Raw genomic sequence first — 55,137 nt, 5'->3', positions numbered from 1 at the left:
GTGCTACCGCCGCTTCTTCGCCTACCGCTTCGTCTTCCGCTTCGACTTCTTCGCCGTCTTCTTCTTCGAAGCCTTCCGCTTCTTCGCAGCCTTCTTCGGCACTTTCTTGCCCTTGGCCCTCGCCTCCGACAGTCCGATCGCAATCGCCTGTTTGCGGCTCTTGACCTTCCTGCCCGAGCGGCCGCTCTTCAGCGTACCAGCCTTGCGTTTCTTCATCGCGCGCCTGACGTCGGTCGACGCTTTCTTCGAGTATCTGCGTGCCATTGCTTTTCTCCGGCTTCCTCCGTTTGGCAAAAAAGTAATTACCGGTGGCATGCAAAGTTCCTGCACGTCATAGTCCGCTTGCATTGACCGGCGACGGAGGGCATTTTGACCACCGGGGGACGACTGAAACGCCGGCAGCAAGAACGGCGCCGTCCCCGGACCGGGGAGGCTTTAATGACATTGACGAAGTCGCACGTCGCAGGCCCCGCGACGCCTGCGGTGCGGGAGATGACGTTCGGCGATCTCTTGCGCAAGGCGGCCGAGGCGGCGCCCGATCGTCTGGCCCTGATAGCCGGCGTCCCCGATCCGAAGCTGCGCCGTCAATGGACCCATGCGCAGTTCTATCGCGAAGCCCAGCGCACCGCCCGCGCGCTGCTGTCGCGCTTCAAGCCCGGCGATCGCATTGCGGTCTGGGCACAGAACATCCCGGAATGGATGATGCTCGAATTCGGCGCCGGCATGGCGGGCGTGGTGCTCGTCACCGTGAACCCGGCCTTTCGCGCCCGCGAAGTCGAATATGTGCTGAAGCAGTCGCGCTCGGCCGGCGTTTTCGTCGTCAGCGGTTTCCGCGGCAACCCGATGCTCGAGACGGTGCAGGCGGTGGCGCCGAACTGCCCGGACCTGCGCGAAATCATCTGCTTCGACGACTGGGACGCCTTCATCGCGGCAGGCGACGACGAGAGCGTCACCCTGCCGGCCGTCAGTCCCGACGACCCCGTCATGATCCAGTACACCTCGGGCACCACGGGCTTTCCGAAAGGCGCCCTGCTCCGGCATCGCGGACTTCTCAACAACGGCGCCGATACCGCCGACCGCATGGGCGTCGATGCCGGCGACGTCTTCGTCACCACGATGCCGCTGTTTCATACCGGCGGCTGCGTCTGCTGCGTGATCGGCGCGGTATCGAAAGCCGCGACCACGGTGCTGGTCGAGGCGTTCGAGCCCGGACTGGTGCTGGAAATGCTCGGGACCTATCGCGGCAATGCGATGCTCGGCGTTCCCACCATGCTGGTCGCGATGCTGGAACACCCGACCTTTGCGGCGACCGATCTCTCCTCTGTCAAGGCGATCTGCTCCGGCGGCTCCACGGTGCCGGCCGCGCTGGTGCGGCTATTGGAAGAAAAGCTCGGCGCGCCATTCACGATTGTGTTCGGGCAGACCGAATGCTCTCCGGTCGCGGCGCAAACCCGCACCACCGACAGCGTCGAGGACAAGGCCAATACGATCGGCCTGCCGCTTCCCAATATGGAAAACAAGATCATCGACCCCGCGACCGGCGAGACCGTTCCGGTGGGCACGATCGGCGAGTTCTGCACCCGCGGCTATCACGTGATGCTCGGTTACTTCGAAATGCCGGATGCGACCGCAGCCGCGATCGACGCCGACGGCTGGCTGCATACCGGCGATCTCTGCGCGATGGATGCCCGCGGCTACTGCACGGTGGAAGGCCGCCTCAAGGACATGATCATCCGCGGCGGCGAGAACATCTATCCGCGCGAGCTGGAAGAACTCTTGTTCAAGCATCCGAAGGTCGGCGAAGTCGCCGTGATCGGTGTTCCCCACGAGAAGTGGGGTGAAGAGGTCGCGGCCTTTATCCGCCCGGCGCCGGGGACAACAATCGAAAAGGAAGAACTGATCGACTACATGCGCGCCTCGCTCGCGCCGCACAAGACGCCGAAGCACTGGTTCGTGGTGGACGCGTTCCCGCTGACCGGATCGGGCAAGATCCAGAAATTCAAGCTGCGCGAAGCGTGGACAAAGGGTGAGATGACGGCGATCTAAGGAACTTCCGTTCATTGCAAAGACTTCACCGTCGTCCCTGCGAACGCAGGGACCCATACGCCGCGGCCGTTGTGAAGGGCACGCGGCACGACGGCTTCGCTTCAGTAACCCATAGTTCTAGTTGACTTACGGAGAGCGTCAGCCACCACGCTTCATCGATAGATCACGCGGTATGGGTCCCTGCGCCCGTGCGCAATTGCGCACTAGGCAGGGACGACGGGGTGTTCTTCGGATTCAATTTTCAACTGAAGCGATGCGCCAGCACCTTTCCAGCACGCTACACCGGCGCGGGCTGCAATCGACCTCTCACCCCTTGAATGTCGGTTGCCGCGGGTGGATGCAGTCCTTGAAGTCCGCAAAGCCTTTCCACGCCGGCTCCGGCGCGTCCTGTCCGGCGATCGGCGCGTAGATCGACGGCTCGATCGACCCCATCGTCGGAATGTAGCGGGGGCAGTTGGGAAAGATTGCGCGCGCGGTCACGCGAACGATGAGCTGCGCGCCGACCGTCTCCGCGAGCAGCGGGTCGTTGTCGCTCACCCTGGCGCTACCGTTGACCCGCAGACGCCGCGGCTTGTCATGCATGGCGAGGAACAGCAATCCGACATCGGCATTGACGACGATGTTGCCGAGACTCTTGAACATGCCGTTCCCGTCATAGTCGGGGAATGCGATCTCGGAAGGCCCGGTGATGCGCACAAAACCCGGCGCCCCGCCCTTGAACGAGCAATCGGGCCGGCCTTCGGCATCGGCCGTCGCCAGAAAGAAGTATGGCAAGCTTTCGATGTACTGCTTGTCGTCAGCGGTAAATTCCTTGCGCATCAGCTTCTCTTCCAGCCGGTCCGAAATCCGGCGGCTGTCGAACCGATCCTGCAGTTGTCGATTTCCTTCGTGATACATGACGCTCTCAGTCATGGCCGTGCTTCCTCCTGCCTGAGTTTCCTGCGCGCGCGAGCTCAGTCTGGATCAAATCCTGCAATTGAGCATACCACTTTACGGTTGCATCGTATGGGCAAGCTGACCCGCACGATGAACCGGGGACGCGACCACCGTCGCGGTCCAATCAATCCGGCGCGCGCAACCGGCAGCCGATGCCGGTCTGGCTCGGCACGCATTGCGGACGGGCGACCCGCGCTGTTCCAATGCAACCGGAACGGTGATAGGTTGACCAGCGACTGGGGAATCATCAATGCCGCGCCTGAAGTTGAACTTGAAGCTGGAGGCGCCGCGCCTGGGTGTCGCGCGCCACCTGACCTGCCGCGACGCCGGCTGGTGCACGGCCCGGTAAATCACGATCATGTTGGACCGGGCCTATCGGCAGCGCCTCGAAGCTGACCTTGCGCAATGGGAGAGCGATGGCGTGATCACGCCCGCGGTCCTCGCCGCGATCCGCGTTGCACTTCCGCCGCTCACTCCCGGCATCAACATCGCTGTGGTGGTGGCCATCGTCGGCGGGCTGCTGATCGCAGCTTCGTTTCTGGCTTTCGTTGCTGCTCATTGGATAGAACTCGCACGCCTGTTGCGTTTGGCGATTCTGCTTGCCGGCATCGTCGGCGCCCATGGCCTCGGTGCCTGGTTCGCCCGTGCGGGCCAGCCCGTCCTCGCCGACCTCTGCGCCAGCGTGGGCGCGATCATCTTCGGTGCCGCGATCGCCCTGGTTGGCCAGATGTATCATCTGGGTGGCGACTTTGCGGGCGGCATGCTGCTGTGGGCGATGGGCGCGCTTGTGGCAGCGGCACTTACCGGCTCGCGTGGCGCGCTAGCGGTTGCGCTGGTGGCGGCGTGCATATGGAGCAACATGCGCGTCTATGAAACTCATGATGCGGCGCATTTTTCATTCGTGGTGATCTGGCTCGCCGCCGCCGGCCTTGCGCTCGCCTGGAACTCGCGCGTGGCGGCCCACCTCCTCGCGCTGGCCGCGCTTCCCTGGTGGATCGCGACAGCGCTTCTCGCCGACCCCGCATCGCCATACGTTCTCGCCGACGGCGCGGCGCTGCTGTTCGGTGCAGGACTCGCGCTTGCTGTAGCGCCATGGCAGAGGGCATCTTCCGCCGGAGCCGTCCTGTCGACTTATGGGGCTTTATCGTTGGCCGGCGTCGCCATTCTGGAGGCGGCAACGGCCAACGAAGCTTTCCGTGCCCACGCCGACGTCTTAAGCCACCCGCTTTGGGCAATTTCATGCGGTATCGTAGGAGTGATCTTCGCCTTTGGAGCAGCGGCGACGACGCGCCGGGCCGGCGCGGCCTTTGCCGCAAGTGCGATTGGGTTGGTGCTTCTCGCATCAGCGGTATGGACGCCGCCGCACGTGGGGGAGCCATGGCGCGCCTACGCCTTGGCGCTCTGCGCCATGATCTGCCTTGTCGCCTCCGCCATGCTTGATACCGCGCGCCCGCGGATCGTCGCCGGCTGGCTCGGGATCGCCGGCGTTATCGCGGCAATCACATGGACGGTGGAGGGTTCGCTGTTGCACCGCTCAATGTTCCTCGCCGCGGCCGGACTTGTCGCTGTTGCGCTTGCTTTGTTGCTGAATCGCTTGCTGCCGAGAACCCGCGAATGATCAAGACCTCTGCCGCATCTGTCGCCGAATTATGGGCACGCATCCCGAAACTTGCCCTGTTCGGCGCTGCCGCCCTGGTTCAGGTCGCGCTCCTGAGCGTGATGATCATCGATCGCAGCCAGATTTTGCGCGAAGGCACGGAAGTAACCCTGCAGACCCGTCCCGTCGATCCGCGCGATCCCCTGCGCGGCGACTATGTCGTCCTCGGCTACGACATTTCGCAACTGCCGGCCGGCTCGCTTCTGAACCAGACTGCGGGTGAGCGCAACCCGATGGTGTTCGTCAAACTCGCGCCCAACCGCGACGGGCTCTACCAGGCCGTCTCGGTACATGCCGAACCCGTAGCAGTTACAAGTCCCGAGGTGTTGATCCGCGGCCGCGTCGCCTACGGCGCCACCTGCGGTTCAACTGGGCGCGTCTTCTGCGACAATCTGCAGATTCGCTACAACCTCGAAAGCTATTTCGTGCCCGAGGGTGAGGGCCTGAAACTCGAACAGATCCGCAATCAGAGCAAGCTGACAGTTGTTGCAGCAGTTCTGCCGTCAGGACGCGCCGCTATCAAGCGACTCTTGATCGATGGCAAACCGGCCTATGAGGAGCCGTGGTTCTAACACCCGCCCATCCCGCGGCGGCGTGACGCTGATCATGATCTAACCACCCGGTTAGTCCGGCGCCCGCAACCGATATCCGATCCCCGTCTCGGTCAGCACGAATTGCGGACGCTCGGGATCGGCCTCGATCTTCTGGCGAAGCTGGCGGACATAGACGCGCAGATATTGCGCATCCGTCAGCTCGTCCCACAGCTCTTTCAGCAGAAACCGATGGGTCAGCACCTTGCCGGCGTGCTGCACCAGCACGCGCAGCAATTCGTATTCCTTCGGCGAGAGCTTTACCTCGCGCTCGCCGGTCTTGACGATGCGGCGGACGAGATCGACGGAGAGATCGCCCGCGCGAAACACCGGCCGTTCGCCTTGAACCTGCAATTGGTGCCGCAGCGCGGCGCGCATCCGCGCCAGCAATTCGTCCATGCCGAACGGTTTTGTCAGATAATCGTCGGCCCCGAGATCGAGCGCCTGCACCTTGCCGGCCTCGTCGCCGCGGCTCGACAGCACCACGATCGGCACGCTCTCATTGCGGCCGCGGATCATGCGCAAGAGATCGTGGCCCTGGATGTCGGGCAGGCCGAGATCGAGGATGATCAGCGCCGGCTCCTCGGCCAGCTTCTCCAGCGCCAGCTTGCCGTTGGAGGCTTCGAGGATGTCATAGCCCTGCGTGCTCAGCCCCATCCGCAACAGCTTGCGGATCGGCGGCTCGTCGTCGATGACCAGGACCTTGATCGCGGGAGCATTCATGCGGCGGTATCCAGTGCGTCAGAGCCTCTGTTCCGATTGTATCAAAACAGAGGCTCCTTCTTTATGTTCTGACGCGTTTTCTTCACGCGAACCGGTGTCCATTTCGCTTGTCAACGCTATGCTGGTGGCCGGTACCGGCAGCCGAATTGATATCACCGCCCCGCTGCGGTCGGTGCGGTTGGCGGCCGAGATCGTGCCTTGCATGGCCTCGACAAAGCCGCGGGAAATCGCAAGTCCAAGACCGGTGCCCGGGCGGACGTGATCGCCCTTCTGCGCGCGATAGAATTTGTCGAACACGCTCTCCAGCTCTTCCGGCGGGATGCCATTGCCCTCGTCGAGGATCTGCAGCGAGACCTTTCCCTGATCGCGCGTTCCCCTGATCGAAATCGTGGTGCCGCCAGGGGCATATTTGGCAGCGTTGTCCAGCACGTTGAACAGCACCTGTTCGAACAGCACGGCATCGAGCTCCAGCATCGGCAGATTGGGGCCGAGCTCCAGCGACACCTTGTGATGCACGAGGATTTTTCCGGCGCGCCGCAGCGCGCTGCCGACGATCTCGCCGACATCGTGCCGCGCGGTATTCGGCACGATGGCGCCGGATTCCAGCTTGGTCATGTCGAGCAGGTTGGCAATGAAGCGGTTGAGCCGCTCGGATTCGTCGATCATGGTGGCGAGCAGCTCGTTCTTCTGCGCGTCGTTGAGGCCGGCGCCGAGATCGCGCAGGGTAGAGGCGGCGCCGAGCACCGAGGCCAGCGGCGTCTTCAGATCATGCGAGATCGAGGTCAACAGCGCGCCGCGCAGCCGGTCGGATTCCACCGTGCGCTTGACGCGGTCCATGTCCTCGACCAGCAGCACCCGCTCGATCGCGAGCGCGCCCTGATCGACCAGCGCATCCAAGAGGCGGCGCTGATCCGGCGTCAACAAGGGACCGGTGCGGTCGTCGTCGATGCCGATGACACCGATCGCGCCACGCCCGGTCCGCATCGGCAGGAACAGCCGCTTGGCGCCAGGCAACGTGTCCGAGCCGCGCCCGGCGGGGCGGTCATTGTCCCAGGCCCAGTGGGCGGCGGCGAGATCGGCGCTGTCGAGCTGGTCTTCCGGCGGATAGCCGGACTTGACCGTCAACACGCCCTCCTCCGGCAACAGCAGCACCACGCGCACCTTCAGCATCAGGGCGGTCTGATAGGCAGTCGCCCACAACACGTCGTCCAGCGTCGCCGTGCCCGCTAACTTGCGGCTGAAGGCGTAGAGCGATTCCGTGGTACGCACCCGGCCAATAGCCGTATCGGCCTGCGAGCGCACCCGCGCCGCGACATTGGAGACCAATAGGGCAATCAGCATGAAGAAAAAGAACGCCGCGATATTGGTTGGATCAGTGATGGTGAAGTTATAGACCGGCGGCAGGAAGAAGAAGTTGTAGCACAACGACGCCACGACGCTTGCCAGCATCGACGGCCACAGCCCGAAGCGCGCGGCGACAGCGACCACGGCGGTGAGAAACACCAGATCGACGTTCTCGATACCACCGAACAGGGGCTTGATCAGTGTGGCGGCGGCAAGGCCGATCGCGACGAACAGCAGCGCCATCAGATAAGGCCGCGCCTCGAACGGCTCCTGCCGCGCCGCGGTTTGCACCGCCGCCTTCGCTATCCCCTGCTCGTCGCCGGCAATCACGTGGACGCTGATATTGCCGGCACGCCGCACCAGATCGTGCACGACAGAACCGCGCATCAGTTCGAACCACCATGAGCGCGTCGACTTGCCGATGATGATCTGGGTGACATTGTTGGCATGCGCGAAATGGATGACGTCGTCGGCGATACGGCGGCCGACGCCGGGAATGGTCAGCGCCTCGCCACCGAGCGCTTCGGCGAGCCGCATGGTGTCGGCCAGTCGGTCGCGTTGCTCGTCGGTCAGTTGCAGGCTGCGCCGCGTCTCGATGCTGATCGCGGTCCACTGCGCATGCAGCCGGTCCGCCAGCCGCTTGGTGTAGCGCACCAGCCCTGCCGCCCGCGGATCTTCGCTGACGCAGACCAGGATGCGCTCGCCGGCGGCCCACGGTCCGTCGATCGCATTGGCCTGCATGTGCGTGAGCAACTGCTCGTCGACCCGCTCGGCAGTGCGCCGCAGCGCCAGCTCACGCAGCGCGGTCAGATTGCCCGGCGAGAAATAATGCTCCAGCGCGCGCTCGGCCTGCTTGGGGACATAGACCTTGCCCTCCTTCAGCCGCTGGATCAGGTCGTCGGGCGTGAGGTCGATCAGCTCGATGGCGTCGGCGCGATCGAACACCTTGTCCGGCACGGTCTCGCGCACCCGCACATGCGTGATCTGCGCGACCACATCGTTGAGGCTTTCGATGTGCTGGATGTTGACCGCCGTATAGACGTCGATGCCGCGGGACAGCAATTCCTCGACATCGAGATACCGCTTGGGATGACGGCTGCCCGGAGCGTTGGTATGGGCGAGTTCGTCGACGAGGGCGATCTGCGGCCGCCGCGCGATCAGCGCGTCGAGGTCCATCTCCTCGAGCGTCTGCTCCTTGTAGGCGAGCCGCCTGCGCGGCAGCACTTCGAGGCCCTTCAGCAGCGCTTCGGTTTCCGCGCGGCCATGGGTCTCGACCACGCCAACGACGACATCGGCGCCGGCCTTCTTCTTGGCATGGGCGCTCTGCAACATCTCGTAGGTCTTGCCGACGCCGGGAGCGGCGCCGACGAAAATCTTGAGCCGGCCCGCGCGGCTGTCTTCGCGCCGGGCCGCCTCCAGGAGGGCTTCTGGCGAGGGACGCTGTTCAGGGTCGCGGCGGGTTTGGACCATGCGGCAATATAGTCCTCACCCTTCGGCGGGCCTAGCCGGTCTCATTTCGAGGCCTCGTCCAATGCCAGATTCAACGCCAATACGTTAACGCGGGGTTCGCCGAGCAATCCTGCCATGCGGCCCTGGATGTGCTCCGTGACCAGTTGGCGGACCCGGGCTTCCGGCAGGTTGCGGGCCTTTGCCACCCGCGGGACCTGAAATAGCGCACCCTCCGGCGAGATGTCGGGATCGAGCCCACTGCCGGAGGTGGTGACCAGATCGACCGGCACCGCCGCGGAAGGGTTTTCGGTCTTCAGCTTCTCGACGTCTTCCTTGATCCGGTCGGCCAGCGCCTTGCTGGTCGGGCCGAGATTGGAGCCGCCGGAATTGGCGGCGTTATAGGGGGCGGAGACCGTCTTGGTGGAATCGGCCGGGTCCGGGGCAGAGGTCGCAGACAATCGGCCATGGAAATATTTGTCGTCCTTGAATTCCTGCCCGATCAGCGAGGAGCCGATCACCTTGCCGTCCTTCTCGATCAGGCTGCCTTGCGCCTGCTTCGGAAAGATCACGCCGGCAATCGCGGTCATGGCGAGGGGATAGGCAAGGCCGGTGATGGCCGTGAGCAAAAGCAGGATGAGGATAGCGGGACGGATTTCTCTGAGCATTGTGTGTCTCCTAAGTGTCTTCCGTCATTGCCTGCGACAAACGCGAAGCGTTTGCGCAAGGAAGCGAAGCGACGAAGCAATCCAGCTTTTCTTCGTGGGGTGAGATGGATTGCTTCGCTTCGCTCGCAATGACGGGGTTAGGCCAGGCCCAAGGCCGCAACCACCAAATCGATGGCCTTGATGCCGATGAAGGGAACGATGATGCCGCCGAGGCCGTAGATCAGCAGGTTACGGCGCAGCAACGCTCCAGCCCCTACGGCGCGGTATGCCACGCCTTTCAGCGCCAGCGGGATCAACGCGATGATGATGAGCGCGTTGAAGATGATCGCCGACAGGATCGCGCTCTGCGGGCTCGCCAGATGCATGATGTTGAGCACTTCGAGCTGCGGATAGAACGCCAGGAACATCGCGGGGATGATGGCGAAATATTTTGCGACGTCGTTGGCGATCGAGAACGTGGTCAGCGCGCCACGGGTCATCAGCAATTGCTTGCCTATCTCGACCACCTCGATCAACTTGGTCGGGTTGGAATCGAGGTCGACCATGTTGCCGGCTTCGCGCGCGGCCTGCGTGCCGGTGTTCATGGCGACGCCGACGTCAGCCTGCGCCAGCGCCGGCGCGTCGTTGGTGCCGTCGCCGCACATCGCAACCAGCTTGCCCTTGGCCTGCTCGTCGCGGATCAGCTTCAGCTTGTCTTCAGGCGTTGCCTGCGCGAGGAAGTCGTCGACGCCGGCTTCGGCGGCGATGGCGGCAGCCGTCATCGGGTTATCACCCGTGATCATCACGGTGCGGATGCCCATCCGGCGCAGCTCGGCGAAGCGCTCGCGAATGCCGCCCTTGACGATGTCCTTCAGGTGCACGACGCCGAGCAGGCGGCCTTCTTTGGCGACTGCAAGCGGCGTGCCGCCGGCTTTGGCGATCTCATCCGAAATCGCCTGGATCTCGCGCCCCGTCTCCGACATGACGCCCGATTGCAGGGCACGCACGGCATTGCCCGAGGCGACCGCGCGAACCGCGCCGCCGCCATCGACATAGGTCAGGATCGCATCCACCGCGCCCTTGCGGACCGAGAGCGAGCCGGCATCGATACCGCTCATGCGGGTCTGCGCCGTGAAGGGAATGAAGGTGGCGTTGAGCTCCTTCATGTCGCGGCCACGGATGCCGTATTTCTCTTTCGCCAGCACGACGATCGAACGCCCTTCAGGCGTCTCGTCGGCAAGCGAGGCGAGCTGCGCCGCATCCGCCAGCTCCTGCTCGGTCACGCCGCGCACGGGACGGAACGCCGTCGCCTGTCGGTTGCCGAGGGTGATGGTGCCGGTCTTGTCTAGCAGCAGCGTATCGACGTCACCGGCGGCCTCCACCGCGCGGCCGGACATCGCGAGCACGTTGAAGCGTACCAGACGGTCCATACCGGCGATGCCGATCGCCGACAGCAGCGCGCCAATGGTGGTCGGGATCAGCGTGACGAACAGCGCCACCAGCACGACGACCGAAATCGAGCCGCCGGCATAGGCGGCGTAGCTCGGGATCGTCACGGTCGCGAACACGAAGATGATGGTCAGCCCTGCGAGCAGGATATTGAGCGCGATCTCGTTCGGCGTCTTCTGCCGCTCCGCGCCCTCCACCAGCTTGATCATGCGGTCGATGAAGGTCGAGCCTTGTGCTGCCGTGATACGAACGCGGATCCAGTCGGACAATACCTGCGTGCCGCCGGTTACCGCCGAACGGTCGCCGCCGGATTCGCGGATCACGGGCGCGGACTCGCCGGTGATGGCCGCCTCGTTCACCGACGCCACGCCTTCGATCACCTCGCCATCGGAGGGGATGTTGTCGCCGGCCTCGACCAGGACGATATCGCCGACCTTGAGGGTGGTGCCTGACACCAGCCGATAGGACTTGTCGGATCCTTCCAGCAGCTTCGCCTTGCTCTCGGTGCGGGTCTTCTTCAGCGATTCCGCTTGCGCCTTGCCGCGGCCTTCCGCGACCGCTTCGGCGAAATTGGCGAACAGCACCGTGAACCACAGCCACAGGATGATCTGGAAGGTGAACGCGAGCCCCTCCCCGCCCGTCACCAGATTGCGCAGGAAGATCACGGTGGTGAGCGCGGCGACGATCTCGACCACGAACATCACGGGATTCTTGACCATCAGCCGTGGGTCGAGTTTGACGAAGGCCGATTTGATCGCAGGTACCAGGATCTTGGGGTCGAGCATCGCCGACGCCGTCACCTTCTTCTGCAGTTTCATGGCTTCCATGGACGTAAACTCCGAAGAGAAATCGATCAGAACAGGGTGTTGGCGTTCATTGCGAGGTGCTCGACGATCGGCCCGAGCGCCAGCGCCGGGAAGAAGGTGAGACCGCCGATGATCAGGATCACGCCGACGACGAGACCGACGAACAGGCCGCCGGTGGTCGGCAGCGTGCCGGCCGAGGGCGGAATCGACTTCTTGGCGGCAAGCGAGCCCGCCAGCGCCATCGCAGGCACGATCATGAAGAAGCGGCCGACGAACATCGAACTGGCGAGCGTCAGATTGTAGAAGAAGGTGTTGCCGGTCAGGCCGCCGAAGGCCGAGCCGTTATTGCCGGTCGCCGAGGTGAAGGCGTAGAGCACCTCGGTAAAGCCATGCGGCCCTGAGTTGGCCATCGAGGCCACCGCCGACGGCAGCACTACGGCAACCGCGGTCCAGCCGAGATACATCAACGGCAACACCAGGATCGCGAGCATCGCCATCTTGACCTCGCGCGCCTCGATCTTCTTGCCGACATATTCCGGCGTGCGGCCGACCATCAGGCCTGCGACGAAGATCGCCAGCACGACGAACAGCAGCATGCCGTAAAGCCCGGCGCCGACGCCGCCAACGATGATTTCGCCGAGCTGCATGTTGATCAGCGGGATCATGCCGCCGAGCGCGGTGAACGAGTCATGCATGGCGTTGACGGCACCGCAGGAGGCCGCCGTGGTGACGACCGCAAAGAGTGAGGAAGCAACGATGCCGAACCGGACTTCCTTGCCTTCCATGTTGCCGCCGGAGAGGCCGAGCGAAGCAAGTGTCGAGGTACCGTTGGCTTCGGCCCAATAGGTGACTGCGACGCCTGACAGGAACAGCACGCCCATCACGGCCAGGATCGCCCAGCCCTGGCGCTGGTTACCGACCATGCGGCCGAACACGTTGGTCATCGCCGCGCCGATCGCAAAGATCGAGATCATCTGCACGAGGTTCGACAGCGCGGTGGGATTCTCGAAGGGATGCGCGGCGTTGGCGTTGAAGAAGCCGCCGCCATTGGTGCCCAGCATCTTGATCGCGACCTGCGACGCAACCGGGCCGACCGCGATGGTCTGCTTGGCCCCTTCAAGTGTCGTGGCCTCGACGTAAGCGCCAAGCGTCTGCGGCATGCCCTGCCAGACCAGGAACAGCGTGTAGACGACGCAGATCGGCAGCAGCACATAGAGGGTGGTTCGCGTCACATCGACCCAGAAATTACCGATGGTGCGCATCGAGGAACGCGAGAAGCCGCGGATCAGGGCGACCGCCAACGCAATGCCGGTCGCAGCCGACAGGAAATTCTGGTGCGTCAGGCCGACCATCTGCGTCAGGTACGACAGCGTGCTTTCGCCGCCGTAGTTCTGCCAGTTGGTGTTGGTGAGGAACGAGATCGCCGTGTTGAAGGACAGATCCGGGGCGACGGCGGATTGCTCCGCCGGATTGAGCGGCAACACCGCCTGCAGCCGCATTAAGCCGTAGATGATGAGGAAGCCGCCGACATGAAACAGCAGCATGGCGACCGTATAGGTCAGCCAGTGCTGCTCACGCTTCTCATCGACGCCGCCGATCCAGTACAGCCCACGTTCGACCGGACGCAGTACCGGGGACAGAAAGGTGGACTCGCCGTTGAAGACGCGGGTCATATACCAGCCGAGCGGTTTGACCAGCGCGACCACAATCGCGCAGTACAGGAGAATTTGCATCCAGCCGATGACGGTCATGGTCGGGAATCCTTCAGAATTTTCTTGCAGGCAGCAGCAGGTGAATCAGCGCAAGCAGGAGTGCCGAGGTAACGACAAACGCCAGGACGACTTGGACCAGCGTGATCACGGCACCCTCAGAAGCGCTCGGGCCGCAGCAGCGCGTAGGTCAGGTAAAACAGCAGGCCGAGCGACACGAGTCCGGCAAGCGAGTAATCAAAGATCATGGCTCTGCTCCATTACAGCCGTTCGCAGGCATAGGCGTAGCCAATGCCCGCCACGAAGAAGCCCAGGGCGAGGGCCAGCATGAGAATGTCCAGCATGGGAATGTTCCTGTGCGACGTAACCCGCCAGCCGGACGAACGGCCAGCCTATTGGATGGCTGTGAGATGCCACCGGACGCATAGGTTTTCGAGACGGGAGGAATAGCGATGTTATAGGAATCTCATAAAGGTTCCCGCCGTCGTCCCTGCGTTCGCAAGGACCCATAGCCACCGAAGCCCGCTTTACGAAGATCCTCAGCCGCTCTGCGCTATCGAGAGAGCAACGCGGTATCGCGATGAGCGCGGGGCGCTCACGCGGGGGTCCCTGCGTTCGCAGGGACGACGATAGACCCCCTATGAAATCCCTATTTCTTCGCCCCTTGCCTCATCTCGCTTTCAAATGGGGGTCTGGCCAGCTTGGACGTGCGGTTGCAATGGCGACCGCGCTACGAGTTGAGATGACCCCATGTCACTTCTTTCAGAACAACAAGTCCCCACTGAACTCGGCGATCGACTCCGCAACGCCGGTTATGTCACCGCCGAATTCCTCTCCGACATCATTCGCGCGACCTCCCGGCGCCTGCCTTCCGCGAACCAGAACGCCAGGGCCGCCCGCATCGAGCGGCTGATTCAATCACACGCCTGGACCGACGTTGCGCTCGCGCTGATCGACCTGGAGCTACCGCAATGGCAGGTCCGCCGCCTCGCCTACGACGACGGCGAATGGTATTGCGCACTGTCGCGGCAGCGCGAGCTACCCGATTGGCTGGATCAGTCGATTGAGACCCGCCACGCCGATCTGGCGCTGGCGATCCTGAGCGCGTTCGTCGAAGCCCGGCGCGTCAGCGCACCGTCGAGCCGGACCAGCGTGCCGAGCGCCCCGCGACGCGCCGGCACCGTCTACGAGCCGATCTACAGCGACAATTTCGCCTGACGCGGGGCCTCCGTGCAACACTGGCCGACCTGCCGCGACGGTTGCGCTCGGCCCAGGTCCTGGTCCGGTTCGGAGTCCGCCTGCTCGTCCTGGTCGCCTTCGCCAGCTTTGGCAGCATCGCATTGAATCAAAGCCTGATGGCGCTGTTCTGGATGGCCACGGTCCTCTGCGCTGTGATCGCCGGCATTCGGCGAGAGCGGCTTCTCGATCACGATCTCAACCATTGGGACGAGATGGCGGCCTATGGCGCGCGATGCGCGCTCACCCGCGCGCTCGGCTGACCATTCATCAAAAAATAGCTCGATCTCCTATGCGGTCCTTATGAGATCGCTCGCAAGCTCCGCTCGAATTCATATCCATCCGTAAGGATATTCAAGGACACCTACTCGTCTTGTGAAGGAATACCAACGTGAAACTCGTCGAACCTCCATCGTGCAGCGCCGCGTCCACCATCGTCTTTATCGGCCGGAACCGGCGCGGCCAGTGGGTCGCCCAGGAGCAAAACGGCCTCTATGGCGGCCTGTTCGTCAACCGCACCCAGGCGCTGAAATACGCGCTGTTCGAGAACGGACATCACCCGGAAACGATCGTCGAATTGTCGCGCGAGATCGAGCTCAATATGCACGGCAGCCGCAGCCTCGCTGGTCGACCGGTGGCCGGCGACCGTACCGAACTCGGCCGGACTTGCTGAACCCCATGACCTCGCTGGCGAATCCGGCAAGCTGGCTCGCCGGCTACATGACCGACCTCCCAACCCCGTTCGACGCCGATGCCGAGCTCGATCTCGACGCTTTCGCCACGCTGTGCGAACGCCAGATCGACGCCGGCGCCTCGGCGATCATCGTCGGTGAGACTGCCGGCGAGGCATCGACGCTGACGACGGCCGAAAAGGATCGCCTCATTCGCTGTGCCGTCGAGACCGCACAAGGCCGCGCCCGCGTCATTGCGGGCGCCGGGTCCAATTCGACCGATCGCGCGATCGAACTGACGATGCGGGCCGAGCGCGCCGGCGCGGATGCCGTGTTGTCGGTGGTGCCCTACTACAACAAGCCGATGCAGGCGGGCATCGCTGCGCATTTCCGCGCCATCGCCGCCTCCACCACGCTCCCGGTGATCCTGCACGACATTCCCGCGCGGACCGTTCGCCCGCTGGCAGACGAGACGATTTCCCTTCTGGCTCAGTCCAGACAATTCGTGGGTTTGAAGGATGGGACAGGTGACGTCTCCCGCCCAACGCGCCTGAGTTCGCTGGTACCGCCCGGCTTTCGACTGTTGTCCGGGGACGACGTTACTGCCTTCGGCTTTATTGCCAGCGGGGGTCACGGCTGTATTTCGCTGGTTTCAAATATTGCACCGGACGTGTGCCGGAGGATCTTTTCGAACTTGAAGCAGGGCCGGCTGCAATCGGCGCGTCAGTTGCATCGCCGTCTCGGCCCGCTGGAGGCTTGTCTGTCGAATGACGTCCCGGCGGCCTTGAAATACGCGCTGAGCCTGCTCGGATTGATGCATCCCAATACCCGTTTGCCGATCGTGGAACTGGATGAAGCGGACAAAGCGCAGGTGGCACGCGCGCTTGCTGGCGTCACCGACGACGATTCGATCGAGGCCGCGCAGGCGTGATGTCATTTTCGCGCTGTCGGCCCTGGACGAATGTCGACCAAGGCGTCGCAACGAGCACGGCAGGATTGCTTGAACAGCATGAGAGGATACTGCGCGCGTGGCAGCTTGCGATCCTGCGGTTTGCCGTGACCCTCGACGATACCGATCGCCTCAACGTTCTAGCGATCGCGCAGGAAATGGACCGATCTGGCCGAAAGGAGCGTGAGAGCGAGTTCCGCTTCTTCAGAAAAATGAGTGCCGATCTCTGCCTGGCAATCCTCGATCAGGGCGAGACGCGACCTGCGATCTTGAGCTGTTATCTCGCGCAAATCGGCGAGCACCGATTGAAGCGAGCATTCGCAGCAGCCGTTGGCATGACTGAACCGGACGCCGCGCCGGTGATGCGACGCCCGAAACAAGATCAGGACCTGTTCAAGGGTTTGCCGTCGCGCAAAGTTCGGGCTTAGAGCTCAGAAAGCATGAACCCAAGCGTGCTTTATGATTCTCCTATACGGCGCCGCAGCCGAACCTCTCGCATTCCTATGGGTCCGCGATACATCATCATCTCAATGAAACAGTATTGCTGCGATCTTGCGAAAGGAATCCCCGGACATGTCGACGCTGACACATCACTTTGAAGATTCGCTTCATTCAACGGAAAGGCAAAACGCCATCGGGATTGGTACGGCCAAAATGCATCTGGCGACAGCCAAACAATTCTGCCTGGGTGCGCTTGCGATGCTTTCGGCAGGAGGGCTGCTCACCGGACTGGTCGTGCTGAGAACGGCGATCTATTTCTCGCGTTTCCATTATTGACACACCGCGTCGCCCGCCTTTCCGGCGAGGGTCTGGTCAACCCACGCCGTGCTTCGCCCGCCACGCCGGTCCCGGACCGCGCATGTAGTGAGCTTCCGGGCGATAGATCCTGACCGGCTCGTTGGCGATCAAGATCAGCAGGCGGGTTAACGCGCGCAGCAATAATGCCGCCACTGATTTGGATATTGATTGTCGCATGTCAGAAATCCCATTTCTCGCCGAGATGCAGCGGCTGGCGCGGAAACCGGTCGCTATGCGCTTCGGTGTCGGGTTGGTTTCGGGCGCGCCCGGTTCGCACGCATTGCGGCGTGCAGCCGCAATTCGTTGCGCAGCCGTCGGATCTTTGCTGCGGCGATCGCGCGATGGATTGTCTTCAGTGCGGTCCGCAGGCGGCGTACCGCGCGGCCGACGGAAAAGCCGCCGACCGAGCCTTGCCGCCGCTCTTGGTGCGAATAGAAAAGCGTCATGTTCGTTTTCCCAATACCGGCTCGAATGCATGCCGGATAACCAAACATGCGAAGACAGGCGTAGGATTTCGAGATGCCCGGCGGCCCTTTCGCATAGGCACGGCATAAAGATCGGCAGAGCGCGCCGGCATGATCGACGCGTCCTCGGGAACATCATTGTCTCGATCGCATTGACGGTGAATTCCATGGTGCTAGCCTCATTCGAAAACATCGCCGCGAAGCAAGGTTCGGCAACAATCATCGAGGGTGGAAGCCATGAACGTCGCATCGCCAGGCATCATGAAAAACGAGCCGGCCGCCTCCGACGGCGTGGTCGCAGCCGGCGTCTACGTCGAAGGCCGGCGTGTCGCCAACATCGCCATTGATGAAGCCTCGAGCTGGCGCAACAAGCCCGACCACGTGGTCTGGATCGGACTCCATGAACCCGATATCGCCGTGCTGCGCCGCGTGCAGCGGCAGTTCGAGCTGCATGACCTTGCGATCGAGGATGCCGACCACGCCCATCAGCGGCCGAAGATCGAGCAATATGGCGACGCGCTGTTCATCGTCGCGCGCACCGCGCAGCTCGAGGGCGACAGCATCGCATTCGGCGAGACGCATCTGTTCGTCGGCGAAGGATATATCGTGTCGGTCCGGCACGGCGCATCGACGTCCTACAAGCCGGTGCGCGAACGATGCGAAAGCTGCCCTCGGGCGCTGGCCCGGGGCGAGGATTACATTCTCTACGCCATTCTCGACTTCATCGTCGACAACTACTCCCCCGTGCTCGAAACCATTCAGGAGGAAGTCGAGGCGATGGAAGCGCAGGTGCTCGCCAGCGCCATGACGCAGGCGCAGATCCAGCGCCTCTATTTGCTCCGGCGCGACCTGCTGCGGCTGCGCAACGCGGTTGGGCCCCTGGTGGAAGTCTGCCGCCGGCTCGAGCATGACAACCTGCCGATGGTGCGATCCACGATGCAGCCGTTGTTTCGCGACGTCACGGATCACGTCCGGACGGTGCAGGAGCAGATCGATTCGCTTCGCGAGGTGCTGGCGTTTGCCTTTGAGGCAAGCCTCCTGGTCGGCCAGGCACAGGAGACCGCGGTGTCCAAGAAGCTGGCGTCATGGCTCGCCATCATCGCCGTCCCGACGGCGATCGCCGGCGTCTACGGGATGAACTTCAAGCACATGCCGGAACTGGAGTGGGAGTACGGCTATTTCGGCGTGATCGGCACGATCCTGCTGGTATGCGCAGCCCTCTTCTGGCGGTTCCGGCGCGTCGGCTGGCTATAGGCTTCTAAGGCGCCGAAAAGACTGCATTTTCCGGGCGCAAACCAGTACCCACCTCGCTTGAGACGGTATAAACTACGGACGAGCCAGCGATCCGGCAGGCGGGTGAGCATCATGACTGCCATATCGATTAGCAAAATAGTCCTCCCCCTGGTGGCGGTTGTAGCCGCCGGTGGCGCCGTCTTCGCCATTCAGTACGTGCGCCAGGAGCCGCCGGCTGACACCATGGCTGCAACGACGGCGCCTGCGACCTCGAAACCTGCACCTGATACGCGAGTGGCCGCGCTCGCAAATGCCAAATCGGAAGCAAACGCCGTCGTGGACGCGCTGATCGGATCGCCCGCATCGCCGGAGAACAGCGACGGCGTGCCGACATTCGACGTTGCCCGCATCGAACCGACAGGCGAAGCGGTCATCGCGGGCCGAGCGGCGCCGGGCGCAACGGTGGAACTGCTGCGCAACGGCGAAGTGCATGATCGCGCGGTCGCGGATAAATCCGGACAATTCGTGATGGTACCGCCCAAGCTTCCTTCGGGCACTTTCGACCTGACGCTGCGCTCGAAACAGGCTGATGGCACGATGGCCACATCCAAGCAGCACGTGACGGCGGCGCTGGAGCCGAAATCGACTGACCGGCCGGTCGTAGCGCTGGTCACGCCGGACAAGCCCACCGTTGTGCTGTCGCAACCGGCCGCGCCAAAACCGGCGGCCGGCGCCGTGGTCGTGGAGACCGTCGAGATCGAGCCGGGCGGCAAGTTCCATGTGAGCGGCCAGGCGCGCGCCGGCGCGGCGCTGAGGCTTTATCTCAACGACAGCTTTATTACGTCGGTAACGGCCGCCGCGGATGGACGGTTTGCGGTCACCATCAATGAGGGGGTCGCACCGGGCAGCTACCGTGTCAGGGTGGACGAGGCGTCGAGTTCTGGCACAGTGCGCGCACGTGCCGAGGTGCCGTTCAACGCTCCCGACACAACCGCGTCCGTGTCGGCGCAGGCCACCGCGGCCAAGCGCCCGGACACAGCCGGTCCGCAGCTGGCGGCCGCAGGGGCTACCGTCTTGCCGGACAGTGGCTCGTCGCCCTCCACCGTGGTGGTGCCGAAGATCGCGACCACCACCGTCTCCCGCGGTGACAGCCTCTGGCGTCTCAGCCAGGTCACCTACGGCGCGGGCATGCGCTACGCCGTCATCTACAAGGCGAACCGGGGGCAGATCCGCAATCCCAACCGGATCTACCCCGGCCAGATCTTTGTCCTTCCCGCGCAGTGAAGGGCGGACGGAGCCCCGGATATCGCTTCGCTCATCCGGGCTACAAGACTGGCCGTCCGCCAGGACCGCGCTACTCCGCCGCCGACTGCAATTCCACCTTCTCCGCACGCACGGCGCAGAACTTGAATTCGGGGATCTTGCCGAACGGGTCGAGCGCCGGGTTGGTCAACAGGTTGGCCGCCGCCTCCGCGTAGCAGAACGGCATGAACACCATGTTCTCAGGCACATCGCGGTCGGAGCGCACCTTGACCTCGACGGCGCCGCGGCGAGTTTCCAGGCGGATGAAATCGCCGGGCCAGACGCTCAAGCGCCGCATGTCCTTGGGTGACATGAACGCAACCGCCTCCGGCTCGATCTGGTCGAGCACGCTGGAGCGGCGGGTCATCGAACCGGTGTGCCAGTGTTCGAGCACACGTCCCGTCGACAGCACCATCGGATATTCGGTATCGGGCACCTCGTCGGGTGCGATCACCTTCGCCGGCACGATCTTGCCGCGACCGCTCGCGGTCGGGAAGCCCGTGGTGAAGATGATCTCGTTGCCGGGCTTGTCGGAAGCATCGACCGGATAGGTCACCGCGCCCTCGCGCACCAGCCGGTCCCAGGTGATGTTGTTCAGCGACGGCATCACCTGCGTCATCTCGGTGAATACGTCGGCCGGGCCGTCATAGTTCCACGGCAGGCCCATGCGCTTGCCGATCTCCTGGATGATCCAGAGATCCTGCCGCGCATCGCCCGGCGGCCGGATCACCTCGCGCGCAAGCTGCACGCGACGGTCGGTATTGGTGAAGGTGCCGGACTTCTCGGCAAAGGCCGAGGCCGGCAGGATCACGTCGGCATGGAACGCAGTTTCGGTGACGAAGAGGTCCTGCACGACCAGATGGTCGAGCATCGCCAATGCCCCGCGCGCGTGCTGCAGATCGGGATCCGACATCGCGGGGTTTTCGCCCTCGATATACATGCCGGTGATTTCGCCGGCATGGATCGCGTTCATGATCTCGACCACGGTCAAGCCTCGCACCGGATCGAGATCCTGATGCCAGAGCTTCTCAAAGGGCTCGCGCAGATCGGTACGCCCGACCGGCTGGTAGTCCGGCAGGAACATCGGAATCAGGCCGGCGTCGGAGGCGCCCTGCACGTTGTTCTGGCCGCGCAGCGGATGCAGGCCCGTCCCGGGACGGCCGACCTGACCTGTCGTCAGCGCCAGCGCGATCAGGCAGCGCGCGTTATCGGTGCCGTGGATGTGCTGGCTGATGCCCATGCCCCAGAAGATGATCGAGGACTGCGAGCGGGCATAGACCCGCGCGACTTCCTTCAGCGTCTCGGCCGGAATGCCGCAGATCGCTTCCATCTTCTCCGGCGGAAAATCCTTGATGCGCTCGGCGAGCTCATCAAAACCTTCGGTGTAGCCCGCGATGTATTGCTGGTCGGTCAGTCCTTCGGTGATGATGGTGTGCAGCATCGCGTTCAGCATCGCGACGTCGCTGCCGGGCTTGAACGCCAGATGCCGCCAGGCGTGGCGCGACAGCGACTGCCGACGCGGATCCATCACGATCAGCTTGGCGCCGCGCTTGGCCGCGTTCTTGATGTAGGTCGCCGCGACCGGATGGTTCACGGTCGGATTGGCGCCGATCACGATGATGACCTCGGCGTCCATCGCAGCCGCAAAAGGCGCCGACACCGCGCCCGAGTTCAACCCTTCCATCAGCGCCGCCACTGATGAAGCGTGGCACAGCCGCGTGCAGTGATCGACATTGTTGGAGCCGAAGCCGGTGCGCACCAGTTTTTGGAACAGATACGCCTCTTCGTTCGAGCCTTTCGCGGAGCCGAAACCGGCCAGCGCCTTGACGCCCTTTTCGTCACGGATTTTTACGAGGCCCTTGGCCGCAATATCCAGCGCCTCTTCCCACGAGGCTTCGCGGAAATGCGTGAAGGGATTGGCCGGATCGACCTGGTCGTTGGCGTCCTTCTTCGCATTCGCCAGCCGCACCAGCGGTTTTGTCAGCCGATGTGGGTGATGGATATAGTCGAAACCAAAGCGGCCCTTGACGCAGAGGCGGTTGTGGTTGGCCGGACCGTCGCGGCCTTCGGCGTAAATGACCTTCTCATCCTTGACCTGATAGGTGACCTGACAGCCGACGCCGCAGAACGGGCACAGCGAGTCGACCTTCTTGTCCGCATAGGTGACGCGGGTTTGATTTTCGTCCAGCATCACCGAGGGCATCAGCGCGCCGGTCGGGCAGGCCTGCACGCATTCGCCGCAGGCGACGCAGGTCGATTCACCCATGGGATCGTCGAAGTCGAACACGATCTTGGCTTCGTGGCTGCGGTAGGCCATGCCGATGACGTCGTTGACCTGCACCTCGCGGCACGCGCGCACGCAGAGGCCGCACTGGATGCAGGCGTCGAGATTGACGCTCATCGCCGGGTGGCTGGTATCGCTCTGCCAGCGCTCGGCGGCCGGAAAGCGACTCTCGGTGACTTCGACCTTTTCGGCCCAGTGCCAGAACTTCGAATCGGGATCGTGCGAGGTCTCGCGCGCCGGCTGGTCGGCGACCAGCAATTCCATCACCATCTTTTGCGCGGCGACCGCACGCGCGCTCTCGGTCTTCACCTTCATGCCGACGCTTGGCGTGCGCTTGCAGGACGCGGCCAGCACGCGCTCGCCCTCGATCTCGACCATGCAGGCGCGGCAATTGCCGTCGGGCCGGTAGTCAGGCTCGGGCGAATAGCAGAGATGCGGGATTTCCTTCTGGTGGCGTTTTGCCACCTGCCAGATGGTTTCGCCCGCGTTGGCCTCGACTTGCTTGCCGTCGAGTTCGAACTTGATCCTGGTCATTCCGCGGCCTCTTTCGGCACGAATTCTTCCGGAAAATATTTAATCACTGACGTCAGCGGATTCGAGGCGGCTTGTCCAAGCCCGCAGATCGACGCGTCGCGCATCGCCTGGCTCAACTGGTCGAGCAACTCGCGGTCCCAGACCGGCTTTTCCATCAGGATCGCCGCCTTCTGGGTGCCGACCCGGCACGGCGTGCACTGGCCGCAGCTCTCATCCTCGAAGAATTTCATCAGGTTCAGCGCCGCGCCTTTCACGCTGTCCTGCTCGGACATGATGATGACGGCGGCGGAACCGATGAAGCAGCCGTATTTTTCCAGCGTACCGAAATCGAGCGGGATGTTGTCCATCGAGGCCGGCAAAATGCCGCCTGACGCGCCGCCCGGCAGATAGGCGTGGAAGGTGTGGCCATCGGCCATGCCGCCGCAGAACTCGTCGATCAGTTCGCGCACGGTGAGGCCAGCCGGCGCCAGCTTAACGCCGGGATTCTTGACGCGGCCCGAGACCGAATAGCTGCGCAACCCGACACGGTCGTTGCGGCCGTGGCTCTTCCACCAGTCGGCGCCCTTCTCCACGATGTCGCGCACCCAGAAAAGCGTCTCGACATTGTTGATGAGCGTCGGCAGGCCGAACAGGCCGACCTGGAACGGATAAGGCGGCTTGTGCCGCGGCAGGCCGCGCTTGCCTTCAAGACTCTCGAGCAGCGCGGACTCCTCGCCGCAGATATAGGCGCCAGCGCCGCGACGCATGTGAATTCGCGGACCGCCTGCGGGCAGCTTGGCAATCTCGAGCGGAAGCAGCTTGAGGGCGGCAGGATATTCGTCACGCAGATAGATATAGACGTCCTCCGCGTCGATGATATGCGCCGCAATCAACGTCCCTTCGAGGAAACGGTGAACATCGCGGAGCAGATAGAAGCGATCCTTGAACGTACCGGGCTCGCCCTCGTCACCATTGACGGCCATCAGTCGGGGACCCGGCTCGCCCAGCACTGCCCGCCATTTGCGGCCGGTGGGAAAGCCGGCGCCGCCGAGCCCCCGCAAGCTGGAGTCGTCCAGAACCTTGAGAATGTCTTCCTTGCTGACCCGCCCCGCGCGCAAGTCACCAAGCAGCTTGTAGCCGCCCTCGCTGACATAGGTCTCGTAATCGACGTAGGACGGGATGATTGGATGGGTCTCGCCCCGCGCCGCGGTATCGAGGACCTCGGCCGAAGTCGCATTGAGTACATAGCGGTGTCCGACTTCAGCGACCGGCGCGCTGTCGCAGAATCCGACACAGGGCGCGCGCACCACGCGAATGCCGGGGCCGGACTTGTCCTGCAATTCGCTGAGCAGCTTTTCCGCGCCCATCATGGCGCAGGTGAGCGAATCGCAGACGCGGATGGTCAGCGGCGCGATGTCAGGCTCGCCCTCCTTCACCACGTCGAAATGCGCATAGAAGGTCGCGGTCTCGAACACTTCCGCAAACGACAGCTTCATCTCGTCGGCCAGCGCCGCCAGATGCGCCGCCGAGATCTGGTGATACTTGTCCTGGATCAGGTGCAGGTGCTCGATCAGGAGATCGCGTCGCCGCGGCCGATCACCGAGCAGAAGCTCGATCTCGTGGGCAGCTGTGGGGTCAACCTGGCGCCCCTTCGGGGTCGCCTTGGCCCGCTTCCGTCCCGCGCCCGGATGTTCGAACGCGCGGACCGTTTGTACGTCATGGACAGTCATTGATTGCGTCTCGTTCTCTGACCTGATCAGATCGACTCTAATCTCTGGCATACCAGATGCCAAGCGAATTATAAGGCTGTGGCAAGGATTTACGTGAGCGGGCCCGCGGAATCATCGCGCTCGACCCACGCCCGCTGTCTGCAGCGAATGAACCGCGAAATGACCGCAAGATCAATAAAGCCATCGTATGCTGCGATTGCGAACGCCTATCGATCCGCCGGTCGGAACCGAGGTCGGAAGACGCCGCGGGAAACCATGGTAGCGGTCCCGCGGCGTCCTCCGTCATCAGAGTATCTTGACGGCGCTTTCCAGCGTCTTCCAGACACCCCAGGCCAGCGGGATGCCGACAAACGCCCAGAACAGCGCGGCCTTGGCGTCCAGCCCGCCAAATCCGATGCCGTACGATCCCGATGGTCCCGATGCGCCCGCGCTTGCCGTCGCCGCCTGCAGCTTGGCGACCTCGGCATCGCTCATGTGCCATTTTCTATCGACTGGTTTGATCAGGTAGTTGCAGATCAAGCCCGCGATCAGCATGGCGCACAGGATGTACATCGTGGTGTTGTAGAGCTGGTCACGCGGCACGCCGGCGGCAAGCTGGAACTCGCGGATGTAGTTCACGACCACGGGACCGATGATTCCGGCCGTCGACCAGGCCGTCAGCAGCCGGCCGTGGATGGCGCCCACGAACTGGGTGCCGAACATGTCGGCGAGATAGGCCGGCACGGTCGCGAAGCCGCCGCCATACATCGACAGGATGATGCCGAAGCCGAGCACGAACAAAAGCTTCGAGCCCATTTCGGCGAAGGTCGGCGCCAGCGCGTAGAGCGCGATGCCGAGGATGAAGAACGTGTAATAGGTGTTCTTGCGACCGATCTTGTCCGACAGCGACGCCCAGAAGAAGCGGCCGCCGATATTGAACAGCGAGAGCAGCCCGGCGAAGCCGGCCGCGATACCCGCAATAGTCGCCTTCTGCGTCGCGTCGAGCTGGTTGAAGCCGACGTCGGGCAATCCGATCAGCTTGCCGGCGAAGATTTCCTGCAGCATCGGCGAAGCCATGCCGATCACGCCGATGCCCGCCGACACGTTGAGGCAGAGCACCCACCAGATCAGCCAGAACTGCGGCGTCTTGTGCGCGTCTTTCAGATGAACGTGGTTCTGCGAAATCATCGCGTTGGCTTTTGCCGGAGGCGTCCAACCCTCGGGCCGCCAGCCGGCCGGCGGAATGCGATAGCGGAAGGCGCCGATCATCATGAACACGAAATAGATGACGCCCATCGCGACGAAGGTTTCCCAGACGCCGACGGAAGTCGGCGACTTGAAATAGTTCATCAGCAAGTTCGCCAGCGGCGCGCCGATCATGGCGCCGCCGCCAAAGCCCATGATGGCCATGCCGGTCGCCATGCCGCGGCGGTCCGGGAACCATTTCACCAGCGTCGACACCGGCGAGATGTAACCGAGGCCAAGGCCGATGCCGCCGATCACGCCGGAGCCGAGCCACAGCAACCAAAGCTGATGCGTGTAGATGCCGATCGCACCGAGGAAGAGACCACCGCACCAGCACAGCGCCGAGACGAAGCCCGCCTTGCGCGGGCCGACGCGCTCGAGCCAGCCGCCCCACACCGCGGCGGCAATGCCGAGCAGCACGAAGAACAGCGTGTACATCCAGCCCATGCTGGCGACCTTCCAGTCGCAGGTGGTGGTGAAAAGTTCCTGCACCAACGTCATGTCGGAGCATACCTTCGGCGCGCTCATCCCGAGCGCGCGCGACAGCGGCAGCCAGAACACGCTGAAGCCATAGGCCATGCCGATGCAGAGATGAATGCAAAGCGCCGCCGGCGGCACCAGCCAGCGATTGAAGCCGGCGGTTGCGATCGTTCGCTCCTTGTCGAGGAGCCCGAGCGCACCAGATGGCGCAAGAGTGACATCGGCAGTGCTCATAGAAATAACCTCCGGGTTCGTGGCCTTACCGGCACATCGGTTGGAAAGTTGGGGAATTGCGTGAGGTGGGCCGCGAAACGCCGATCGCTGTGCGTGCACGTGAGACGCACACGCGACCGATCGGAGTTGATCTCGAGGCAAAATCGTTTGGAGTGCGGTGCGAGCGCGTCAGGAAGACAGCAAGCAGCGAACGGCTTCGCTCGCGCAGTCGCCCCCTTTGCGACCGAATATCCGGCCATCGCGTCCCCTCCCCACTACAACTCTTAGATTGGAGGGACAGCAATCCGCGTGCCAAATGACGCGATACAGAAAATCAATCACTTAGTGGAAGGGTTCCCGCAGCCATGGACAAAATGTCCGGACGGGCCTTGGACAAAATGTCCGGTCAGCTCGCTTCCGGCAGCCATACGCGGAATGTGCTTCCCGAGCCGATCCGGCTTTCGACCGTGATCTGGCCGCGTTGGCGCTTCACCAGCGTCTGACTGATGGACAGACCAAGGCCGGTGCCTTCCCGGCGTTTCGACGTGAAGAAGGGATCGAACACCTTGTCCATGACATCGGCGCTCATGCCGATGCCGGTGTCGGCCACTTCGATTGAAATACCCGCGTTGCCGTCGCGATCGGCGTCGAAGGAACGGAGCGTCAACGTGCCGCCGTCGGGCATGGCATGGATGGCGTTGACGATCAGATTGATCACCACCTGTTGAAGCTCGGTGCGATTCATCAGGACCAGGCGGCTCGCCCGATCTTCCCTCACAACCCTGATTTCAGTCTTGTTCAGGAGATGCTGGACCAGCGGCAAACAATCCTGAACGACGCTCCCCGGCGCATGGCGTTCGACATAGCCGGCGTATTCCTCCGGTCGCGCAAACTGGAGCAGCTTCATGACGATCTGGCTGATGCGATGAATCTGCTCATCCAGCAGGCGGAACTCGACCTTGGCCTTGTCGGCCTCGTCGCCGATCACGCTGCGGATGACGTCGAGGTTGCCCTGCATCACCGCGATCGGATTGTTGATCTCATGCGCCACGCCTGCGGTGATCTCGCCGATGGCGGCGAGCTTCTCGGACATGATAAGCTGCTTGGTGGTCGCCTCCAGCTTCAGGTTGGCGTGTTCGAGATCCCTGGTTCGATCACGCACCCGCGTATTCAATTCCTCATTCCACTCGCGCAATTGCCGATCGCGCTCCTGGACCTGGTCGAGCAGGGTATCGAGGTGAAACGCCACGCGGCCGATCTCGTCACCCGACGCCGGCAGTTTGGTGCGGGCGGACAGGTTGCCGCTCTCCACTTCGCCGATCGTCGTCGTGACGCGTTCGAGCGGCATGAATATCGACTGCGCCCAGCGCAGGAAGATCGGCACGGTGGCCGCCGTGATCACGATGAATGCGAGCGCGATGATGAGGAGCGTCTCAAACTTCGCGTCGTTGAACGGCTTCTGCAGGAAGCCGACATAGAGCATGCCGACGCGCTTGCCATAGCTGTCGACCAGCGGCTCATAGGCCGAGATGTACCAGTCGTTGACCACGAACGCACTGTCGAGCCATGTGCGCCCCTCGTCCATGACAGCAGAACGCACGGCCGCCGATACGCGAGTCCCGAGCGCGCGCCGGCCCTCGAACAGCCGGACATTGGTGCTGATCCGCACGTCGTCCAAAAATAGCGTCGCCGTTCCCTGGCTGCCCTCCGGCAGGCTGGCCGACTGATAGACCAGGTCGTTGATCGTATCGATGAACTCCAGATTCTGATTGAGCAGAATGCCCCCGACCAACGCAGCCGGCGCTCCCCCGGGGGTCGTCGCCCGGCTCGCCGCATGCACGACCATGCCGTGCGTTTCCGTGCTGCGATTGGTCGGCACTGCGTTCGGCGTCGGCACCAAATCGAGGCGCGCACGCTCGGCAAGAACAGGCGAAATCGCCGCAAGCTCGTCATTGCTGAAGATGTCGATGCCGGCCGACGGGGCCTCCCCCGACAACGCTGAAGTGATGATCGGCCAGTCGCCCTTTGGCCGTCCCGGAAACGCTGGCGACGAGGCGAGGATCTTTCCGCTGGCGTCCATCAGGTAGAGAAAGTCGAGACCGATCTCCTTGCGGGAGGTTTCGAGCAGGTCGCTCACGGCGGACAGCGGATCATGCTCTTCCACGTCGCGGAAGCGGGCGGAAAGGCCGAGCGCGCGGATCTGCACGCCGGTTTTTTCCAGAATGCGTGCCAGGTATTGATGCGCGATGGTGAGATCGCCATTCACCTTCGAAATCAGGGTGGCGTCGAACCTTGCATTCCAGCGATAGATGGCAACCCCGAGCAGCAGCGGCAGGATGACCAGCATGGGCAGCAGCGCGATCGCCAGCAGCCGGAAACGAACGGAGCGCCCGCGCGCCGGCTCGTTCATGCAGTCTGCCCGCTCAGACATTCCATAGCGCGAATTTGCGGTCGATGGTCTTGCGCGAGATTCCAAGCCGGCGCGCGGCTTCCTCGCGGTTGCCGCCGGTCTCTTTCAGGACCGAAAGAATGTGCCGGCGCTCCAGATCGGCCAGGCTGTCGGCGGCGGCCGGCTGGCCATCGCTTCGCGGCCCGGCGAAATCGTCCGGGAATGCACCGAGGATCAGCGTGCGTTCGATCAGATTGCGCAGCTCCCGCACATTGCCGGGCCAGTCGTAACTCGCCAGCGCGGCGCGGACCGCGCCGTCGATCGCAACCGGCGGCATGCCGAGTTGCGTCGAGAGCTTGTTCATGAAGATGGTGGCGAGTTCCTGCACGTCGTCGCCGCGATCCCTGAGCAGCGGAAGATGAATCTGCATGACGTTCAGACGGTAGTAGAGGTCGGCCCGAAAGCGCCCGCGCTCTACATCCTTCTGCAGATCGGCATTGGTCGCAAAGATGAGGCGAAGATCGACCGGCACTTCACGCTCGGAGCCGACGGGACGGACGCGGCGGTCCTCCAGAACGCGGAGCAGCTTGCTCTGCATCGGCAGCGGCAGGTCGCCGATTTCATCGAGGAACAGCGTGCCGCCATGTGCGTAGAGGAACAGGCCCTCACGCCCGCTGTCCGCGCCGGTGAAGGCTCCCTTGATGTGGCCGAACAGTTCGGCCTCGATCATTTCGGGCGGAATGGCTGCGCAGTTGACCGGCACGAAGGGCTTGTCGGCGCGATCGGACAGCGAATGAATCGAGCGCGCGGCGACTTCCTTGCCGGTGCCGGATTCGCCGGTCAGCAGGATCGATGTCGGCAGGCGGGCGACGCGGGCAATGGTTTCACGCACGCTGCGGGTCGCCGGCGATTCCCCGATCAGATTGTCGCGCAGGAACGTGCGATCGGAGGAAGCGCGTAGCGCATAGCGCAGCACATAGTTCTCGCGCTGCAGCCGGACCCGGTCGAGACAACGCGCCACCGCATTCAATATCTGGTTCGAGCGAAACGGCTTCAGCACGAAATCGGCCGCGCCGGCGCGCAGCGCCTGGATCGCCGTGTCGAGATCGGCATAGGCCGTGATGAGGATGGCGTCGGCAAAGAAGCCGACGGCGCGCTGCTCCGCGAGCCAGTCGACGCCATTCTTGCCCGGCATGATGTTGTCGAGGATGACGACGTCGAACCGGCTCTTGTCGAGCAGGCGCGAGGCTTGGTCCGTGTCGGCCGCCTCCGCCACATGCTTGCAGCGCGGCCCCAGCGTGCGCACGAGAAAATTGCGCATTCCGGGCTCGTCATCGACGATCAAAATCGAGGCCTGCGCGAGCGCGCCGAACTCGGGGCCGCCGGCCGATTTGCCGAGTTTTGCCGCCGGCTCATTGACCGTGGCAGGGGATGCCGCTGCGCTCACCTTCGATGTCGGGAAGTTCATGCCGGGGTTTGTAGGGCCGATTGTCGCACCCGGCAATCGCTCGGTCGTCTAATTGACGAGCAAGGATTTTGTCCCAGCCCGTCCCGCTCAGGCATTAGCCTTTTCTACGGAACCGTCTGTTTTCTCTATCAAAAACACGATGCGGGCCTGACTGCGCTCGGTGATTTCGACCTTGTCGCCGGTCTCGCGAATGAGATTCGGGATGTCGATCACCGACAGCGGATCCGTGCAAAGCACTTCCAACCTGTCGCCGGGCGGCAACGTCTTCAGCGCCTTGCGCGTCTTCAATGCGGGAAGCGGACATTTCAGCCCGGCAAGATCGAGTTTTGTCGTCGTCATGCGCCGACCATGGCGAAGGGGACGTCCCTCGTCAACGGAGGTCTGTAGGGTGGGCAACGCGAAGCCTGCCCACCATCTAGAAGCGCGCCGGTGATAGATGGTGGGCACGTCGCTGACGCTCCTTTGCCCACCTACAATCCTACATTAGACCTGCGTAGGACAGAAACCCGACGGTCTGGCCGGGCTCGACCAGCGTCACCTGTTCGCCGAGTTCGACCAGGCCGTCGGTATCGACCAGCGAGGACAGAAGTCCCGCGCCCTCGCGCGGAAACTTCACCGCTTCGAGCGCGCCATCGGCTGCCTTGCGCAGGGTGACGCGGACATATTCGCGGCGGGCAATCTTCTTCTTGTAGCTGAAGGCGGCGCGAACCGGCATTGGCATCAACGGCTCCGGCCGCGCACCTGACAGCGCCAGGATCGTGGGTCGCACCACGTGAACGAAGGTGACAAAACTCGCCACGGGATTGCCGGGCAATCCGATGAAAGGCGTGCCGCCGATGATTCCCATCGCGACGGGCCGTCCCGGCTTGATCGCCATCCGCCACAGCACCAGCCTGCCGACGCTTTCGACGCTCGCCTTGACGTGGTCCTCCTCGCCGGTCGAAACGCCGCCGGTGGTGAGGATCAAATCATGGCTGCCGGCCACGTCCTGCAGGGCGCGTGCGAGCGCGGTGCGGTCGTCCCTGAGGATGCCGAGATCGCTGACCTCACAGCCGAGCCGCGACAGCATCGCCATCAGCATGTAACGGTTGGAATCGAACAATTGCGCCGCGGCACGCGCTTCGCCTGGCGACGCCAGTTCGTTGCCGGTGGAGAAAACCGCGACGCGAATGCGCCTGACGACATCGAGCTCTGTCAGGCCGAAGGCTGCCGCGAGCGCAACGTCCTGCGGCCGCAGCCGCTGGCCGGCCTTCAGCGCGGCAAAGCCCGCTGGAATATCCTCGCCCGCGGGCCGCACGTTGGCGCCCGGCTTAAGGCCTGCGGGAAGCACGACCTTGTCGTCTTCGACGCGGACGTCTTCCTGCATGAACACGGTATCGGCGCCTTCGGGCATCGGCGCGCCGGTGAATATGCGCACCGCCTGCCCCGGCTTGAGCGGCTCAGGCGTGGAGCTGCCCGCCTGAACGCGGCCGATCACCGGAAATGCCTGTTCTTCCTTTTGTGGCAGGTCGCGGCTGGAGACCGCATAACCGTCGACGGCGGAATTGGTGAAGGGCGGCAGCGGCAGCGGCGCCAAAATGTCGTGCGCGAGAACGCGGCCATCGGCGCAAGCGAGCGTCACCGTCTCGATATCGACGACCGGCGTCACGCGCGTCGCAATGAGACCCACGGCCTCATCGACCGACATCATCGGCCCGCCGAAGGCAAAGCAATCGTCGGACAGTTGCGCCATGGCCTGATCAGCCCTCAGCTTCGCATTTCGCCAGCACGTCCTCGAGCGAGATCGCCGATTTGAGCATCATCGCCGCCACCGCCTCGATATCGTCGAGATGGGCGGTCGGCAGCGTGGTTTCAACCGCCGTATCGGTCGCGATCCCGACAATGCCGGGATCGTCGGGGAACAGCAGCGACTTCTCATTGGCGGCGCGATAGACCTCGATCTTGCGGTGCGGCTCGCGCTTGAAACCCTCGACGACGACGAGATCGACCGGCGACATCTTTGCCAGCAGTTCCGGCAGCCGCGGCTCGCCCGCGCCGCGCAGTTCGTGCATCAGGGCCCAGCGCTGGCTGGACGACACCAGCACTTCGGCCGCACCGGCCTCGCGATGCTTCCAGGAATCCTTGCCGGGCACGTCGACATCGAAGGCGTGATGGGCGTGCTTGATCACGGACACGCGCAGGCCCCGTTTCTGCAATTGCGGGATCACCCGCGTCAGCAAGGTGGTCTTGCCGGCGCCGCTCCATCCCGCGAGGCCTATTACTTTCATTGCGTTCTCCGGCGGCTTCCCCACCGTCATTGCCTGCGACAAACGCGAAGCGTTTGCGCAAGGGAGCGAAGCGACGAAGCAATCCACGCTTCCTTTGCTGTGTCATGGATTGCTTCGCTTCGCTCGCAATGACGGCGTGCGGCCGCATTGTTCATACTCTGAAATGCTTTATATCGGCTGGAGGCCCTTGTCATGCTAACCTAGGGATATGATGAAGCTCGAAAAAGCCCCCGCCCCCCTGATCGTGCCGAATCCCGAGGATCCGCGGCTGACCGAGCGCGTCGCCGGGACCGACCAGACCGGCGCCGCCGTCGAGATCCGGGTGCCGGTGGAACGGCCGCTAACGCTGTACCTGAACGCGCAGGAGATCGTCACCATGATGACGATCGGCGACTATCCGGAATATCTGGCGCTCGGCTATCTCCTGAACCAGAACATGCTGAAATACGACGACGTCGTCACCGAGGTCGAATATGACGACGACCTCCAGGTGGTGGTGGTGCGCACCGAGCACCACACCAACTTTGAAGCAAAACTGAAGAAGCGCACGCAGACATCAGGCTGCGCACAGGGCACCGCGTTCGGCGATCTGCTGGAAGCCGTCGAAAGCGTGGCGCTGCCGAAGGCGGAATTACGCACGTCCTGGCTCTACCAGATGACGCACGCGATCAACACCATGCCCTCGCTCTATCTGGAAGCCGGCGCGATTCATGGCTGCGTGCTGTGCAAGGAAGGCACGCCCGTGTGCTACACCGAGGACGTCGGCCGCCACAACGCCGTCGACAAGATCGCGGGCTGGATCTACCGCCACGGCGTCGATCCCGCCGACAAGATTCTCTACACTACCGGCCGCCTCACCTCCGAAATGGTGATCAAGACGGTGCGGATGGGAATTCCCATTCTCGTCTCGCGTTCGGGCTTTACCGCCTGGGGCGTCGACCTGGCGCGGCAGGTCGGACTGACGCTGGTCGGCCGCACGCGCGGCAAACGCTTCATTGCGCTGTCGGGACAGGAGCGCATCATCTACGACCAGAACCTCGATTACGTTGAAGAAGAATCCGCCCGTCACAAGCGCAAGGGCGAACGCGATGACTGACGCGACCGGTGCCGTCAAAATTCCCGGCGTGCTGCTAGCCGGTGGCCTGGCGCGGCGGATGGGCGGCGGCGACAAGCCGATGCGCACGATCGCCGGCCGCACCATTCTCGATCGCGTGATCGCGCGCCTTGCGCCGCAATGCGACGGCCTCATCCTCAACGCCAATGGCGATCCCGCGCGGTTTGCGGCGTTCGAGCTTCCGGTCGTCGCTGACGGCGTCGCCGATTTTCCCGGGCCCCTCGCCGGCATTCTGGCGGCACTCGATTGGGCTGCGGCCAATCGACCCAATGTAAAACTCATTCTCAGCGCCGCCGCCGACTGCCCGTTTCTGCCGCGCGATCTGGTATCGAAGCTCCATGGCGCGCTTACGGCAGAGAATGCCGAGCTTGCCGTTGCCGCCTCCGACGGCCAGTCCCATCCGGTGATCGGATTATGGAGCGTCGGCTTGCGCGAACAGCTGCGCCACGCGCTGGTCGTTGAGGACGTCAGGAAGATCGATCGCTGGACCGCACGCTACCGACTCGCCACGGTGACATGGCCGGCCACGCCGCTCGATCCGTTCTTCAACGCCAACACCATGGACGACATTGCGGAGGCAGAGCGGCTGGCGGCGCTGGACGGCGGTTAACTCGTGCCCCGGATGCTGCGCAGCACGAAGTGATGCGCTGCTGATCCGGGGCCCACCGCGGGTCGGGAGTGGGTCCCGGCTCTGCGGCGCACCGCTACGCGCACCGCGTCCGGGACACGCGCGAAACTTACGCGTCGCGACCAAGTCGTCTCTTTGCCTTCCGGGAAGTGACCACCTTTGCGTCCAAGCTCTCCAGGAATTCCTGCACGGTGCTGACCGATCCGGAATTGGCCGTAACATACCCGGGAAGCGCGGCCACCGCCTTGTGAAATTCGCTGCCCTTCATGACGCCGAGCACGCGCTGCATCGGCTCAGTCTCCAGAAACGCACGGCGGCAGACGAAGAAATAATCCTCGGTCAGAAGCCGGACGAAATCGAGACCGAACTGCCGGGCGGCGGCCTCGACGCCGAAGCTGACGTCGGCCATGCCGCTCGCCACGTAAGCGGCCACCGCGGCGTGGGTGAATTCCATCTGCTGCGCGCCGTTGATCCTGGCCTCGTCGATCCGGTGCAGGGCAAGCAACTGATCGAACAGCAGGCGCGTGCCGGAATCATGGTCGCGGCTGACGAAACGGGCCTTGCGGTCGACGATGTCTTTCAGCGACGTGATCTTGAGCGGATTGCCGCGCTTGAGCATCAGCCCCATCTCGCGCGTCACGAAATGAATCACGCGGTCTTCGCGCGGATCGAGCCATTCCCGGCAGGCCTGAACGCTTTGCGCGCGCAACTCACCGCGCGGCAGGTGCACGCCGGAAAGATCGCAGGCGCCCTGCGCCAGCGACACCAGCGAATTCTGGTTGCTGACATAGCGCAGATCGACGCCGATGCCGGATTCGTGGTCGAGCAATTCGCGCAGCTTTGAAACGGCGTAGCCGTGGCTGGCATGAACGCGAATCACGGACGGGCGCTGGTGCAGGAACGGCTTGATCTCGGTGACGAGTTCTTGCGCGAGATTTTCCAACTGCGGACCGAGACGGGCCTGCATGCGCTGTCCGGCCCAGACCAGCTTTTCGCCGAACGCCGTCAACGCTGTCCCCTTGCCGCGGCGGGTCTCGACCAGCGGCGCCCCGAAGAACTCGGACCATTGCTCGACCAGGTTCCAGACGTGACGGTAGGAAAGCTGGGCGTGGGTCGCGGCGCTGGTGAGTTTACCGGTCTTTCTGATCTCGTTGAGGATGCCGAGCATCACCACGATCGTTTGCGGGCTGCCCTCCTGCCGAAATCGCCAGACGGTTTCGATCTCGATCTGCAGCATCGGCTTACCCTCCTATGAATTCCACTTCATATATGGCGACAGCCATAGGCAAAACATATCATATTTACGGCAGCATATTTCTCTCCCACGTTAGGATTAACAACGGAGGAAATAGGATGTCCATTGCATATGACTACGCTCGCGAAATGACGCCCCCGGTTTCGGCCGCCAGGCCCCGGCTGCTGCTCATCGACGGCCAGCACGTTCCGTCCGCCTCCGGGCGCACCTTCAAAACCCTCAATCCGGCCACCGAGCAGGTCATCGCCACGGTTGCGGAAGGCAATGAGGCCGACGTCGATCGCGCGGTCGCGGCGGCGCGGCGCGCCTTCGAGGGCCCCTGGCGGACCATGCGCGCGTCGGAGCGCGGACAAATCCTGCTCCGGCTCGCCGGCTTGATGAAGCAGCACGCCGATGAAATCGCAGCCCTCGAAAGCCTCGACGCCGGCAAGCCGATCGCAGGCGTGCTGCGGCAGGATCTGCCGGCTGCAATCGACACCCTGACCTACTACGCGGGCTGGGCCGACAAGATCAACGGCGAGGTCGTTTCCACGCGGGATGACGCGCTCACCTATACCGTGCGCGAACCGGTCGGCGTGGTGGCCGCCATCGTGCCCTGGAATTTTCCCCTGATGATCGGGATGTGGAAGCTTGCGCCGGCGCTCGCCTGCGGCTGCACCATCGTGATGAAGCCTGCAGAGCTGACGTCGCTTTCGGCATTGCGCATCGGCGAGCTGGCGCTCGAGGCAGGATTGCCGCCGGGCGTGCTCAATATCGTTACCGGCCCTGGCCGGGTGGTCGGCGACGCCCTTGTCAATCATCCCGATGTGGACAAGGTCACCTTCACGGGATCGCCGGGTGTGGGCCGCGGCATCCTGCGCGGCGCGGCCGGCAATTTCAAACGCGTCTCGCTCGAACTTGGCGGCAAATCCGCCAACGTCATCTTCGACGACGCCGACATCGAGGCTGCGAGCAAGGCGGCGGCGTCCGGAATCTTCTTCAACGCCGGGCAGGTCTGCTCGGCCGGGTCGCGCGTGCTTGTGCATGAATGGGTCTATGACGAGGTGGTCGAGCGGCTGACGCAGCGCGCGCAGGCGATCCGCATCGGTGATCCCACCGATCGCGCCACCGCGCTCGGTCCTGTCATCTCCGAAAAGCAGATGAACAGCATCCTCGACTATGTCGATATCGGCCAGCGGGAAGGCGCGTTGCTGACGACTGGCGGCAAACGCGTCGGCGACCGCGGCTATTTCATCAGCCCCGCGGTGTTCGCCAACGTCAGGCACGAGATGCGAATCTCACAGGAGGAAATCTTCGGCCCCGTCGTGAGCGTCATCAAGTTCCGCGACGAAGCCGATGCGCTGCGGATCGCCAACGGCACCGCCTATAGCCTGGCTGCCGGCGTCTGGAGCCGGGATATCGGACGCGTGCAGCGCTTTGCGAAGAAGGCCAATGCCGGCACGGTCTGGATCAACACCTATGGCTATACCGACGTGCGGTTGCCATGGGGTGGCGTGCGGGATTCCGGCTTCGGCCGTGAACATGGCTCGGCCGCGATCGAGAATTTCACCGAGCCGAAGGCGGTGTGGATGAATCTGAACGTCTGAGAAACCCTCGTGGTTTGCCGGGCGATGCACAGCACCGTCCGGCAACGCGCGGCGTTACCGCGCGCCTCACCATAGGGTTAGCAAGCACTTAACTACCTGGAGATTGAAGAATTCGGTCGTGATTTCAGATTCAGATTAAATGCAATTTAATGTGCTTGCCCATAGGGTTCGCGTTAGATTGGGCGCGAGGCCAGCATGGCAATATTCGGACGCAGGAAGCCGCAAAGCTTTACCGAATTCAAGGAGACAATGCGCGCGACACCGGACGCAGACGGTGTGACCCGCGTCTTCTCCAGGGAGCTCTGGGACGATCCAAAGATCGGCCAGTTCCTGCGGGAAGTTGGCTTTGCCCCGGATGATGCGCGCAACATCCTGCCGACGGCAGAGGACTATATCGCCCTCTTCGCTGCAGCCAAGCAGCGGCTACATGAGCGCACCGAGGCCTTCAACCGCGACATGACGATGCGCCATGGCTATTGCCATGCCGTGCCTTTTCTCGTCATCGACCACACGATCTGGGACGGCGAACATGGTGCGTTTCTGTACGCCCAGATGAAGCTCATAGGGTTCGACGAGTGGAACGTACTCATGCTGGCAGGGGATGTACGTACCAAGGAGGCCTGTGACCTGGCAGGCCATCCCGGTATGGTGCCGGCGATCACGGAAGTCATGACCAAGCGCGTGATCGACTGGAAGCAACGCCATGACCTCGCGCTGGAAGCATTCGGAGTTACGGCGACAGGCGGCCAGGGCATTACCCGGGAGCAATACGAGGCAGAGCACGACACCCTGCGCAGGGAGATCGTGGATAATGTCGGCTGGATGAAGCCACGGATCATCAGCGAGCTGTTGCGCGTCCAGGGTTGAGCGAAACCTACGCCGCCAGCGGCACGGTCCAGGCGTCGTAGCCGTAGACCCAGTCCGTATCGGTCTTCCCGCTGAGCCAGGTATTGGCGCGCGAGGTCTGCTGGATGCGCGCTGTGCGCTCCTTGCGCGTCGCCTCGAAGCGGCGAAATGCATCCGCAACGCCTTCCCGCTCCACACCATCAAGGCAGCGCGACAACACGGCGGCGTCCTCGATCGCCATCGCCGCGCCTTGCGCCATGTACGGCGTCATCGGATGGCAGGCGTCACCGAGCAGCGTGACGTTGCGATCCGCCCATCGCTCCAGCGAATTGCGATCGACGATCGCCCATTTGTGCACATCGGGGCACGCGGCCAGCACCTGCTCGACCTGGCGGTCGAAGCCGATGAATGCCTTGCGCAATTCCCTCACGTCGCCCTTTGCCGACCAGGACTCGATCCGGAAATCCGGCTCCGGCTGGCTGGTGACGAGGTAGATCTCGCTGCGGTCCGGCTTGACGTAATAGATGACGATGTGCCGATCCTCGCCCCACCATTTGGTGCAATCGTCGATCTTTTCGCCGCCGAGCAATGCAGCGGGATAAGTGGTGCGATAGGCGATGCGCCCGGTGAAGCTGACCGGCGAGGTGCCGAACAGAATGTCTCTTACGAGGGAATGGATCCCATCGGCGCCAACCACGGCATCGGCTGTTACAGTTGCGCCGTTGGCAAACGTGAGCCGCACACCCTCGCCGGTCTCGTCAAGGTCGACCAGTTTATGGTTGAGCCTGATGCAGGCATCGGGAACGGCGCTGGCAAGCGCCGCATGCAGATCGCCGCGATGCGCCAGCAGATAGGGTGCGCCGAACTTCTGCTCGGCGCTTTCGCCGAAGATCATATCGAATTTGACTTCGCCGGTGCGCCAGTCGCGGTTGTTCCAGGAGCGCGGATAGAACGACTGCGCGCGCAGTCGCGCTTCCAGTCCCAGCCCGCGCAGCACCTTCATGGCATTGCAGCCGATCTGAATGCCGGCGCCTAACCGCGCGAATTGCGTCGCCTGTTCGTGGACCGTGACCTCGATGCCGACCCGCCGTAGCGCCGCGGCGGTCGCGAGCCCACCCATGCCGGCGCCGATGATCGCAATCGATAGCGGTCTTGCCATTCCCGTCCCTGCCCGAGCCGTTTCTGTGACGGCTTCTTAGATGTCGCGCGTCAGGCCGGACGAAAGCCCGCCTGCTTTAGCGCCGCGCGTCCCGCTTCCGAGGCCAGCGCATCGAGGAAGGCTTGCACCGCCGGCCGCTGCTTCCGCGCCTTCACCAGCGCGAAATCATAATGCTCTTCGGCAAAGGGAATGAAACCCAGGTTTGACGCATGCGCGACCGGCGCAATGGTCATGCCCCAGTCGGCGCGGTGCTGTGCGACCGCAGCCGCCACCGCATTGTGCGAGCGCGGCTGATTCCAGTAGCCGTCCGGACGCGCGCCGCCGAGCAGCCGGTCGATCAGGATCCGCGTGCCCGCGCCCTGGTTGCGATTGACCATGATGCAGGCGGGATCGGCCAGCGCGGCGCGGACCGCATCTTCCGCGTTCAAGCCTTCGAAACGCCGATCGCCGTTGCGGAATACGATGCCCTGCATGCGCCGCCAGCCCGGCACCAGTTCGAGTCCGTCACTGAGATAGGGCGTGTTGTAGGTCTCGGTCTTCTCGTCGAACAAATGGATCGGCGCAAAATCGCACTCGCCGCGTTTGGCGGCCGAGAGCCCACCGAGACTGCCGACGGCGATCGAGCGTACGACAAGGCCTGCATGCCCCAGCGGCGCCGTGACGAGATCGAGCCCGGTGCAGTGGCTGCCGACGATGACGAGATCCGGCACCCGCACATGCGGCGTGAACAGCGTCACCTCGGCCTCGCTGCCGGCCGGCATCTGATCGGCCAGCGCATCGATGCGCAGAAAGCCGTCGGCCTGCGCAAAGGAGGTGATGGCGCCGGAGCCCTTGCCTGTTGGGTACGCGATCAACCCGTCCGACCCTTCGACCAGCGACACCATGACGAACTCGGTGCGGCCAAGTTCGGAGGCGATCCGCACCGGTACGCGTGCGTTGACCTTGGCGTCCGAACGCGGCGGCAGGCCCGCCATCCGCCGCAACACCGGCACGATCATGTCGTGGAAGGTGAACATGGCCGAGGTCGGAAATCCCGGCAGGATAATGACGGGCTTGCCGTCGCACACCGCCAGGCACAGCGGCTTGCCGGGCTTGAGCGCCACGCCATGGGCGATGATGCCGGGCTTGCCGAGCCGGCCGATGATACGATGGGACACGTCGCCTGCGCCCTTCGACGTGCCGCCGGACAGCACCAGCATGTCGCTGGCTTCCAGCGCCTTGCGCATCTCGGATTCGAGTTGCGCTTCGTCGTCGGGGATAGCGCCGAAAAAATGCGCCTCGCCGCCGTTCTCCGAGATCGCCGCGGTGACGATCGCGCCGTTGGTGTCGTAGATCGCGGCCGGCCGCAGCGGCTGGCCGGGCTGCACCAGTTCGTCGCCGGTGGAGATGATAGCGACGCGCGGCCGGCGCGCGACGCTTACATGCGCGATACCACAGGCCGCCAGCATGCCGATCTCGCGCGAGCCGATGACGGTGCCGGCGCGCAGCAGCGCCTCGCCGCGGGCGATATCGGAACCGGCATAGGACACGAATTGTCCGGGCGACGCAGCGCGACGGATTTCGATCGCGCGATGTCCCGCCGGCTGCGTATGCTCGACCATGACGACGGCATCCGCCCCGCGCGGCACCGAACCGCCGGTCGCGATGGCCGTAGCCGTCCCCGACAATACCGGCCGCGTCGGCGCGGTGCCGCAGGCGATCACCTCGTCGTTCAGCATCACGCGCACCGGTGAAGCCTCACCGGCAGCAGCGAGATCGGCCGAGCGCACCGCAAAGCCATCGACATTGGAGCGGTCGAACGGCGGCACGTCGATCGGCGCGACGACGTCCTCGGCAAGCGCGCAGCCGAGCGCGGCGGCGAGCGGTCGCTTTTCTGCCGGCACCGCACGCGGGAACAAGGCGGCTTCGAAACGCGCCAGCGCATCCTCGCGCGACAGGATCGTCAGGAACTGGTCCTGCTCGCTATTGTCGCGATCCTTCGGTGAGGGCGTATTGATCATTCCCGAACTCATATCAGTCCCGCAACATATAGGCATCGACCGGCGCTCCGGCCGCAAATCCTTCCGAGCCGCCTGATACCACGAGCCAGGCTTCGGCGCGGGCAATCGCCTCCAGCGACAATTCGCCCACCGCCAGCGTGGACCACATATCCTGCTTGCGTTCCAGCAACACGATCTCGGCGATGCCGACGCCAGATGCAATCTTGCGCGCCAGCGGCAAATTGACTGTTTTGCGCGGGTGGCGACCCGAGAGGCGATCGACCGCGGGAAGCGCCAGCGTCCACCATGCCGCAAGGGCCTGATCCGGCGCGCCCGGCAGCACGACGACGGGCGTCTTGCCGAGGCGCCCGACGGCCGAGGTGCGGCCGGGCTGCAGGGCAATGCCGTACGCACGAACTTCCCCACGCGCGGCCAATGCCGTCACCGCCGCGTCGGTGCGTCCGACGCCCGAGCCCCCGACGACCAGGAGCAGATCGCACGCGCCGTCATCGAGCACAGCCGCAATCGATCCGGCATCGCGGCCTGCGGCGGTGAAGCAGACGGTGTCGGCGCCAGTGGCTTGCGCACTCTCCGCGATCAGTTCCGCCGTCACGCTGCCACCGGGGACATTGACGATGCGCAACCGCGGACGGCGGACGTTCAAGCGCTCTATTCCAGCAGTGCGCGCGATCAGGAGATCGCGCGGCAGCACGCGCCGCCCGGCTTCCACGACGGGACAACCGGCCGCAATATCGCCGCCGGCCCGGCGCACGCCCTGCCCCGGAATCGCCTCCGCCAACACCTGCGGCATCGGGCCAGACAAGTCGACGGAATCGGAATCAAGCACGCAGTCGCAAGCCTCCGGGAGGGAATCGCCAACCTCGACCCAAACCGGCGGCGCCGACAAGAGCAGCGGCGAATAGGAGGATGCGCCGACGAGATCGCGTGCGCAAAAGGCGTAACCATCCGCCGCAGCAATGTCGCGCGGCGGATAGGCAGGAAGCGGCGGCATCCCGGCAGCGATGCAACGCAGCGCTTCCTTGAGCGTTAATTCCACCGGCGCGACCGGTTCCACTCCGTTCAGCAGGGCGTCGAGCGCCATGTCGAGCGGTGTCAGCGAGGTCGGCAGGCGCTGGAGCGAGGTCATGGCTCGGCTATGCCCTGAATCGGGCCGGAAATAAACAGAACCGGGTACCGCTCGCAGGTGAGCCTTCCATTCGGCCAAGTTGACGCCGGGGCAAAATAGTTGCACATGAGACCAATTGGCGGAGCAACCGCCTCAAAGCACCAGCGGCCAACGCGCCGATTCCAGGGAGGAGAAGACAGGATGTTCGCCAGGAACCTATCCAGGCTGGGAATTCTCGCGGCCGCGATGCTGGCGTCGACCGCCGCGCTCGCGCAAGTTTCAGACGATGTGGTCAAGATCGGTGTCCTCACCGACATGAACGGTCCGGCAGCGACGCCGACCGGCCAGGGCTCGGTCACATCAGCGCAAATGGCGATCGACGATTTCGGCGGCAAGGTGCTGGGCAAGCCGATCAGCATCATCGTCGGCGACCATCAACTCAAGCCCGACATCGGCGGCGCGATTGCGCGGCGCTGGTATGACGTCGATCAGGTCGACCTGATCGTCGACGTTCCGGTCTCCGCGGTCGGCCTTGCGGTGCAGAACATTGCCAATGACAAGAAGAAGCTGTTCATCACGCATTCGACCCTGGCCGCGGATTTCCACGGCAAATTCTGCTCGCCCTACGCGATGCAGTGGGTGATCGACACCCGTTCGCTCGCCGCAGGCACCGCGCAGGCGGTGGTGAAGCGCGGCGGCGATAGCTGGTTCTTCATCACCGACGACTATGCGTTCGGCCACGCGCTCGAACGCGACGCCTCCAGCGTCGTCACCGCCAATGGCGGCAAGGTGCTGGGCTCGGTGCGGCCGCCGCTCGCGACCCCGGACCTGTCGTCCTTCGTACTGCAGGCGCAGGCCTCAAAAGCCAAGATCATCGGCATCGCCGCCGGTCCGCCCAACAACATGAACGAGATCAAGACCGCCGCCGAGTTCGGCGTGCTCAAGGGCGGCCAGCAGATGGCGGCATTGCTCGCGCTGATCACCGATATCCATTCGCTGGGATTGCCGGCAGCGCAGGGCCTGTTGCTGACGACCTCGTTCTACTGGGACATGGACGACAAGACCCGCGAATGGTCAAAACGCTATTTCGCCAAGATGAACCGGATGCCGACGATGTGGCAGGCCGGCGTCTATTCCTCGGTCATCAGCTATCTCAACGCCATCAAGGAAGCCGGCACCGACGAACCGCTGAAAGTGGCGGCGAAGATGCGCGAAAAGCCGATCGAGGATTTCTTCTCCCGCAACGGCAAACTGCGCGAGGACAATCTGATGGTACATGACCTGTGGCTGGTGCAGGTCAAGAAGCCGGAGGAATCGAAATATCCGTGGGACTACTATCAGATCCTCGCCAAGATTCCCGGCGATGAAGCGTTCGGCCCGCCCGATCCGGCGTGCGCGATGGCGAAGAAATAAGAGGCGAATGGCGAGTAGTGAGTGGCGAGTAGTAGTGGTGAAACCATTCGCTACTCGCCATTCGCTATTCGCCTATTTCACCACCCCCGCCTCCCTGAAATACTTCATCACCCCGGGGTGGATCAGCGCCGCGTTCGGCGCCGCCGCAACCGTGTTCGCGGCCGTGGTCTCGCAAGCCTGTGGCAGCTTCTTGCACAGCGCCGCCTCAGCCCCGTGCAGCGTGCGCGCCAGCCGGTAGGCGACGTCATCGGGCAGGCTTTCGCGCGCCAGAACAAAACTCCATGAACCGATGGAATCGATGGCCGCCGGCTGATTCGGATAGCTGTTGGCGGGCACTGTCAGCGGTTTGAGGAACGTGTGCTTGGCGCGGACGAGCGCAATCTCGCTGGCGTCGGGCGCGATAAACCGTGCGCCGCCCGGCGCCTGCGCCATGGTAGCAAAACCCGGCCAGCCGATGCCCGCGCCCCACAGCGCGGCGGCGCGGCCGTCCTGCACCATGGCGGGGCCGTCGCCGGCGCGGTCGAGATAGATCGACTTGAAATCCTCGTCCTGCTTCAGGCCGATGCCATCGAGGATGTAGCGCGACAGGATCGGCAGGCCAGAACCCTTGGCACCGAAGGCGACCGGCTGGCCGACCAGATCCCTGATCGTCTTGTAGGGACTATCGGCGCGCACCACGAACATGCCGGGGCTGGAATACATCGCGGTGAGGATCTTCAGTTTCGTTGCCGCCCGCCCGATGCCCATGAAGGCTTCGTAGGAGGGCTCGCCGGCCACCAGCGCGATGTCGAGCTGGTCGGATTCCAGCAGCGGGATGTTTTCGCTGGAGCCCTTGGTATTGCGCGGCTCGATCGAGAGCCCCGGATCGGCGGCGTTCATGATTTCCGCGAACGCATTGCCATAGACCGGGAAGCCGCCGCCCGGCGTCGCGGTCCCAAGGCTTATCTGGGTGCTGATTGTGTTTTTGGTAATGGCCTTGCCTCCCTCCTGCGCCGCGGCGGCGCCGACGAACAGGAGCAGGCCGGCCCAGACGATCCCAGCGAGTTTCATTTCTAGCCTCAAGCGTTCGGTGACGGATGATGCAACGGAGGTTGTAAGCAAGCGCGGAGCCTGATGAAAGCCTGTTCTTGGCTCCCAACCCGGCATTGCCGTATCGCTGTCATGCCTGTAAACGATGCCAGCACCGTTGCCGGCCGCCTCTTTCGGCCGCTCGCGGCGGGGCCTGTAGCTCAATGGTTAGAGCCGGCCGCTCATAACGGTCTGGTTGCAGGTTCGAGTCCTGCCGGGCCCACCAGTCATTACAGGAGCTTATTACGTTTCTGAAGGGTGACGATTTGATACCGCCTCAGCTACCGCCACAGAAACCAATCGTGATTTGTTCGCGCCACGTTCGTTGATGGGCGTTTGGGCACGCGCATCTGCCATGGCGAAGGCGGTGCGTCCAATCCATCATGGGTGCTACACTAAATCTAGAATATCCATTTTGTTTGGAATTACCCTTATAAAACAATGTTATAACTCCAAGACAACGTAAAATCGGCCGGCTTGATCACCCACTATATCTAGATTATCCTTGACCGACTTTGACTGTTTTTCTCTATTTGGTACGACAATGTCGTACTCAAACTGGAATGTCGTACCGATGGGAACCATAGTTGCTCGCCGCCGTAAGGATGGCACCACTGGCTACACGGCCCAAGTCCTTAAGAAAAGGGGCGGCAAGGTCGTCCTGCGGGAGGCGCAGACTTTTGACCGCAGGGCAGTGGCTGACTCTTGGATCAAGAAGCGCGAGACGGAGCTGTCGGTTCCCGGGGCGATCGAGCGAGCTGGGTCCAAGCGGGTCACGCTCGCGCAGGCGATCGATCGGTATACGGACGAAAGCCTCAAGGAGATCGGGCGCACCAAGGCACAGGTGCTTCGGTCCATTAAGGACTACGACATCGCGAACATGGACTGCGAGAAGATCGGCAGCGACGACATAGTCGGCTTTGCGGGGGAACTGGCGGCCGATGGCAGCCGGACGCCTGCAACGATTGCGAACTATCTCAGCCACCTTGGCGCGGTATTCGCCATCGCCGCCCCGGCTTGGAAGTATCCGCTAAATCCGCAGGCCATGGCCGATGCCTTCACAGTCACCGGCCGGTTGGGGCTTACGGGAAAATCCAAGCAGCGCGACCGCAGGCCCTCGTTGGACGAACTCGACTTGATCATGTCGCACTTCGGAGATCGGACGCGACGGCGGCGGGAGTCTTCGCCCATGGACCGCATCACCGCCTTTGCCGTTTTTTCGACTCGTCGGCAGGAAGAGATCACGCGGATCGAGTGGGCAGACTTCGACGAAGCGCATTCGCGGGTGCTAGTCCGCGACATGAAGCACCCCGGCCAGAAAGTCGGAAACCATACGTGGTGCGACCTGCCCCAGCCAGCACTTGCCATCGCAAAGGCGATGCCTCGCATCGATGATCGCATCTTCCCCTACTCGACCGACGCGATAGGCGCGGCGTTCACGCGGGCGTGCTTGTTTCTCGGGATCAACACCGAAGATATGCTCGACGAAAAGCGCCTTCACTTCCATGACCTCCGTCATGACGGCATCTCGCGCCTCTTTGAAACCGGGCTTAACATCCCGCACGTCGCTGCCGTCTCAGGGCATCGGTCATGGACGAGCCTCAAACGCTACACCCATCTGCGGCAGACTGGCGACAAATACGAAGGTTGGAAGTGGCTGCCGATTGTTACGACGCCAATGAGCGCCTGACCCATGGCTCCCCTCCCCGATCTTGTCGCTTCCGAAATCGCGGACCTGACGAGCTATTTTGACCGCACGCGCAATGCCGCTGCGGCATGGCGTGCGTATAGTCTCGCCCGCCAGCACTCGCACGCTGTGCCGGATGTAATCCAGGCTGAGATTGATCGGTTCGCGGCCTGCATCAGCGACGTCGCTGAGAAGGCAATTCAAGCCGAAGTGGGAGCTCCCCCAGTTCGGTTCCGATCTGAAGAACTAGGTCAAGCATGGCGAGGTGATGGCGGCGGAAATCCTATCGGATCGCTGCAAGATGAATGGCGCGACTACCAGATTTTTTGGGCTGTCCTCAGCCGGGTAAACAGCGGCATGAAAGTTGGAGCCGCTCAAGCTGCTGTAGCAGCACAAAAGGGCGTATGGCTGGGTGTTGACTCCATCGACAAGATTTGGAAGCGCATAAAGCGCAACGGATAGCAACGGACCATCCAACGCGACAACGGATCGTCCGTTGATTTTGGGGTAAAGTCCGGCGGTCGTTTTCTACCGCGACTGTGACCCCTGCCCATCGTTATCCCTTGTGCATCACCAACTAGCACAAGGACTCGCATAAATGTCTGGAAGACTCCTCTCCGCCAAAGATGTCCGAGCGATGTTCGGCGACATCTGCTCGATGACGTTGTGGCGGTGGCTGAACGATGAAGGTCTCGGCTTTCCGAAACCGACCATCATGCGCAATCGACGTTATTGGGATTCCGACGAAATCGAAGCCTTTCGGGCTCGCATGGTGAGCGACGCCATCAGCAAGCGCGCAGCGTGAGGAAGCCATGCCCGAATTGAATGAAGCCGACCACGCTGCCGAACTCGCCAAAGTCCTTGATGAGACGAGCGAGACGAGCGAGGTAACGTTGAGTGTGACGGATGCCAAGCTCGCAGCTACGGCGCTGCGGCACTATGCGGATTGGCTCGAAGCCAACGTCTAATCGCCGTCCGGCGGCCCTACCCTCAACAAAACCTCAACAACGACACGCGGCGCCCTCCGCGTGAGCGGTGGGGGTTGCCTAAGCCGAGCGTTCTCCTGAAGGGATACCGAAACACCCCCGACAAATCCATCGCAACCCTTCAAAGATGGTCGCACCTACTCGCACCTAGATTGGAGCAAGATCATGAACATCAATCTTCTGACCGAGGCTGAAGTCTCCGACTTCCTCGGAAAATCAGTCATTACGCTCGCACGTTGGCGACGCGAGGGCTATGGCCCTGCCTATGTTCGCATTGGACGCTCGCCCCGGTATCGGCGTGAAGACCTTGCGCTCTTCATGCAAGCCAACTGCATCGCGCCGGGCGGTGTGAGCGCCTCATAAACAAGAAAAACCCGGCATGCTTGGGAGAGCATACCGGGTCAACGGAAGGAATGAAGAGAGTGAGCGCACAATACCACGATTCTTCGGTGAGGAGAGGACAATCCAATAGCCTCCCGATCACTGCAGACGCCGTTCTTGCAGCGGCGCGGCGGCACGAAAAATATATGCGTACCGCCTTGCACCGCGACTACGAAATGCGCGTATTCGAGGACGGCAGCGTGTTCTTCCGCAACACCGAAATTCCGGGTTTGGAACGGCTGTTCTCGCTCGACCAGATTCAAGAAGCAACGCGCGACCTGTTCTGGTCGGACCCCCACCGCTCACTTTGGCAGCATATCGCAGCGCTCTGGCTCTGAGCGATGGCCTCACCTTTTGCTCTGACGGCCCCTCGGTTGATCGCGCACGGCTATTCGCCGCTGCCGATTGGCGAGTGGGGTCCACATGACTGGAATCCGAAAGGCAAGGAACCGAGCAAGCTCGACGTTAACCGCGACGGCGAGCCTGAGTGGTATCGCCTCAAGGGTTGGCATGTGTTCTGCGAACGGCAGGCGCATCCCAAGATCATCGAACATTGGTCAAGGTGGTCGGGTGCGGGCGTCGGCATCGCCTGCGGATTCGGTGGTCTCGTTGCGGTCGATATTGACGACGACGCGCTGATTGCGCCCCTGCTTGAGGTGCTGCCGCTTGTCTTGGTCGCGAAGAAAGGCCGCAAGGGACTCACAGCTTTCTTTCGTGCCACCGAGCCGTTGCCGTCAAGGAACTACCGCACCACCGAAAAGCGCGGCTTGCTCGACTTCCTGGCCAGCGGCAAGCAAACCGTCCTGCCGCCTTCTGTCCATCCCGATACCGGTCGGCCCTATGAGTGGACCACCGAACGGACGTTGCTCAACACTCCGCTTGCTGACCTTCCGGCGCTCACCGGCACGCATGCCTCTGCGATAGAAGGTGTATTGCGGCGGTTCGGTTGGGAAGCTCACGAGCGCGCGCAACCGCGCGGCGAGGCTGTAGGACGGCCTGTGCGGTCCCGTGATGCGGCGGGCGTAGATCGTGACTTTGACCTTGCCGCGAGGGCTGCGCGCTACAAGTGGCTGCCGCTGCTTGACCTACAAAGGTTGCGCCGCGTGTCGGGCGGCTGGCGGGCGGTGGCGAGCTTCCGCCAGTCCGGTAGCGGCAGGCGGGGCAAGCGTGGTCTGAGCCTTTCAATCCGCGATAGCGGCGAAATCGTTGATCACGGCGGCCGAGGCTACAACGATGTAACGCTTGTCGCAGAATGTCTCTTCGACCGCGATAACACCAAAGCATTCGTCTGGCTCCGCGAGCAGATCGGTTGGACCGATGCACCCGACCCGATGCCGGTGGTGCGGGCAACGTACCATGACAATCGGGTCAGTCTTGAAGACGCCACTGCGCGCCTTCGGACGATAACCGGACCTGAGTTTGCCGACACTATTTTGAACGGCATCGCTGTCAGGAATGGTGCGGCGCTCAAGCCGCCGCTGATTCTGCCGGTGCATCCTGTCACGGTGGTGCGGTCGGAAGCCGGTATCGGCAAGACCCACGCTGCGCGTGAGGGCGCCGCCAAGCAAGCCCGGCTTGGTCGGCGCATCATCTATGTTGTTCCGCGCCATGACCTCGCGGAACAGATTGCAGGGGACTTCGCCGCGTCTGGCATCAAGGCCGAAGTCTATCGCGGCTATGAACGTCCCGATCCGCGCGCACCTGACTATGCAATGTGTCGCAACCTCCCGGCCTATAAAGCCGCGCGTAATCTTGGCGTCAGTGTCCGGGACTCCATTTGCGAGCGCAGGATCGATAACGAGATTGTCCGCTGCCCGCTTGCCAAAGGGTGCGGCATGGAACGCCAGCGCGAGGCACGTCCGTTGGTTTGGGTGATCCCGGCGGCGTTGCTGTATACGAAGCGTCCGGACTTCATTTTCCCGCCAGATGCAGTTGTGATTGATGAGTCGTTCATTGACGTCGCAATCGGCGATACGCTGCACATTGATGTCGCCGCGCTGCTCGAATCCAAGATCGAAGGCTGTAGTGACGGCGACCACGACGCAGTAACGCGCTTTCGGACGCGGCTTGCCGCTGCGATCAAGAAGAACGGTGACGGGCCGCTGTCCCGCGCCGCGCTGATCAACCACGGGATCGATGCTGAAGACGCCTACGCGGTCGGCTGGCTTGAACAACGCCGCGTCACTTCTTCGATCTTGCGCCCCGACATGCGGGAAAGCGAACTCAAGACCGTCGCCTATCGTCATACAGCCCGGAACAAGCTGGCACGGGATGCCGGGACGCTTTGGCATGAGATCGCGACTTTTCTCGAAGAATGGAAGATCGAGGCCACCATTGGCGACCGATCACACTCGGGACGGATTAATGTGGCAGGCAGCAAGGTTTCCGTAACACCGCTGCGGACGGTGCATTCGTCATGGCGTGATGCGCCGACGTTGGTCCTCGACGCCACTGCGCCGCCGGCTTCGCTGATCGCGATGGCACTCGGCGAGATCGAAACGCCCGGCTGTACTCCGTTTGTGACCGAACAGCCGGACGTTGCCGCCAAGTGGCCGGAGCACGTCCGGGTGCGGCAGATCATCGGCGCCCCGGTCAGTATGGGAAAGCTCGGGTTATGGCAGGGTCCCAAGCGGCGCAACGTGCTGGACGTTGTCCGGTTCATTCGGCTCCGGGCAGCATTGGCCGCACCTGACCGGATCGGGGTCATCACCTACAAAGGGTTGCTTGAGAGGATCGGCGGGCAGCTTCCGGCCAACGTTGTCGCGCGGCACTTTGGTGCGCTGGCTGGTATGAACGACATGCAAACGGTTGCCGGGCTGATCGTGATTGGGCGTCCCGCCCCCAAACGCTCCGCCGTTGAAGCTATGGCGTCGGTCTTCGCCGGTCGGCCGGTCTCCGGTGGCGAAGGTCATTTCTTCGATAAACGTCCGGGCGGTATCCAACTTGCCGATGGCTCGGTTGTCGCGGCCACGGTGGATCACCACCCCGAACCGATTGCCGAGGCGCTACGGTGGCGGATCACCAATGGCGAGCTCAGTCAGGCCTATGGGCGTCTGCGGCCCCATAGGCGCGCTGTGTCGTGTTGGCTGGATATTGTCTGCGACGTGCCGTTGCCGATCCCGGTTCACGAGTCTTTGCAATGGGCGGACGTGGCCCCCAACGCGGAAGCCGATATGGCTGCAGTGGGTGTGATCTTGACCAACAGTCGGGACGCCAACCTGGCGTTCGGAACGACGGATTGGGGTGCGCGAGGAGTCGGTGGTTTCTCTATAGAGTCTCTTATTAGAGATTCCACCGACTCCTCCCCCGTTCGCAAATTCTCCTACCAGAAGGCAGGACCCGGCCAGAAGCGTTACACCGGCTATTTTCTCCCCGGTGCGCTGCCCGGCGCCCCCCCCGCCCTCCGGGTGTGGCTGGAAGAGCGGCTGGGGCCGTTGGCGAGCCTTGAAGTTGAGCGGATGCCGTCGCGCGCCGCCTTCGTCAAGATCGGTCGGGAGGCGGCAGGCCGCCTGAAGTTCGCAAACGTATTTTCACCGGCACTGGAAACGATCGCTGCGTTCTTTGACGACCTAGCTAGGCCGTGAACCCATAAATCGACCGAGCTGACGGCTCGCGAGAGTCCGCTATGCCCCGGTAGCGATGAAATTCCGCATCGCAGCGAGATGACGCGATGGGCCAACAACGGACATCCTCACAACGGCACCTTGATTTCGCAAACAAGCCCGTCTTTGCGCCAGTCAAACCGAACTTCCCCCTTTTGCTGGACGATCATTTGTTCGATGATACGGCTACCAAGTCCCTTTCGCGTAGGTTTGTGCGCGACTGGACCGCCCGTCTCCGTCCAGCGCAGTCGTAATCGACCGTCAGCTACGTGTGACCATTCCAAGCGGACTTGGCCGCCGGGCGCGGACAAAGCACCGTATTTCGCGGCGTTGGTCGCTAGTTCATGCAACGTTACCGCAACTGCCTGAGCGGCGTCTGGCGCTAACAGGGTTTGTGGACCATCTATCAACGTTCGCTTTCCATCGAAATAAGGAGCTAGTTCCTGTGTCGCAATCTCCGATATCTCCGCACCGATCCAACGCGTTGCCGCGAAAAGCGAGCAAACATTTGCAAGTGCCTGTATGCGTCCAGCGATTATCTCTTTGAGACCTTCTGGCGAGCTCGACTGAGAAAGATTGACAGTTGCCAACGCGTTCGCGAGTAAGTTCTTGCTGCGGTGCTCGGCCTCCCGTGCCAGAATCACGATCAGCTCCTGATTTTTCTTCTGCTCAGTAATATCTCTCGCAATCTTTGATGCGCCGACGATTCTTCCGTTTGCATCTTTGACAGGAGAAACGGTCAGCGACACGACGATCATTACGCCGTTCTTGCGTTGCCGAATGGTCTCAAAATGGTCGACGCGCTCCCCTCGTCGGATGCGCGTTAAAATCTCACGTTCTTCGCCTTGCCGATCCTGAGGGATCACAAGTGTAATGGGCTGACCAATGGCCTCGCTGGCAGAGTAGCCGAAGATGCGCTCAGCACCGCTGTTCCAGCTTGTAATAACGCCATCGAGATTCTTGCTAACTATCGCGTCGTCGCTAGATTCAACAATGGAAGCCAGCCAACGCAATCGTTGCTCGCTCTCGCGAAGCGCCGCTTCGATTTGCTGTGCGCGCGTAATTCCCACGTCGTGTTTCTGCGTCATCGGCCCCCGACGGTCCACTTGATGACAACTTTATAGCACCTGCAATGGTCTGTGGATGAAATTTGATGTCTCTTGCGGGTTAATCGCGACGGGGGCCGGGCCAGCAGAAAGTCCGGCAATGTCCCTTATCTCGCCGGAAGCGGAAGGAAATTCAGAGCATTAGCGGCACGACCACTGGAGCGTTGAATTGTAGAGGTATAGTGGCATCGTTCGTTTGGTCGCCTTCTGTCTGCTCGTGAACTGCGTCTTTCTGTAGCGTTCTTTCGATTTGGGTCCTTCCAAGGCCCTCCCCCGTTGCGGGTGACGTGCGACCACCGGCCACTGGTAGATACAAAATTTCAAAAGTGACTTTTTGTTCTCGGATCGTCTCGTGGCTGCGATGCGGGGCCACGCGCGAGGGTGATTGCAATGGACTGTAGCGCAGTAGCTCTTTCGTCCGATCCTGAAGGCATTCAATTACATCAGGATTCGCCCGATGTCCGCTAGCCCGCTTTATCCGCCCGACTTCCGCACCGCGCTAATTTCACCGCCCACCCGGAAGCGCCGCAAGAACCCGCGCACCGTTACGATGCCCGATCATGTCGGGCCGCATGTGAAGCTCGTGTTCGCAGAAATGGCGCGACAACGCGTGACGTATGACTCGCTGGAAGAGCGAAGTGGGGTCCGCCGGGCAACTACGAAGGCGTGGCGACGTAAGAACCGGCCCGGCTTGGAAAGCCTTGAGGCGGCGCTGGCAACGCTTGGGTTCGGCTTTGTCCCTGTCCCTGCTCTTGAAGCACTACCGCCCGAGCTCGCGGGTGAACTTACCGCGCTCGCGCTCAAGCTGAGAATGAACATCCCCCAAACCTGGGCTGCGATGATCGATATCGGAGTCGAGCAGAAGCTCCTCCGCTTGCGTGCGGACGATCGTGCCGCCGTGCTGGCTGAACACGACGCGCGGGGATTGCACCACCACAACGACAACACGACGAGCCAGCGAACTAACGAAGTCGCGACTTCAGCGACTTAGGGGCGACCGGATCGGACTCTTTCGTGGTCCCGATATTTCCTAGTTTGGGACTGTTACTTGCCGAGGTCCATCAGCAAGTAACGCCGGGCAACTAGCTGGCGTGACGTTCACTCTCTTCCGTCACGTCAGCGTTTTTTCACGAGATGTCATGTCCAAAGTTTTCCTCTCTCGAACGCAGGCCGCAAAGCGGGTTGGCCGCTGTGCGAAGACCATGCGTAACCTTGCGGCGCGCGACATGGGTCCGCCCTTCCTGAAGATCGGGGATCGCCCCGCGTATCCTGCCGACGAACTCGACGCTTGGCTCGCAGCGGGTGGAGACGCCGCATGACTCGCCGCGAAGAACTCTTGAAAAACGCGCGGGAAGCAACCGCCGCCTACGCCGTCGCAAAGGAACGCCATGCCTACACGCGCCAGATGGTCAGGCTGGGTATGACCGCCGACGTTGTCGGCGCGCATGCCATCGAAGCTCGGACCTATTCAGAATGGCTCCGCGCAACTGAAGCTTTCCAGAACCATCGAGGCTAACCGGTAATGAAAATCCTGAACCACATCTTCGGAAAGAAGACCCCGACTTCCACCGCTATCGCCGCCGAACTCGAAAAAGCGCGCGCCGAACACGCCGACGGCATCGTCAAGCGCGGAGCCGCATTGGCTGGCCTCTCAACCATGAGCGATGCCGAACACATCAAGGCCGAGGCAGAGTATCAGGCGCAACGCCGCGCCGCAGATCGAGCCGAGGCCCGCGTTGCCGAACTTGAAAAGGCGCATGCCGACGCACTCGCGGCCGAAGCAGAAGCTGGGAAGCGTGCCCAAGCCGATCGCTTTCGGGCACGTGTCGAGGCAGCCCGCAATGCGATCGAGATCGAGGCCGCCGAACTTCTCAGCGCTTATGACGAACATGCATCTGCAATTGCAAATGTGCTTGCTCGCCTTGACGCGATCAACACCGAAGCGAACGCGGTCAACGAAAATGGCCGACACGTGCCGGGCTTTGAACCGGTGTGCAACACCGACGCCGCGCATCGCAAGCACCCCGATCGCCCAGCAAGTGAACGGCGCGAGAAGCGGCTGTGCTGGGTCTTTAAGTACCCTGCTAGCCCGCCCGACACCGACCGGGTGAAATATCAAGCGGAGGCCGCACGCGAAGAGGTAGTCGAAGCGACTATCAACTCCGACACGGGCAAGGCAATCCCCGTTACGCCGGAGCGCTACAACTATTTTGGCCGCGAGCTTATTATCAGGCCGACTCTTGACACTCGCGAGATCGTTATCGAGCGGACCAACTTCAGGCCGGGACGCATCGAGAATCCTCTATCTGCAATCCATTTGCCGCCCGGCTTCGCTTTCGGCAGACCGCACTGGCCGCGTGAGCGCGTCGGTTTGGCCCTCCGTTGATGACTTCCGGTTTTCCCCCGGCAGCGGACGCCGTCACGGACGGTCGGCATGTCTCAAAAGTGCCATGAGCAGACCTGCTTGCCCCGTTGAAGCAATTGGCGATTAGAGGAATGTCGGTCTTTCAACGGTCCCCTTTGCGACCCTAAGGACGTCGTAACGAGAATGGGCCCCGTCTCCTTGTTCCCAAGGTGATGTGGATTGGAAGCCTATGCTTTCGTAAAGATTTGTGCGCAAGACAAAG

At 62.9% G+C, this 55,137-nt stretch carries 49 protein-coding genes, 1 tRNA gene and 1 pseudogene; 28 read left to right on the top strand and 23 right to left on the bottom strand.

Features of this window, described 5'->3' with window-relative positions; translation table 11 throughout:
- Positions 1 to 21: 21 nt before the first annotated feature.
- Positions 22 to 216 carry a DUF6496 domain-containing protein gene (locus tag KIP88_RS46955; protein WP_249791321.1) on the bottom strand — a complete coding sequence of 65 codons (195 nt, stop codon included), beginning with the start codon at positions 214 to 216 and terminating at the stop codon, positions 22 to 24.
- A 222-nt stretch (positions 217 to 438) separates the two neighbouring features.
- On the opposite strand from KIP88_RS46955, the gene KIP88_RS37765 reads away from it, so the two are divergent.
- Positions 439 to 2,046: an AMP-binding protein gene (locus KIP88_RS37765; RefSeq protein ID WP_214493262.1), complete on the top strand. Its 1,608-nt coding sequence runs from the start codon at positions 439 to 441 to the stop codon at positions 2,044 to 2,046.
- 306 nt (positions 2,047 to 2,352) lie between these two features.
- Here KIP88_RS37765 and KIP88_RS37760 read toward each other — a convergent pair whose 3' ends face one another.
- The gene (locus KIP88_RS37760; protein WP_214493261.1) at positions 2,353 to 2,958 is read right to left on the bottom strand and encodes a pyridoxamine 5'-phosphate oxidase family protein; all 606 of its coding nucleotides are present in this window, start codon (positions 2,956 to 2,958) and stop codon (positions 2,353 to 2,355) included.
- A gap of 382 nt (positions 2,959 to 3,340) precedes the next feature.
- Here KIP88_RS37760 and KIP88_RS37755 point away from each other — a divergent pair, with 382 nt between their 5' ends.
- Entirely contained in the window at positions 3,341 to 4,600 is a 1,260-nt protein-coding gene (locus KIP88_RS37755) for a DUF2157 domain-containing protein (protein WP_214493260.1), read from the top strand.
- Entirely contained in the window at positions 4,597 to 5,211 is a 615-nt protein-coding gene (locus tag KIP88_RS37750) for a GDYXXLXY domain-containing protein (protein ID WP_214493259.1), read from the top strand. The genes KIP88_RS37755 and KIP88_RS37750 overlap by 4 nt, the downstream gene beginning before the upstream one ends.
- A gap of 51 nt (positions 5,212 to 5,262) precedes the next feature.
- Here the strand turns inward: KIP88_RS37750 and KIP88_RS37745 are convergent, their stop codons facing one another.
- From KIP88_RS37745 to KIP88_RS37720, 6 genes and pseudogenes are all read right to left on the bottom strand, one after another.
- Positions 5,263 to 5,952, bottom strand: coding sequence for a response regulator (locus KIP88_RS37745; RefSeq protein ID WP_214493258.1), 690 nt, complete (start codon positions 5,950 to 5,952; stop codon positions 5,263 to 5,265).
- A gap of 111 nt (positions 5,953 to 6,063) precedes the next feature.
- Positions 6,064 to 8,766: pseudogene (locus tag KIP88_RS37740) on the bottom strand (DUF4118 domain-containing protein); the annotation flags it as partial.
- Positions 8,767 to 8,807: 41 nt separating this feature from the next.
- A complete protein-coding gene (locus KIP88_RS37735) occupies positions 8,808 to 9,410 on the bottom strand; it encodes a K(+)-transporting ATPase subunit C (protein WP_214493256.1) in 603 nt (200 codons plus the stop codon).
- Positions 9,411 to 9,547: 137 nt separating this feature from the next.
- Positions 9,548 to 11,665: a potassium-transporting ATPase subunit KdpB gene (kdpB, locus tag KIP88_RS37730; RefSeq protein ID WP_214493255.1), complete on the bottom strand. Its 2,118-nt coding sequence runs from the start codon at positions 11,663 to 11,665 to the stop codon at positions 9,548 to 9,550.
- A 26-nt stretch (positions 11,666 to 11,691) separates the two neighbouring features.
- Positions 11,692 to 13,395, bottom strand: coding sequence for a potassium-transporting ATPase subunit KdpA (gene kdpA, locus KIP88_RS37725; protein ID WP_214493254.1), 1,704 nt, complete (start codon positions 13,393 to 13,395; stop codon positions 11,692 to 11,694).
- Between the two features lie 116 nt (positions 13,396 to 13,511).
- Positions 13,512 to 13,601: a K(+)-transporting ATPase subunit F gene (locus KIP88_RS37720; RefSeq protein ID WP_016846764.1), complete on the bottom strand. Its 90-nt coding sequence runs from the start codon at positions 13,599 to 13,601 to the stop codon at positions 13,512 to 13,514.
- A gap of 502 nt (positions 13,602 to 14,103) precedes the next feature.
- On the opposite strand from KIP88_RS37720, the gene KIP88_RS37715 reads away from it, so the two are divergent.
- The 6 genes from KIP88_RS37715 (at position 14,104) to KIP88_RS37690 (ending at position 16,986) form a co-directional block, all read left to right on the top strand.
- Positions 14,104 to 14,571 carry a hypothetical protein gene (locus KIP88_RS37715; protein WP_214493253.1) on the top strand — a complete coding sequence of 156 codons (468 nt, stop codon included), beginning with the start codon at positions 14,104 to 14,106 and terminating at the stop codon, positions 14,569 to 14,571.
- A 41-nt stretch (positions 14,572 to 14,612) separates the two neighbouring features.
- Positions 14,613 to 14,852, top strand: coding sequence for a hypothetical protein (locus KIP88_RS37710; RefSeq protein WP_249791320.1), 240 nt, complete (start codon positions 14,613 to 14,615; stop codon positions 14,850 to 14,852).
- 128 nt (positions 14,853 to 14,980) lie between these two features.
- Positions 14,981 to 15,262, top strand: coding sequence for a hypothetical protein (locus KIP88_RS37705; protein ID WP_214493252.1), 282 nt, complete (start codon positions 14,981 to 14,983; stop codon positions 15,260 to 15,262).
- A gap of 5 nt (positions 15,263 to 15,267) precedes the next feature.
- Positions 15,268 to 16,191 (top strand): 4-hydroxy-tetrahydrodipicolinate synthase, encoded by a 924-nt coding sequence (gene dapA / locus KIP88_RS37700; RefSeq protein WP_214493251.1) that lies wholly within the window; start codon positions 15,268 to 15,270, stop codon positions 16,189 to 16,191.
- Positions 16,192 to 16,256: 65 nt separating this feature from the next.
- On the top strand, positions 16,257 to 16,637 hold the full coding sequence (locus KIP88_RS37695) for a hypothetical protein (protein ID WP_214493250.1): 381 nt from the start codon (positions 16,257 to 16,259) through the stop codon (positions 16,635 to 16,637).
- Between the two features lie 145 nt (positions 16,638 to 16,782).
- Positions 16,783 to 16,986, top strand: a complete 204-nt coding sequence (locus KIP88_RS37690) for a hypothetical protein (RefSeq protein WP_214493249.1) — start codon at positions 16,783 to 16,785, stop codon at positions 16,984 to 16,986.
- A gap of 36 nt (positions 16,987 to 17,022) precedes the next feature.
- Here the strand turns inward: KIP88_RS37690 and KIP88_RS37685 are convergent, their stop codons facing one another.
- Positions 17,023 to 17,640: a hypothetical protein gene (locus KIP88_RS37685; protein WP_214493248.1), complete on the bottom strand. Its 618-nt coding sequence runs from the start codon at positions 17,638 to 17,640 to the stop codon at positions 17,023 to 17,025.
- A gap of 68 nt (positions 17,641 to 17,708) precedes the next feature.
- Between KIP88_RS37685 and KIP88_RS37680 the strand changes: the two genes are divergently transcribed.
- Together KIP88_RS37680 and KIP88_RS37675 are read left to right on the top strand one after the other, a co-directional pair.
- On the top strand, positions 17,709 to 18,725 hold the full coding sequence (locus tag KIP88_RS37680; RefSeq protein WP_214493247.1) for a magnesium and cobalt transport protein CorA: 1,017 nt from the start codon (positions 17,709 to 17,711) through the stop codon (positions 18,723 to 18,725).
- A gap of 111 nt (positions 18,726 to 18,836) precedes the next feature.
- Complete coding sequence (locus tag KIP88_RS37675) at positions 18,837 to 19,988, top strand: LysM peptidoglycan-binding domain-containing protein (RefSeq protein ID WP_214493246.1); 1,152 nt, start codon at positions 18,837 to 18,839, stop codon at positions 19,986 to 19,988.
- 70 nt (positions 19,989 to 20,058) lie between these two features.
- Here the strand turns inward: KIP88_RS37675 and fdhF are convergent, their stop codons facing one another.
- From fdhF to mobB, 8 genes are all read right to left on the bottom strand, one after another.
- Entirely contained in the window at positions 20,059 to 22,824 is a 2,766-nt protein-coding gene (fdhF, locus tag KIP88_RS37670) for a formate dehydrogenase subunit alpha (RefSeq protein ID WP_214493245.1), read from the bottom strand.
- Positions 22,821 to 24,533 (bottom strand): NADH-ubiquinone oxidoreductase-F iron-sulfur binding region domain-containing protein, encoded by a 1,713-nt coding sequence (locus KIP88_RS37665; protein ID WP_214493243.1) that lies wholly within the window; start codon positions 24,531 to 24,533, stop codon positions 22,821 to 22,823. The genes fdhF and KIP88_RS37665 overlap by 4 nt, the downstream gene beginning before the upstream one ends.
- 285 nt (positions 24,534 to 24,818) lie before the next feature.
- Positions 24,819 to 26,471, bottom strand: a complete 1,653-nt coding sequence (locus KIP88_RS37660) for an OFA family MFS transporter (protein WP_214493241.1) — start codon at positions 26,469 to 26,471, stop codon at positions 24,819 to 24,821.
- Between the two features lie 385 nt (positions 26,472 to 26,856).
- Positions 26,857 to 28,860, bottom strand: a complete 2,004-nt coding sequence (locus tag KIP88_RS37655; RefSeq protein ID WP_249791319.1) for a cache domain-containing protein — start codon at positions 28,858 to 28,860, stop codon at positions 26,857 to 26,859.
- 13 nt (positions 28,861 to 28,873) lie between these two features.
- Entirely contained in the window at positions 28,874 to 30,307 is a 1,434-nt protein-coding gene (locus tag KIP88_RS37650; protein ID WP_214493238.1) for a sigma-54 dependent transcriptional regulator, read from the bottom strand.
- An 87-nt stretch (positions 30,308 to 30,394) separates the two neighbouring features.
- The gene (locus KIP88_RS37645) at positions 30,395 to 30,646 is read right to left on the bottom strand and encodes a sulfurtransferase TusA family protein (RefSeq protein WP_214493265.1); all 252 of its coding nucleotides are present in this window, start codon (positions 30,644 to 30,646) and stop codon (positions 30,395 to 30,397) included.
- A 139-nt stretch (positions 30,647 to 30,785) separates the two neighbouring features.
- Positions 30,786 to 32,039 (bottom strand): gephyrin-like molybdotransferase Glp, encoded by a 1,254-nt coding sequence (glp, locus tag KIP88_RS37640; RefSeq protein WP_214493236.1) that lies wholly within the window; start codon positions 32,037 to 32,039, stop codon positions 30,786 to 30,788.
- A gap of 7 nt (positions 32,040 to 32,046) precedes the next feature.
- On the bottom strand, positions 32,047 to 32,574 hold the full coding sequence (gene mobB, locus KIP88_RS37635; RefSeq protein ID WP_214493235.1) for a molybdopterin-guanine dinucleotide biosynthesis protein B: 528 nt from the start codon (positions 32,572 to 32,574) through the stop codon (positions 32,047 to 32,049).
- A gap of 208 nt (positions 32,575 to 32,782) precedes the next feature.
- Between mobB and KIP88_RS37630 the strand changes: the two genes are divergently transcribed.
- Positions 32,783 to 33,670, top strand: a complete 888-nt coding sequence (locus KIP88_RS37630) for a formate dehydrogenase accessory sulfurtransferase FdhD (protein WP_214493233.1) — start codon at positions 32,783 to 32,785, stop codon at positions 33,668 to 33,670.
- Positions 33,663 to 34,298 carry a molybdenum cofactor guanylyltransferase MobA gene (gene mobA / locus KIP88_RS37625; RefSeq protein ID WP_214493231.1) on the top strand — a complete coding sequence of 212 codons (636 nt, stop codon included), beginning with the start codon at positions 33,663 to 33,665 and terminating at the stop codon, positions 34,296 to 34,298. The genes KIP88_RS37630 and mobA overlap by 8 nt, the downstream gene beginning before the upstream one ends.
- 127 nt (positions 34,299 to 34,425) lie before the next feature.
- Here the strand turns inward: mobA and KIP88_RS37620 are convergent, their stop codons facing one another.
- Complete coding sequence (locus KIP88_RS37620; protein WP_214493229.1) at positions 34,426 to 35,553, bottom strand: substrate-binding domain-containing protein; 1,128 nt, start codon at positions 35,551 to 35,553, stop codon at positions 34,426 to 34,428.
- Positions 35,554 to 35,669: 116 nt separating this feature from the next.
- Between KIP88_RS37620 and KIP88_RS37615 the strand changes: the two genes are divergently transcribed.
- Entirely contained in the window at positions 35,670 to 37,157 is a 1,488-nt protein-coding gene (locus KIP88_RS37615; protein WP_214493227.1) for an aldehyde dehydrogenase family protein, read from the top strand.
- A 195-nt stretch (positions 37,158 to 37,352) separates the two neighbouring features.
- Positions 37,353 to 38,024 (top strand): hypothetical protein, encoded by a 672-nt coding sequence (locus tag KIP88_RS37610; protein ID WP_214493226.1) that lies wholly within the window; start codon positions 37,353 to 37,355, stop codon positions 38,022 to 38,024.
- 7 nt (positions 38,025 to 38,031) lie between these two features.
- Here KIP88_RS37610 and KIP88_RS37605 read toward each other — a convergent pair whose 3' ends face one another.
- From KIP88_RS37605 to KIP88_RS37595, 3 genes are read right to left on the bottom strand one after another with little or no spacing between them, the layout of a single operon-like run.
- Positions 38,032 to 39,162 (bottom strand): FAD-dependent monooxygenase, encoded by a 1,131-nt coding sequence (locus tag KIP88_RS37605; protein ID WP_214493225.1) that lies wholly within the window; start codon positions 39,160 to 39,162, stop codon positions 38,032 to 38,034.
- A 50-nt stretch (positions 39,163 to 39,212) separates the two neighbouring features.
- Positions 39,213 to 41,174 carry a molybdopterin biosynthesis protein gene (locus KIP88_RS37600; RefSeq protein ID WP_374226556.1) on the bottom strand — a complete coding sequence of 654 codons (1,962 nt, stop codon included), beginning with the start codon at positions 41,172 to 41,174 and terminating at the stop codon, positions 39,213 to 39,215.
- 1 nt (position 41,175) lies between these two features.
- The gene (locus KIP88_RS37595) at positions 41,176 to 42,288 is read right to left on the bottom strand and encodes a molybdopterin-binding protein (protein ID WP_214493221.1); all 1,113 of its coding nucleotides are present in this window, start codon (positions 42,286 to 42,288) and stop codon (positions 41,176 to 41,178) included.
- 180 nt (positions 42,289 to 42,468) lie between these two features.
- Here KIP88_RS37595 and KIP88_RS37590 point away from each other — a divergent pair, with 180 nt between their 5' ends.
- Positions 42,469 to 43,680: an ABC transporter substrate-binding protein gene (locus KIP88_RS37590; protein ID WP_214493220.1), complete on the top strand. Its 1,212-nt coding sequence runs from the start codon at positions 42,469 to 42,471 to the stop codon at positions 43,678 to 43,680.
- A gap of 72 nt (positions 43,681 to 43,752) precedes the next feature.
- Here the strand turns inward: KIP88_RS37590 and KIP88_RS37585 are convergent, their stop codons facing one another.
- A complete protein-coding gene (locus tag KIP88_RS37585; RefSeq protein WP_214493219.1) occupies positions 43,753 to 44,730 on the bottom strand; it encodes a TAXI family TRAP transporter solute-binding subunit in 978 nt (325 codons plus the stop codon).
- A gap of 168 nt (positions 44,731 to 44,898) precedes the next feature.
- On the opposite strand from KIP88_RS37585, the gene KIP88_RS37580 reads away from it, so the two are divergent.
- From KIP88_RS37580 to KIP88_RS37545, 8 genes are all read left to right on the top strand, one after another.
- A tRNA-Ile gene (locus KIP88_RS37580) sits at positions 44,899 to 44,974 on the top strand.
- Positions 44,975 to 45,322: 348 nt separating this feature from the next.
- The gene (locus tag KIP88_RS37575) at positions 45,323 to 46,438 is read left to right on the top strand and encodes a tyrosine-type recombinase/integrase (RefSeq protein ID WP_214493264.1); all 1,116 of its coding nucleotides are present in this window, start codon (positions 45,323 to 45,325) and stop codon (positions 46,436 to 46,438) included.
- Between the two features lie 3 nt (positions 46,439 to 46,441).
- Positions 46,442 to 46,897, top strand: a complete 456-nt coding sequence (locus tag KIP88_RS37570) for a hypothetical protein (RefSeq protein WP_214493217.1) — start codon at positions 46,442 to 46,444, stop codon at positions 46,895 to 46,897.
- Between the two features lie 136 nt (positions 46,898 to 47,033).
- Positions 47,034 to 47,240, top strand: coding sequence for a hypothetical protein (locus KIP88_RS37565; protein ID WP_214493216.1), 207 nt, complete (start codon positions 47,034 to 47,036; stop codon positions 47,238 to 47,240).
- A 7-nt stretch (positions 47,241 to 47,247) separates the two neighbouring features.
- On the top strand, positions 47,248 to 47,403 hold the full coding sequence (locus tag KIP88_RS37560) for a hypothetical protein (protein ID WP_214493215.1): 156 nt from the start codon (positions 47,248 to 47,250) through the stop codon (positions 47,401 to 47,403).
- A 183-nt stretch (positions 47,404 to 47,586) separates the two neighbouring features.
- Positions 47,587 to 47,784 carry an AlpA family transcriptional regulator gene (locus KIP88_RS37555; protein ID WP_214493213.1) on the top strand — a complete coding sequence of 66 codons (198 nt, stop codon included), beginning with the start codon at positions 47,587 to 47,589 and terminating at the stop codon, positions 47,782 to 47,784.
- A 164-nt stretch (positions 47,785 to 47,948) separates the two neighbouring features.
- A complete protein-coding gene (locus KIP88_RS37550) occupies positions 47,949 to 48,140 on the top strand; it encodes a hypothetical protein (RefSeq protein ID WP_214493212.1) in 192 nt (63 codons plus the stop codon).
- Between the two features lie 3 nt (positions 48,141 to 48,143).
- Positions 48,144 to 51,386 carry a bifunctional DNA primase/polymerase gene (locus KIP88_RS37545; protein ID WP_214493211.1) on the top strand — a complete coding sequence of 1,081 codons (3,243 nt, stop codon included), beginning with the start codon at positions 48,144 to 48,146 and terminating at the stop codon, positions 51,384 to 51,386.
- A 107-nt stretch (positions 51,387 to 51,493) separates the two neighbouring features.
- On the opposite strand, the gene KIP88_RS37540 is transcribed toward KIP88_RS37545, so the two are convergent.
- Positions 51,494 to 52,492, bottom strand: a complete 999-nt coding sequence (locus tag KIP88_RS37540; protein ID WP_214493209.1) for a PAS domain S-box protein — start codon at positions 52,490 to 52,492, stop codon at positions 51,494 to 51,496.
- 475 nt (positions 52,493 to 52,967) lie between these two features.
- On the opposite strand from KIP88_RS37540, the gene KIP88_RS37535 reads away from it, so the two are divergent.
- From KIP88_RS37535 to KIP88_RS37520, 4 genes are all read left to right on the top strand, one after another.
- A complete protein-coding gene (locus tag KIP88_RS37535; RefSeq protein WP_214493207.1) occupies positions 52,968 to 53,501 on the top strand; it encodes a hypothetical protein in 534 nt (177 codons plus the stop codon).
- Positions 53,502 to 53,649: 148 nt separating this feature from the next.
- Positions 53,650 to 53,829, top strand: a complete 180-nt coding sequence (locus tag KIP88_RS37530; RefSeq protein ID WP_214493205.1) for a helix-turn-helix domain-containing protein — start codon at positions 53,650 to 53,652, stop codon at positions 53,827 to 53,829.
- A complete protein-coding gene (locus tag KIP88_RS37525) occupies positions 53,826 to 54,026 on the top strand; it encodes a hypothetical protein (protein ID WP_214493204.1) in 201 nt (66 codons plus the stop codon). The genes KIP88_RS37530 and KIP88_RS37525 overlap by 4 nt, the downstream gene beginning before the upstream one ends.
- Before the next feature lie 6 nt (positions 54,027 to 54,032).
- On the top strand, positions 54,033 to 54,896 hold the full coding sequence (locus tag KIP88_RS37520; RefSeq protein WP_214493202.1) for a hypothetical protein: 864 nt from the start codon (positions 54,033 to 54,035) through the stop codon (positions 54,894 to 54,896).
- Positions 54,897 to 55,137 lie beyond the last annotated feature (241 nt).

The organism is Bradyrhizobium sp. SRL28 (assembly GCF_018596315.1).
Taxonomy (GTDB): Bacteria; Pseudomonadota; Alphaproteobacteria; order Rhizobiales; family Xanthobacteraceae; genus Bradyrhizobium.
Note: the sequence above shows the minus strand (reverse complement) of the source record. Positions and strands in the feature narration are given on the sequence as shown.

Bases quoted from the DNA above. Each gene is read 5' to 3' on its own strand.
- KIP88_RS37600 (WP_374226556.1), bottom strand. From the start codon at position 41,174: ATGAGTTCGGGAATGATCAATACGCCCTCACCGAAGGATCGCGACAAT.
- KIP88_RS37590 (WP_214493220.1), top strand. From the start codon at position 42,469: ATGTTCGCCAGGAACCTATCCAGGCTGGGAATTCTCGCGGCCGCGATG.
- KIP88_RS37715 (WP_214493253.1), top strand. From the start codon at position 14,104: ATGTCACTTCTTTCAGAACAACAAGTCCCCACTGAACTCGGCGATCGA.
- KIP88_RS37760 (WP_214493261.1), bottom strand. From the start codon at position 2,958: ATGACTGAGAGCGTCATGTATCACGAAGGAAATCGACAACTGCAGGAT.
- KIP88_RS37595 (WP_214493221.1), bottom strand. From the start codon at position 42,288: ATGACCTCGCTCCAGCGCCTGCCGACCTCGCTGACACCGCTCGACATG.
- KIP88_RS37720 (WP_016846764.1), bottom strand. From the start codon at position 13,601: ATGATCTTTGATTACTCGCTTGCCGGACTCGTGTCGCTCGGCCTGCTG.
- KIP88_RS37750 (WP_214493259.1), top strand. From the start codon at position 4,597: ATGATCAAGACCTCTGCCGCATCTGTCGCCGAATTATGGGCACGCATC.
- KIP88_RS37675 (WP_214493246.1), top strand. From the start codon at position 18,837: ATGACTGCCATATCGATTAGCAAAATAGTCCTCCCCCTGGTGGCGGTT.
- KIP88_RS37570 (WP_214493217.1), top strand. From the start codon at position 46,442: ATGGCTCCCCTCCCCGATCTTGTCGCTTCCGAAATCGCGGACCTGACG.
- KIP88_RS37545 (WP_214493211.1), top strand. From the start codon at position 48,144: ATGGCCTCACCTTTTGCTCTGACGGCCCCTCGGTTGATCGCGCACGGC.
- kdpB (WP_214493255.1), bottom strand. From the start codon at position 11,665: ATGGAAGCCATGAAACTGCAGAAGAAGGTGACGGCGTCGGCGATGCTC.
- KIP88_RS37690 (WP_214493249.1), top strand. From the start codon at position 16,783: ATGTCGACGCTGACACATCACTTTGAAGATTCGCTTCATTCAACGGAA.
- KIP88_RS37575 (WP_214493264.1), top strand. From the start codon at position 45,323: ATGGGAACCATAGTTGCTCGCCGCCGTAAGGATGGCACCACTGGCTAC.
- KIP88_RS37665 (WP_214493243.1), bottom strand. From the start codon at position 24,533: ATGACTGTCCATGACGTACAAACGGTCCGCGCGTTCGAACATCCGGGC.
- KIP88_RS37565 (WP_214493216.1), top strand. From the start codon at position 47,034: ATGTCTGGAAGACTCCTCTCCGCCAAAGATGTCCGAGCGATGTTCGGC.
- KIP88_RS37755 (WP_214493260.1), top strand. From the start codon at position 3,341: ATGTTGGACCGGGCCTATCGGCAGCGCCTCGAAGCTGACCTTGCGCAA.
- KIP88_RS37585 (WP_214493219.1), bottom strand. From the start codon at position 44,730: ATGAAACTCGCTGGGATCGTCTGGGCCGGCCTGCTCCTGTTCGTCGGC.
- KIP88_RS37560 (WP_214493215.1), top strand. From the start codon at position 47,248: ATGCCCGAATTGAATGAAGCCGACCACGCTGCCGAACTCGCCAAAGTC.
- KIP88_RS37525 (WP_214493204.1), top strand. From the start codon at position 53,826: ATGACTCGCCGCGAAGAACTCTTGAAAAACGCGCGGGAAGCAACCGCC.
- glp (WP_214493236.1), bottom strand. From the start codon at position 32,039: ATGGCGCAACTGTCCGACGATTGCTTTGCCTTCGGCGGGCCGATGATG.
- KIP88_RS37735 (WP_214493256.1), bottom strand. From the start codon at position 9,410: ATGCTCAGAGAAATCCGTCCCGCTATCCTCATCCTGCTTTTGCTCACG.
- KIP88_RS37655 (WP_249791319.1), bottom strand. From the start codon at position 28,860: ATGAACGAGCCGGCGCGCGGGCGCTCCGTTCGTTTCCGGCTGCTGGCG.
- KIP88_RS37620 (WP_214493229.1), bottom strand. From the start codon at position 35,553: ATGCTGCAGATCGAGATCGAAACCGTCTGGCGATTTCGGCAGGAGGGC.
- KIP88_RS37680 (WP_214493247.1), top strand. From the start codon at position 17,709: ATGAACGTCGCATCGCCAGGCATCATGAAAAACGAGCCGGCCGCCTCC.
- KIP88_RS37535 (WP_214493207.1), top strand. From the start codon at position 52,968: ATGTCCGCTAGCCCGCTTTATCCGCCCGACTTCCGCACCGCGCTAATT.
- KIP88_RS37765 (WP_214493262.1), top strand. From the start codon at position 439: ATGACATTGACGAAGTCGCACGTCGCAGGCCCCGCGACGCCTGCGGTG.
- kdpA (WP_214493254.1), bottom strand. From the start codon at position 13,395: ATGACCGTCATCGGCTGGATGCAAATTCTCCTGTACTGCGCGATTGTG.
- KIP88_RS46955 (WP_249791321.1), bottom strand. From the start codon at position 216: ATGAAGAAACGCAAGGCTGGTACGCTGAAGAGCGGCCGCTCGGGCAGG.
- KIP88_RS37645 (WP_214493265.1), bottom strand. From the start codon at position 30,646: ATGACGACGACAAAACTCGATCTTGCCGGGCTGAAATGTCCGCTTCCC.
- KIP88_RS37650 (WP_214493238.1), bottom strand. From the start codon at position 30,307: ATGAACTTCCCGACATCGAAGGTGAGCGCAGCGGCATCCCCTGCCACG.
- mobB (WP_214493235.1), bottom strand. From the start codon at position 32,574: ATGAAAGTAATAGGCCTCGCGGGATGGAGCGGCGCCGGCAAGACCACC.
- KIP88_RS37745 (WP_214493258.1), bottom strand. From the start codon at position 5,952: ATGAATGCTCCCGCGATCAAGGTCCTGGTCATCGACGACGAGCCGCCG.
- KIP88_RS37605 (WP_214493225.1), bottom strand. From the start codon at position 39,162: ATGGCAAGACCGCTATCGATTGCGATCATCGGCGCCGGCATGGGTGGG.
- KIP88_RS37540 (WP_214493209.1), bottom strand. From the start codon at position 52,492: ATGACGCAGAAACACGACGTGGGAATTACGCGCGCACAGCAAATCGAA.
- KIP88_RS37660 (WP_214493241.1), bottom strand. From the start codon at position 26,471: ATGAGCACTGCCGATGTCACTCTTGCGCCATCTGGTGCGCTCGGGCTC.
- dapA (WP_214493251.1), top strand. From the start codon at position 15,268: ATGACCTCGCTGGCGAATCCGGCAAGCTGGCTCGCCGGCTACATGACC.
- KIP88_RS37555 (WP_214493213.1), top strand. From the start codon at position 47,587: ATGAACATCAATCTTCTGACCGAGGCTGAAGTCTCCGACTTCCTCGGA.
- mobA (WP_214493231.1), top strand. From the start codon at position 33,663: ATGACTGACGCGACCGGTGCCGTCAAAATTCCCGGCGTGCTGCTAGCC.
- fdhF (WP_214493245.1), bottom strand. From the start codon at position 22,824: ATGACCAGGATCAAGTTCGAACTCGACGGCAAGCAAGTCGAGGCCAAC.
- KIP88_RS37520 (WP_214493202.1), top strand. From the start codon at position 54,033: ATGAAAATCCTGAACCACATCTTCGGAAAGAAGACCCCGACTTCCACC.
- KIP88_RS37615 (WP_214493227.1), top strand. From the start codon at position 35,670: ATGTCCATTGCATATGACTACGCTCGCGAAATGACGCCCCCGGTTTCG.
- KIP88_RS37610 (WP_214493226.1), top strand. From the start codon at position 37,353: ATGGCAATATTCGGACGCAGGAAGCCGCAAAGCTTTACCGAATTCAAG.
- KIP88_RS37530 (WP_214493205.1), top strand. From the start codon at position 53,650: ATGTCCAAAGTTTTCCTCTCTCGAACGCAGGCCGCAAAGCGGGTTGGC.
- KIP88_RS37630 (WP_214493233.1), top strand. From the start codon at position 32,783: ATGATGAAGCTCGAAAAAGCCCCCGCCCCCCTGATCGTGCCGAATCCC.
- KIP88_RS37685 (WP_214493248.1), bottom strand. From the start codon at position 17,640: ATGGAATTCACCGTCAATGCGATCGAGACAATGATGTTCCCGAGGACG.
- KIP88_RS37550 (WP_214493212.1), top strand. From the start codon at position 47,949: ATGCGTACCGCCTTGCACCGCGACTACGAAATGCGCGTATTCGAGGAC.